This window comes from Hymenobacter montanus (assembly GCF_014699115.1).
Classification (GTDB): Bacteria; Bacteroidota; Bacteroidia; order Cytophagales; family Hymenobacteraceae; genus Hymenobacter; species Hymenobacter montanus.
In genome coordinates this window covers 57,474-115,144 of sequence record NZ_JACXAD010000016.1, presented here as the reverse complement: position 1 = coordinate 115,144, position 57,671 = coordinate 57,474, and the positions used below count along the sequence as shown (strand labels likewise).

At 61.3% G+C, this 57,671-nt stretch carries 40 protein-coding genes and 1 pseudogene (2 of these 41 cut by a window edge); 20 read left to right on the top strand and 21 right to left on the bottom strand.

Annotated elements, in window-relative coordinates; all coding sequences use genetic code 11:
• Positions 1-678: the 3' portion of a hypothetical protein gene (locus IC235_RS14685; protein WP_191005945.1), read on the top strand. It extends 18 nt beyond the left edge of the window; only the last 678 of its 696 coding nucleotides appear in the window; its start codon lies off the left edge, out of view; it ends in the stop codon at positions 676-678.
• 180 nt (positions 679-858) lie between these two features.
• Here the strand turns inward: IC235_RS14685 and asnS are convergent, their stop codons facing one another.
• Both asnS and IC235_RS14675 read right to left on the bottom strand, forming a co-directional pair.
• Complete coding sequence (gene asnS, locus IC235_RS14680) at positions 859-2,247, bottom strand: asparagine--tRNA ligase (protein WP_191005967.1); 1,389 nt, start codon at positions 2,245-2,247, stop codon at positions 859-861.
• A 465-nt stretch (positions 2,248-2,712) separates the two neighbouring features.
• The gene (locus tag IC235_RS14675; RefSeq protein ID WP_191005944.1) at positions 2,713-3,699 is read right to left on the bottom strand and encodes a hypothetical protein; all 987 of its coding nucleotides are present in this window, start codon (positions 3,697-3,699) and stop codon (positions 2,713-2,715) included.
• Positions 3,700-3,866: 167 nt separating this feature from the next.
• Here IC235_RS14675 and rpoN point away from each other — a divergent pair, with 167 nt between their 5' ends.
• From rpoN to IC235_RS22860, 12 genes and pseudogenes are all read left to right on the top strand, one after another.
• Positions 3,867-5,447, top strand: a complete 1,581-nt coding sequence (gene rpoN / locus IC235_RS14670; protein ID WP_191005943.1) for an RNA polymerase factor sigma-54 — start codon at positions 3,867-3,869, stop codon at positions 5,445-5,447.
• A 144-nt stretch (positions 5,448-5,591) separates the two neighbouring features.
• Positions 5,592-8,414, top strand: a complete 2,823-nt coding sequence (locus tag IC235_RS14665) for a response regulator (RefSeq protein WP_191005942.1) — start codon at positions 5,592-5,594, stop codon at positions 8,412-8,414.
• A 464-nt stretch (positions 8,415-8,878) separates the two neighbouring features.
• Complete coding sequence (locus tag IC235_RS14660; RefSeq protein WP_223847316.1) at positions 8,879-10,960, top strand: OmpA family protein; 2,082 nt, start codon at positions 8,879-8,881, stop codon at positions 10,958-10,960.
• A gap of 909 nt (positions 10,961-11,869) precedes the next feature.
• Complete coding sequence (locus IC235_RS14655; protein ID WP_191005940.1) at positions 11,870-12,364, top strand: response regulator; 495 nt, start codon at positions 11,870-11,872, stop codon at positions 12,362-12,364.
• 2 nt (positions 12,365-12,366) lie between these two features.
• Positions 12,367-13,128 (top strand): polysaccharide biosynthesis/export family protein, encoded by a 762-nt coding sequence (locus IC235_RS14650; protein ID WP_191005939.1) that lies wholly within the window; start codon positions 12,367-12,369, stop codon positions 13,126-13,128.
• A 2-nt stretch (positions 13,129-13,130) separates the two neighbouring features.
• Positions 13,131-15,275 carry a GumC family protein gene (locus IC235_RS14645; protein ID WP_191005938.1) on the top strand — a complete coding sequence of 715 codons (2,145 nt, stop codon included), beginning with the start codon at positions 13,131-13,133 and terminating at the stop codon, positions 15,273-15,275.
• Positions 15,272-16,549 carry an MATE family efflux transporter gene (locus IC235_RS14640; RefSeq protein ID WP_191005937.1) on the top strand — a complete coding sequence of 426 codons (1,278 nt, stop codon included), beginning with the start codon at positions 15,272-15,274 and terminating at the stop codon, positions 16,547-16,549. Before IC235_RS14645 ends, IC235_RS14640 begins: the two co-directional genes overlap by 4 nt.
• A gap of 202 nt (positions 16,550-16,751) precedes the next feature.
• Positions 16,752-17,894: a glycosyltransferase family 4 protein gene (locus IC235_RS14635; protein ID WP_191005936.1), complete on the top strand. Its 1,143-nt coding sequence runs from the start codon at positions 16,752-16,754 to the stop codon at positions 17,892-17,894.
• A 24-nt stretch (positions 17,895-17,918) separates the two neighbouring features.
• Positions 17,919-19,253, top strand: a complete 1,335-nt coding sequence (locus tag IC235_RS14630; RefSeq protein ID WP_223847315.1) for an O-antigen ligase family protein — start codon at positions 17,919-17,921, stop codon at positions 19,251-19,253.
• 357 nt (positions 19,254-19,610) lie between these two features.
• On the top strand, positions 19,611-20,156 hold the full coding sequence (locus tag IC235_RS14625) for a BLUF domain-containing protein (protein ID WP_191005935.1): 546 nt from the start codon (positions 19,611-19,613) through the stop codon (positions 20,154-20,156).
• A 29-nt stretch (positions 20,157-20,185) separates the two neighbouring features.
• Positions 20,186-20,395, top strand: coding sequence for a hypothetical protein (locus IC235_RS14620; RefSeq protein ID WP_191005934.1), 210 nt, complete (start codon positions 20,186-20,188; stop codon positions 20,393-20,395).
• Between the two features lie 355 nt (positions 20,396-20,750).
• Positions 20,751-21,104, top strand: a pseudogene (locus IC235_RS22860) (sensor histidine kinase); the annotation flags it as partial.
• A 27-nt stretch (positions 21,105-21,131) separates the two neighbouring features.
• On the opposite strand, the gene IC235_RS14615 reads toward IC235_RS22860, so the two are convergent.
• Both IC235_RS14615 and IC235_RS14610 read right to left on the bottom strand, forming a co-directional pair.
• Positions 21,132-22,232, bottom strand: a complete 1,101-nt coding sequence (locus IC235_RS14615) for an MraY family glycosyltransferase (RefSeq protein ID WP_317173586.1) — start codon at positions 22,230-22,232, stop codon at positions 21,132-21,134.
• Between the two features lie 133 nt (positions 22,233-22,365).
• Positions 22,366-27,699, bottom strand: coding sequence for a T9SS type A sorting domain-containing protein (locus IC235_RS14610; protein ID WP_191005933.1), 5,334 nt, complete (start codon positions 27,697-27,699; stop codon positions 22,366-22,368).
• Positions 27,700-27,791: 92 nt separating this feature from the next.
• On the opposite strand from IC235_RS14610, the gene IC235_RS14605 reads away from it, so the two are divergent.
• Positions 27,792-28,010: a hypothetical protein gene (locus tag IC235_RS14605; RefSeq protein ID WP_191005932.1), complete on the top strand. Its 219-nt coding sequence runs from the start codon at positions 27,792-27,794 to the stop codon at positions 28,008-28,010.
• Positions 28,011-28,085: 75 nt separating this feature from the next.
• Here the strand turns inward: IC235_RS14605 and IC235_RS14600 are convergent, their stop codons facing one another.
• The 9 genes from IC235_RS14600 to IC235_RS14560 all read right to left on the bottom strand — a co-directional run bounded on the left by IC235_RS14600 (position 28,086) and on the right by IC235_RS14560 (position 41,453).
• A complete protein-coding gene (locus tag IC235_RS14600; protein WP_191005931.1) occupies positions 28,086-28,364 on the bottom strand; it encodes a hypothetical protein in 279 nt (92 codons plus the stop codon).
• The gene (locus IC235_RS14595; RefSeq protein WP_191005930.1) at positions 28,361-28,633 is read right to left on the bottom strand and encodes a hypothetical protein; all 273 of its coding nucleotides are present in this window, start codon (positions 28,631-28,633) and stop codon (positions 28,361-28,363) included. The genes IC235_RS14600 and IC235_RS14595 overlap by 4 nt, the downstream gene beginning before the upstream one ends.
• A 250-nt stretch (positions 28,634-28,883) precedes the next feature.
• The gene (locus IC235_RS14590) at positions 28,884-32,465 is read right to left on the bottom strand and encodes a PAS domain S-box protein (RefSeq protein WP_191005929.1); all 3,582 of its coding nucleotides are present in this window, start codon (positions 32,463-32,465) and stop codon (positions 28,884-28,886) included.
• Positions 32,466-32,501: 36 nt separating this feature from the next.
• The gene (locus IC235_RS14585; protein WP_191005928.1) at positions 32,502-33,848 is read right to left on the bottom strand and encodes a sigma-54-dependent transcriptional regulator; all 1,347 of its coding nucleotides are present in this window, start codon (positions 33,846-33,848) and stop codon (positions 32,502-32,504) included.
• 593 nt (positions 33,849-34,441) lie between these two features.
• On the bottom strand, positions 34,442-35,674 hold the full coding sequence (locus IC235_RS14580; protein WP_191005927.1) for a DUF1972 domain-containing protein: 1,233 nt from the start codon (positions 35,672-35,674) through the stop codon (positions 34,442-34,444).
• 49 nt (positions 35,675-35,723) lie between these two features.
• On the bottom strand, positions 35,724-36,911 hold the full coding sequence (locus IC235_RS14575; RefSeq protein ID WP_191005926.1) for a glycosyltransferase family 4 protein: 1,188 nt from the start codon (positions 36,909-36,911) through the stop codon (positions 35,724-35,726).
• The gene (locus IC235_RS14570) at positions 36,908-38,149 is read right to left on the bottom strand and encodes a glycosyltransferase family 4 protein (protein WP_191005925.1); all 1,242 of its coding nucleotides are present in this window, start codon (positions 38,147-38,149) and stop codon (positions 36,908-36,910) included. Before IC235_RS14570 ends, IC235_RS14575 begins: the two co-directional genes overlap by 4 nt.
• Positions 38,146-38,883, bottom strand: a complete 738-nt coding sequence (locus IC235_RS14565; RefSeq protein WP_191005924.1) for an acyltransferase — start codon at positions 38,881-38,883, stop codon at positions 38,146-38,148. Before IC235_RS14565 ends, IC235_RS14570 begins: the two co-directional genes overlap by 4 nt.
• Before the next feature lie 89 nt (positions 38,884-38,972).
• On the bottom strand, positions 38,973-41,453 hold the full coding sequence (locus IC235_RS14560) for a nucleoside/nucleotide kinase family protein (protein WP_191005923.1): 2,481 nt from the start codon (positions 41,451-41,453) through the stop codon (positions 38,973-38,975).
• 518 nt (positions 41,454-41,971) lie between these two features.
• Between IC235_RS14560 and IC235_RS14555 the strand changes: the two genes are divergently transcribed.
• From IC235_RS14555 to IC235_RS14545, 3 genes are all read left to right on the top strand, one after another.
• A complete protein-coding gene (locus tag IC235_RS14555) occupies positions 41,972-42,130 on the top strand; it encodes a hypothetical protein (protein ID WP_191005922.1) in 159 nt (52 codons plus the stop codon).
• A gap of 74 nt (positions 42,131-42,204) precedes the next feature.
• Positions 42,205-42,627 (top strand): Hpt domain-containing protein, encoded by a 423-nt coding sequence (locus IC235_RS14550; protein ID WP_191005921.1) that lies wholly within the window; start codon positions 42,205-42,207, stop codon positions 42,625-42,627.
• 185 nt (positions 42,628-42,812) lie between these two features.
• Positions 42,813-43,064, top strand: coding sequence for a hypothetical protein (locus IC235_RS14545; RefSeq protein ID WP_191005920.1), 252 nt, complete (start codon positions 42,813-42,815; stop codon positions 43,062-43,064).
• A 13-nt stretch (positions 43,065-43,077) separates the two neighbouring features.
• Here IC235_RS14545 and IC235_RS14540 read toward each other — a convergent pair whose 3' ends face one another.
• From IC235_RS14540 to proS, 5 genes are all read right to left on the bottom strand, one after another.
• Positions 43,078-43,731 carry an NADPH-dependent F420 reductase gene (locus IC235_RS14540; protein ID WP_191005919.1) on the bottom strand — a complete coding sequence of 218 codons (654 nt, stop codon included), beginning with the start codon at positions 43,729-43,731 and terminating at the stop codon, positions 43,078-43,080.
• A gap of 100 nt (positions 43,732-43,831) precedes the next feature.
• Complete coding sequence (locus tag IC235_RS14535) at positions 43,832-44,782, bottom strand: helix-turn-helix domain-containing protein (RefSeq protein ID WP_191005918.1); 951 nt, start codon at positions 44,780-44,782, stop codon at positions 43,832-43,834.
• 277 nt (positions 44,783-45,059) lie between these two features.
• On the bottom strand, positions 45,060-46,061 hold the full coding sequence (gene floA, locus IC235_RS14530; protein WP_191005917.1) for a flotillin-like protein FloA: 1,002 nt from the start codon (positions 46,059-46,061) through the stop codon (positions 45,060-45,062).
• A gap of 44 nt (positions 46,062-46,105) precedes the next feature.
• Positions 46,106-46,564, bottom strand: a complete 459-nt coding sequence (locus tag IC235_RS14525) for an NfeD family protein (protein ID WP_191005916.1) — start codon at positions 46,562-46,564, stop codon at positions 46,106-46,108.
• A gap of 101 nt (positions 46,565-46,665) precedes the next feature.
• Positions 46,666-48,141 (bottom strand): proline--tRNA ligase, encoded by a 1,476-nt coding sequence (proS, locus tag IC235_RS14520; protein WP_191005915.1) that lies wholly within the window; start codon positions 48,139-48,141, stop codon positions 46,666-46,668.
• Positions 48,142-48,366: 225 nt separating this feature from the next.
• Here proS and IC235_RS22655 point away from each other — a divergent pair, with 225 nt between their 5' ends.
• Both IC235_RS22655 and IC235_RS14510 read left to right on the top strand, forming a co-directional pair.
• Positions 48,367-49,713, top strand: a complete 1,347-nt coding sequence (locus IC235_RS22655; RefSeq protein ID WP_191005914.1) for a hypothetical protein — start codon at positions 48,367-48,369, stop codon at positions 49,711-49,713.
• 85 nt (positions 49,714-49,798) lie between these two features.
• Positions 49,799-51,373: an OmpP1/FadL family transporter gene (locus IC235_RS14510; protein ID WP_191005913.1), complete on the top strand. Its 1,575-nt coding sequence runs from the start codon at positions 49,799-49,801 to the stop codon at positions 51,371-51,373.
• A gap of 100 nt (positions 51,374-51,473) precedes the next feature.
• Here IC235_RS14510 and IC235_RS14505 read toward each other — a convergent pair whose 3' ends face one another.
• A complete protein-coding gene (locus IC235_RS14505) occupies positions 51,474-52,451 on the bottom strand; it encodes a hypothetical protein (protein WP_191005912.1) in 978 nt (325 codons plus the stop codon).
• A 123-nt stretch (positions 52,452-52,574) separates the two neighbouring features.
• On the opposite strand from IC235_RS14505, the gene IC235_RS14500 reads away from it, so the two are divergent.
• Complete coding sequence (locus IC235_RS14500) at positions 52,575-54,812, top strand: S9 family peptidase (protein ID WP_191005911.1); 2,238 nt, start codon at positions 52,575-52,577, stop codon at positions 54,810-54,812.
• Positions 54,813-55,236: 424 nt separating this feature from the next.
• Here the strand turns inward: IC235_RS14500 and IC235_RS14495 are convergent, their stop codons facing one another.
• Positions 55,237-56,916, bottom strand: coding sequence for a catalase (locus IC235_RS14495; RefSeq protein WP_191005910.1), 1,680 nt, complete (start codon positions 56,914-56,916; stop codon positions 55,237-55,239).
• 159 nt (positions 56,917-57,075) lie between these two features.
• Positions 57,076-57,671 carry the 3' portion of a peptide chain release factor N(5)-glutamine methyltransferase gene (gene prmC / locus IC235_RS14490; protein ID WP_191005909.1) on the bottom strand. The gene runs 262 nt beyond the window's last position, so 596 of the gene's 858 nt are visible here — the last part of the coding sequence; its start codon lies off the right edge, out of view; the stop codon is at positions 57,076-57,078.

Below are 57,671 nucleotides of genomic sequence, written 5' to 3'. Positions count from 1 at the left end.
TTTCTGGGCGCAGGTCTACTGAGTGTCGTTACCCTGGTTGCCGCGCCGGCCGCTCAAGGTCAGGTAAGGGTTAGTATCAATGTTAGCCCACCAGCTTGGGGACCACCCGTACCCTGTGATGCTCAATACTACTACATTCCTGAAATCGACGGGTACTACGACTTGTATGCCCAGCAGTACATTGTAGCCCAGGACGGCTACTGGGTGCCCCTGCCGGAGCTTTATGGCTACGACCCCTACGAGTTTCACCCCGTGGTAATTCCTTACCACGGCCGCGAGCCGTGGCGGCAGCTCGATTACTGCCACGCACGCTACACTTACCGCCCGTACCGGGCCTACGGCCGGGATCGTGGAAACTACTACGGCGCCTATGGTCGGGCCAGCTACGCCCGCGGCTACGACAACCGAGCTAGCTATCGTAGTGAGCGCAGCTACAATGATCGTCGTTTCCAAAATCAAGGCTACGACAGCCGCGGTCAAGGCCGCTATTCCGACGGCCGCCAGGACTATTCGAACAGCCAGTACCCAACCAGCGGCCCGAGCTTTCCCGACCGCGGCAGCTACAATCACAGTTCCCCGGCCCCCAGCCCTCAACCGCTCCAAATTAGCCAGTGGCAGCAAAGTAACCAGGACTACTCCGATGGCCGGCGTGGCCCTAGCCGGGGCCGGAGCAACTAGTTGGCTGCTCTGCCGAATTCTCAAACCCACACCTATAGGACCTGCCACCGGGCAGGTCCTTTTTTATACCTTCTCCAACCGCTCCGTGGGCTTTAACCAGGATTTACCTACAGTATAGTTTTCGTTGATTGAGAACTCTCTCAAGCAGCGACGGCCTTACTCAAGGCTATTGCTGGTCAATTAAAACGCCGCGTTCTTCGGATACCGCGGGAACGGAATCACATCGCGGATGTTGGCCATCCCAGTCACGAACAGTACCAGGCGCTCGAAGCCCAGGCCGAAACCGGAGTGGGGCGCGGTGCCAAATTTGCGTAGGTCGAGGTACCACCATAGGTCTTCGGCGGGCACGTGCATTTCGGCCATGCGGGTGATGAGCTTGGTGTAGTCCTCTTCCCGCTGTGAGCCGCCGATGATTTCGCCGATGCCGGGGAACAGCACATCCATGGCCCGCACAGTGCGACCGTCCTCATTGAGCTTCATGTAGAAGGATTTCACCTCCTTGGGGTAGTCAGTGAGGATGACGGGCTTTTTGAAGTGCTTCTCGACCAGATAGCGCTCGTGCTCCGATTGCAGGTCGGTGCCCCAGCCTACCGGAAATTCAAATTTCTGCTTGGCGGTTTTCAGAATCTCGACCGCTTCGGTGTAGGTCAGGCGCTGAAACTCCGTTTCGACGACCGAGTTGAGGCGGACCAGCAGCTCCTTGTCGTATTGATCGTTGAGGAACTGCAAGTCGTCGGCGCAATGGGCTAGGGCGTAGCGCACCAGGCTCTTAAGGAAGTCCTCGGCCAGGTCCATGTTGTCCTCCAGTTCATAAAAAGCCATTTCCGGCTCGATCATCCAGAATTCGGCCAGATGGCGGGCGGTGTTGGAGTTCTCGGCCCGGAACGTGGGGCCGAAGGTGTAGATCTTGCCCAGGGCCATCGCCGCAATTTCGCCTTCGAGCTGGCCCGACACGGTGAGGTTGGTGGGTTTGCCGAAGAAGTCCTCGGAAAAGTCCACCGAGCCGTCGGCCGTGCGGGGCGGGTGCTCAGGCGCCAGCGTGGTTACGCGGAACATCTGCCCCGCGCCCTCGGCGTCGGAACCCGTGATAATGGGGGTGTGCACGTAGTAAAACCCATTTTTGTTGAAGTACTCGTGCACGGCAAAGGCCAGCGCGTGGCGCACGCGCAGCACCGCGCCAAAGGTGTTAGTCCGGGGCCGCAGGTGGGCGATTTCGCGCAGAAATTCCAGCGAGTGGCCTTTTTTCTGGAGCGGGTACTCCTCCGGGTCGGCTTTGCCGAGGACGGTAATCTCCAACGCTTGAATCTCCACCGTCTGGCCTTTGCCCTGGGAAGCCACCAGCGTGCCCCGCACCGCCACGGAAGCTCCGGTAGCCACGTCTTTCAGGTTTTCTTCGGGGAATAGCTCGGCGCTGGCCACCACCTGCAGGTTGTGAATGGTGGAGCCATCGTTGAGGGCAATGAATTGCACGTACTTGTTACCGCGGCGGGTACGAACCCATCCTTTGACGAGGACTTCGCGGTCGAGGTTGGTAGCGACAAGGAGTTCTTTTATGCCGGAGCGGCGCAGGGTTTCAGTAGCCATAATAACGCAGAATGAGCCATCAAAGGTAGGGCCAAGCACCCTGGCATGCCACACTTCTTTAGCCCAGTCGACCGGCTCAGCCATCGGCGGGCACCGCCGAGGTTGGCGCCCACTCACGCTGTTGGCCTCTGGCCAAGTAGCTCAGCGCTTGGCAGGCCTTGCCTATCTGGGCCTCAAACATGCTACATCCGCGGTTAGAGAAAACGAAGGCCAGGCCAAAGCTCAGCCGTTTAAGCAGTTCCTTTTGTCGTGGGGCGAACTCACGGTAAACACCGTGTGCTGAAAGACCAAGCGGGTAATTCCGTTCGTTCCAAACTCGTAAGATATACAGCCGGCTCTTGGTGGCCATTCCAAACCGCAAACCGGCCGGCGGGCAGCTGCACCGTAGACCAATGTTGGGTAGCTGATGTATTAACGCAATAGCGGAAGCCCTACTACCTCACCCTGTGATTAGGAGCGCTCGGACGACACGGGTGGATGAATTTCGGCCAGCAGGGCTCGCACCTCAGCGGCGGGCAACAGGCGGCGGAAACGAACATCTGGCCGGTTGGCGTCGTGCATCAGCGCCAGGAAGTTCACATCCCAGCTGCGAGCCATACGCGCCTCTTTTTCGGTGGCTATCAGCGTGACCTTGCCCCGCACCCGGGGCAGGCTAAACACGGCGGCCTCGCCCCAGGCCAACTGCCACGAATCGAGGGGGCCGCCGAGGTAAGCAGCGGTGGTCAACCACTCGAACCGGGCATGGTCTTCCTCAACCGGGCTGGTGCTAGCGTCGCCCCGCGCATAGCGCAGCAGCCCCGGGTCGATGGGCACCGGATGGCTCGTCAGCTTCAGCCCGGCGGCCTGCTCCAGCACCAGGGGCTGCAACAGCGTGAGCAGCTGGAAAGTATTGTGCACCTGCGCTACCGACACTTCCAAGCCCGTTTCGTTAGTCGGGAATAATACCCACAACACGTCTTCGTCAGCCGCCCGGGCCATATGTAGCAGGTACCCAAAGTGGTCGGACAGGTCCTCGTACTCTTCCAGCCAGGTCAGCAGCTCGGCCTGTTGCTTGAGCAGAGCACGGGCACTGGCCGAGCGGCAGAGCATGGCCATCAGCCCAATAACGGAAAAGCACCACGTGTCGGCGGCAATGGGCTCATGCAGATGGCGCAACCTATCCAGGTGAGCGAGGCCACCGGGTACTACGGCGTCGGGACTAGCCCCGTCCTCCACCAGGCGGCCGGTGAGCACAAGTAGGGCCGCCGATTTGGCAGCGTCCAGGTCGGGCAGGCGGGCACCTATCCTAGCCAGCGCGTCGTTTTGTTCCGCGCTGGGCAAGGCGTGGAGCCACTTGAGCGCCCGGGCGGCTTCCGGGTCTTGCAGGGGCGTGGCGGCCAAGTCAGTGGGCAGCACCGCCCAGTTAAAAAGGTTTGCTAACTCAATTTCCTGGAACATGCGGTTGGATGCTGGAGAAGGCGGAAAGTCCGCCGACGAATTGCGGCAAAAGTAGGCTTTGGCTCTGGTAGACACCGGGGTTAAGACCGACTGTTCGGGCTTAACTTTCCGTGCCAAACTTCAGTTAAAAAACGCCCGACGGCTTCTCTTTCCGTACTTTCGTGCTTATGCAACGCCTCGACCTTAAACAACTCTTATCTCAGAAGCTTAGCCCGCAGCAGATTCAGTTTATTAAACTGCTGCAAATACCAACGGCCGAGCTGGAGACGCGCATTAAAGAAGAGATGGAAGTGAACCCGGCTCTGGAGGAGGACGAACCCGACGAGTCGGAGGAAATGGAGCGCGACGATGATGACGGCGACGATACGGACGACCCCGACGCCGCGCTCGACAACGACGAAAACACGCTCGACGAGGACTTCGACGACCGCGCCGCCGATCAGGAGCTGGCCGACGAGATGCCGGAGCCCGAAATGCAGCTCAAGGACGACAGCTCCGCCGACGCTGCCGACAACCAGGACCTGGACCTGAGTGAATACCTCAACGACGATGAGATTGCGGGCTACAAGATGCAGGGCGACGGCCCCGGCGAGGAAGAAGAGCGCGACACACCCCTGGCCGATACCAGCGCCTCCCTCATCGACTCGCTGCTCGACCAGCTGCATTTCGCCGATTTAGACGAGCGCCAGGAAGCCATTGGCCAGCAGCTCATCGGTTCGATTGACGGCGACGGCTACATCCGGCGCGACCTCTCGGCCATTGCCAACGACCTTGCTTTCGCCCAGAACCTGGAAGTGACCGTGCCCGAAATTGAGGCCGTGCTGCGGGTGGTGCAGGGTTTCGACCCGCCCGGTATTGCCGCGCGCGACTTGCCCGAGTGCCTGCTGCTGCAACTGGAGCGCCGGCCGCAAGACGAGGCTACGAGCAATGCCGAGCGCATCCTGACCGAGACATTCGACGAGTTCAGCAAGAAACACTATGCGCGCATTCAGCAGAAGCTTGACTTGGAGGATGAGGAGCTGAAGCAAGCCATCAACGTCATTCTGAAGCTGAACCCCAAGCCCGGCGGCAGCGGCCCCAGCGGCCTGGGCAAAACGCAGTACCTGATGCCTGACTTCATTCTGACGAACGATAACGGCGTGTTCAACCTGACCCTGAATTCGCGCAACGCCCCCGAGCTGCGCGTGAGCCCCGCGTACACGGAGATGTTCCGCACCTACGACAAGGCGGCCAAGAAAGACCAGAAAATGAAGGAGGCCGTGACCTTCGTCAAGCAGAAGCTCGACTCGGCCAAGTGGTTTATCGACGCCATTCGGCAGCGCCAGAACACCCTGCTGCGCACCATGAACGCCATCGTGGAGCTGCAGCGCGACTTCTTTGCCGAAGGCGACGAGGGCAAGCTTAAGCCCATGATATTGAAAGATATTGCCCAGCGCATCGGCATGGATATTTCGACGGTGAGCCGGGTGGCCAACTCCAAGTCCATCCAGACCGAGTTTGGCATTTATCCGCTCAAATTCTTTTTCTCCGAAGGCATTGCCACCGACTCGGGCGAAGACGCTTCGAGCCGGGAGGTGAAAAGTATTTTGAAAGATCTAATCGGTAACGAAAACAAAGAGCGCCCGCTGAGCGACGATAAGCTGGAGAAAATGCTCAATGCCCGCGGCTACAACATTGCCCGCCGGACGGTGGCCAAGTACCGCGAGCAGTTGAACATTCCGGTAGCGCGGCTGCGCAAAGAATTATGATTTCACGCAGAAATCATCAAGCAATTGATAAATAGCTTATATTTAGCCAAGGGTCATTTCCTGCTTGGATAATTATGATCCCCAGTAATACACTATTAATAATTCTAACCAGGGTCTATCGATTAAACATCTACCCGCCCAGCTATGCTACCCGACCTTCCTACCGACCCCGCCGAGCTACGGGACCTTCTTCTTAGCGAACGTGCCCGCCGCGAACAGGCCGAAGCGGAGGTAGCCCAACTCCGCTTGGTGAGCCGCATTCCCCAGCTAAACCCCAACCCCATACTGCGGGTAAGTGCCGCGGGCGAGCTGCTTTTTGCCAATGCGGCCGCCAGCAAGCTGGCCCGGGAGCTGGCAGGTCCGGGGCCTTCCCAGGTTCGGGTTGAGCTGCTGCACGCCATCGCCGAAGCCCTGCTTACGGGCAAGGTGGCGCAACGCGAGGTGCTGACCGACGGCCAGTACTTTTTGCTCTTTACGGTACCCGTCGTGGAAGAAAGCTACGCCATGCTTTACCTCACCGACGTAACGGCGCAGCGGCGGGCGGAGCAGGAAACCCGCAAGCAGCGCGAATTCTACGAAACCATTCTAGGCCACTTGCCGGCGGTGGTTACCGTGCTCGACGCCGACCAGCGTTACCGCTACCTGAACCCCTATGCTCAGCCCGACCCGATTAAGCGGCAAACTCACCTGGGCAACACTTTTTTCGACCGCTGCACGCTGCTGGGGCTGCCTCAGGAGTTGGCGGTGCGCCGCCACTCCTTATTCGAGCAGGCTGTAAATACCCGCGAGGTAGTGAGCTGGGAGGAGCGCTGGCCCGGGGTGAATGGGGCCCCCACCGTGTACTGGCTGTGTTATTACCAGCCCGTGTTCGGCGACGACGGCGCTCTGCGCCTGATGATGGGCTACTGCCTCGACATTAGCACCCGCCGGCAAGCCGAAGCCCGTACCCGCGTCAGCGAAGCTGCCGTGCAGGCGCAGCAGGCCTTCACGGCCCTGGTGCTCGACCTCAACCCCAACCTGATTTGGGTGCGCGACACCAAAGGCAATACCTTGTTCGAAAACGCCGAGATGCGGCGGCTACGCAAGCAGCTCAGCGAGCTGGCGGGCACTGATACCATGGAAGCCGCCCTCGACAAGGAAGAGATCAAAGTCTCGGCCGCGGCCGACCAGCAGGTGCTGCGCACGGGCCAGGCCCTGACGATTCAGACCTCGGTAAAGCTGGCCAGCGGCGAAACGCGCTGGTTTCAAACCGTGCGCTGCCCCCTGGTGCTGCCCGATGGCACAGCCCAGGTGCTGGGGGTGAGCACCGACATCACCGCCCTGAAAGCGGCCCAGCACGCCGCCGAAGCCGCCGCCACGGCCCGCGAAAACTTCCTGGCCAATATGAGCCACGAAATCCGCACGCCCCTCAACGGCGTGCTGGGCATGACCAACCTGCTGGCCAAAACCGGCCTCAACGAACAGCAGCTGGATTACACGTCCGTCATTCAGCACTCGGGGCGCCACCTGCTGAACGTGGTCAACGACGTGCTCGACATGGCCAAAATCACCTCCGGCCGGCTCGAGCTGGAGCAGGTCGCGTTCAACCTCTGCGATTCGATGGGCAAGGCCGCCGAGCCCCTGATCATGCAAGCCCAGGAAAAGGGCATTCGAGTAGTGGGCGTCCTGCTGCGCGATTCCTGCCCGCATCCGTGGGTAATAGGCGATTCCTACCGGCTCAACCAGATTTTAATTAACCTGCTTTCGAACGCCATTAAGTTTACGCCCGCGGGCGGTACGGTGGCGTTGGGCGGCTACTTCGTAAGCGAAACCGAAGACACGCTCACCACCGAGTTTCGGGTGACCGACACCGGCATTGGCATTGCGGGCGACAAGCTAGAGAGTATTTTCCAGGAGTTCACCCAGGCTTACGCCGACACCACCCGGCAGTTTGGCGGCACGGGCCTGGGCCTGAGCATCAGCCGGGCCCTGGTAACCCAGATGGGCGGGCAGCTGACGGTTCAGAGCGTGCCCGGCAGGGGCAGCTCCTTTTCCTTCATCATCACGCTGCCCAAGGCCAGCCCCGAAGCCTGGGAAGCGGCCCAGGCCCCGCTCGCGCCGGTGCACGAAGCAGCCGTGCGCGGCTGCCGGGTACTGCTGGTGGAAGATAACCCCGTGAACCGCGAGGTAGCCCAACTGCTGCTGGAAGGCCACGGCGTGCTGGTCGACCAAGCGGCCAGCGGCACCGAAGCCCTCGAGCTGTTCGAGAAGCGCCGCTACGACGTCATTCTGATGGACATTCAAATGCCCGGCATGAACGGCTTGGAAGCTACGGCCCGCATTCGCGCGCATGCCGACGCCACGCGGGCCGCTACCCCCATCCTGGCGCTGACGGCTAACGCATTCCGGGCCGATGCGGAAAAATACGCCGCCGCCGGCATGAACGACACTCTGCCCAAGCCCTTCGACGAGACCGAGCTGCTTAGCAAGCTGGCTTCGTTGATTGCCGGCTCCGAGCTGCCCCGCGGTGAGGGTGCCCCCGCCAACGCTATGCCCTCGAGAAAGGCCCACCATAAGCCAGGCAAAACCGAGGTCGAAAGTAAAAAACCGGTGTCCGCCCCGGCCCCCGAAATAGTCTCCCTGTTTGATCTGACGCTGCTGACCCAGACGGCCCACGGCAGTACGGCCTTCATCAATCGGGTGCTGGCTTCCTTTCACGCCAACACGCCGACCAGCGTGATTGCACTGCGCACCGCTCTCGCCACGGCCGACTGGCCCGCCGTGGCGGGCCTGGCTCACAAGCTCCGACCCTCATTACACCTGCTTGGCGCCACCAACTTGGTGCCCTCGCTAAAAACGGTAGAATCCCCGGCATCGACCGATGAGGCGCGGCGGGCCGCCGCCGCCGCATTGGCGGTAGGCTTAGAAGAGCTGCTTCAGGTTTTACCGCAAAAAGTTCATAGCCCGCCCGCGCTGATACCGCAATAGGCCCAACCGAAAACCTGTGATCAATATTCTAATTATCAATACTTTATTATCAGCTTAATTCCGGGCGCGGTACCACTTCTTCTCGTACGCTTGAGCCAGGGGCGGATGACGTCTATCCGGCAGAAAAGCGGCCTATGGCCTTAGCGCTGGAGCTTGTCCTGCATTAGTGCCTGTGCTCAGCGAATTAGTTAATCTCTCTTAATCAGTTAATTTCTCTCATCCGCAACACGCCGGATTATAGCCTGGCCAGGTAGCGGAAGGTGCCGGATATCACCGAATTATCAGGTGTAAATGGCATTCAACCTGCTGCCTCGGCTAGTTGCTTCGGCAGAATGCAACATGAGCCCGCTGGGTTTGTGCAATAGTTTTTTGTTAGGTTAGCTGCAAATAAAGCCGCTCGGGCCTGCCACCGCATTTGTGCTCTGGCGCACGCGTCCGAGAGAATTTGCTTTCTGCTTTTAGTAATGATGATTCATATGAGTTTAAGCCGGTTAGTGTCGCTGGGGCTACTGGCCTTTTTCCTGATTGCCGCCCCTAGTCTCCAGGCCCAGCGGGTTCAATGGGCCGCTCGCCTGGTGGCCGTGTCGTCGCAAACATCAGAGGGCAAAGAACCTTTTTCCCCCCAACAAGTGCTGAGCACGCCCAACGCGCTGCCATTGGGCCAGCTCAGCAATGATGCCTGGTCTCCCCGCAAAGAGGGTCCGAACGAGTTTATTGAGGTTCGTTTTGCTCGCTCCATTGCCGCGCAGCAGGTGACGGTGGTTGAGAATTTCAACCCTGGTTCCATTACCAAAATAGAGTTGGTCGACACCAAGGGAGGGCACCACGAAGTGTACGCTAACAACAACCCTGGCCCCCTGCCCGAACCCTTCCGCACGCTGGAAGTGCGGTTTCCGGCCGCCGACTACCGCACCTTGGGGGTGGTCGTGCACCTGAATACGGCGAAAGTGGAGGGCGTCAATCAAATCGACGCCATTGGCATTGCCGACGTCGCGTCGACCATGGTTAAGCAGGCCTTCGATGCGCCCAAAGGACCGGACGCCGTGAAATCGACCCAGTTCGACTCGGCTCTGGTAAACCTGGGCCCGAACGTGAACACCCGGTACGTCGACACGCACCCGGTGATTTCGCCCGATGGCCGGACGCTGTATTTTGCCCGCCAAAGCTACCCTGAGAACGTGGGCGGCAGCCGCGACCCCCAGGATGTGTACTACTCGACCCTAATCAACGGCAAAAACAAAACCTGGAGCCAGGCCCGCAACCTCGGCAGCCCCGTGAACACGCCCGATGACCCCAACGGCCTGGCCTCGGTATCGGCCAACGGCCAAAGCGCCATTCTCATCAACATTTACAACCGCGACGGCACCATCGACCCGCAAGGCTGCAGCCTGAGCAAGCGCACCCGCATGGGCTGGACCGAACCGGTTAAGCAGAACATCAAGGACTTCGTGAACCTGGACAAGGAACACGTCGACTTTTTTCTGGCTACTTCGGGTAAGGCCCTGCTGATGGCCGTGGAGCGCCCCGATGGCAAGGGCGGGCAGGACTTGTTCGTGAGCTTTCCCGTGCCGGACGTCGCGAACACGTGGAGCAAGCCTAAAAATCTGGGCCCGAACGTCAACACCGTGAAGTCGGACTTTGCCCCCTTTCTGGCCGCCGACGAAAAAACGCTGTACTTCGCCAGTGAGGGCCGGGGCGGCTACGGCAAGTCCGACATTTTCTACACTAAGCGCCTAGACGACACCTGGACCAACTGGAGCCAGCCCCGCAACCTGGGGCCCGTTGTGAACTCGCCGGACTTCGACGCCTACTACACGATTTCGGCGGCGGGGCAGGATGCCTACCTGGTGTCGTCGCGTAACGGCATTGGCAACTCCAAGGACATCTTCCGCATTTCGCTGGCGCCCGCGTTTCAGCCCGAAGTGGTCACGCTGGTGACCGGCCGGGTGCTCGACCAAAATACCCGCAAGCCCGTACGGGCCATTATTCACTACGAAAACCTGCTGACGGGCGAGGAAATCGGCATCACCGAAACCGACCCCGTTGATGGTTCTTATACCATCGTCCTGCCGACCGGCGTGCAGTACGGCTACCGCGCCGAAGCCAAAGGCTACATCGCCGAAAACGCCAACCTCGACGTCTCGGCCAAGAACAAATACTCCGAGCAGAAGCAGGATCTGTTCCTCGTGCCCTTCACCGTGGGCCAGACGGTGAAGATGAATAACATCTTCTTCCAACAGAGTAAGTACTACCTCACCCCCAACTCGTACCCCGAGCTGGTTCGCCTCATCCGCATCATGCGGGATTATCCGACCGTAGAAATCAAAATCTCCGGCCACACCGATAACCAGGGCGACCCGGCGCTCAACCTCAAGCTGAGCAAGGATCGAGTGAATGAGGTGAAGAAATACCTCAGCAGCCACGGCATCAACAGCAGCCGCATCACCACGGAAGGCTTCGGTGGCACCAAGCCCATTGCCAGCAACGACCGGGAAGAGACCCGCGCCAAGAACCGGCGGGTGGAGTTTACAATTATGAAGAAGTAAGGCGAACTCAGATGGAGGCTCCGACGGTGTGGCTCTGCTCCGTCCTGGCTGGGCCCCAGCGCCGGAGCAAGACGATAAAGCACGGGGGCCGGGTAGCGGCTGACCGACGCGGCCCTTATTCTGAATCTTCCCAGAAGCAAAACCAACCAAGCCGGCGAATTGGAGCAAAAGGCGGTTTACTACGCTTCCAACCCACTTTTCTGCCTCATCCGCGCCTGCAAGGCATGGATGGAACGGCTGGGGAACGTACCATTGGCCCGCTGTTTGTCTCGCTCGGGGCAAAACCGGCGAAGGGGCCCGCCTTCGCAGCGCCGGCTTTCGGGTCGACGCGTGAACGTACTCATGAGAGCGCACTTGGGTCATAAGTACCCGGCCCATGCGCGACGGGCTTTCTTCATTGCCACGGCCAAGCTCAACGGGCAGTCCCATTAATTCGTCAAGAACCAGACGAAGCAGAAAACCGATGCCACGATAGGCCGCTACTCCCGGCTCGATGCCATCAGTGCTTTATAACGGGGCTCATTCATTGGAACCGTAGCTTGGATGGGTTAGATAACGCGCCGGATGGACGCCGTTGCAGCGGAAGCGAGTGTGGAGCATCCGACCCAAAAGTATAAATATAATTCAAATTCTGAAGTCCTCCTGACTTAGGAAATATCGCCAATTCCTTTGTTCACAAGGAATTATTACACCGACACAATACTCAGTATAAGCCATAATAATTATATTTTCATTTAAACCACCCCTCATTTCAACTACCTCACCAGTGCTCCATATTTCAGATACATCTCTGGAATATGGAGCGCTGCATTTGCAAAAAGTGATTTTATCTCATTGGTAATTAGTGATTTGATTTAATCTATCCGTTTTGGCACTCGCTTGGCCTTGCTCCCGCCAAACGAAAACGCCATGCCCGATACTTCCCTTAAAATCTTTCTGGTCGACGATGACCCTTACTGCCGCTGCCTGATGGAGCAAGCGATGCGGAACTACGGATTCCACGACGTGCACCTGTTTGATAACGGGGCGGACTGCCTGGATTCGCTCATTGAGGAGCCGGACATCATTTTCCTGGATCAGATGATGGGCAGCGTGTCGGGCACCGATGCGCTGCGGGCCATCAAGCGCTTCAACCCCGACACCTACGTGGTGCTGGTGAGCGGCCAGAGCAAGATGCAGGTGGCCGTCGATTCGCTTAAGCTGGGCGCCTTCGACTACGTGATTAAGAACGAGCATCTGGGCGAGCGTCTCGTGGCCGTGCTCGACAAGATTGGGGCCATGCGCGACCTGCTCGAAAAGCGCCAGCTGGCCCGGCCCTCCCGCTTCAAATCCTTTCTCAATTCTCTGCCCAAAGTATTGCCGGCACGGGGCTCCCGGGGGTTTACCAACCCTCCAATTTCATGATAATGAACACCATCTCCACCATTCGGCACCGCTCGCTGCAACTCTGCCTGCTGCTGGTGCTTAGCCTACTGAGCAGCTGCACCCAAAACATGTTTGTAACCAAGAAGAAGCTGCCGCCGGCCAGCGCGCTCGACGTGGGGCCCAACTACCAGTACCACCTGCGCAAAGACGACAAAATCAGCGTGAGCGTGTGGGACCATGAGGAGCTGAGCGTGGGCTCCATCTACGGGCACTACAGCGTGAACGAAACCGAGGGCAAATGGACCATGGTTGATGCCCAGGGCAATATCAATGTACCTAAGATGGGTAACGTGCACGTGGAAGGCTTAACGGTGCCTGAAGCCGAAGAACTATTCGAAAAAATGCTGAGCAAGTGGATTTTGGCCCCCCAGCTGACGCTGAAGGTGCTCAATATGGAAACCACCGTGCTGGGTGAAGTGGGCCTGCCCGGCAAGCAGCGGCTCGAAAAAGAGCGCAACACCCTGGTGGAAGTGCTGGGCAAGGCCGGCGACATGGGCGTCTATGCCGACAAGCGCCACGTGAAGCTGCTGCGGCCGGCCGCGGGCGGCACCCAGGCCGTGGAAATGGACCTGACCCAATTGAGCGCCTTCGACCTCAACAACATCGTGGTGGTGCCCGGCGACGTGGTGTACGTGCCCGCCAAGAGCGGCAAGCAGTTCGACCGCAAGGCCCCCTCGGTGCTCGGCATTGCCTCCATCGTGAGCACCGTTCTCGTCATTACCCGCTTTTTCGCAACCAAATAATTATGAGCGACTCTTCCCCCACTACCCACTTGCTCCGCCCGCTTTGGAAAGGGCTGCCCATTATTCTGGTGTGCCTGGGGCTCAGCCTGGCCGCCGCCTGGCAGTACCTGCGCTATGCCACGCCGATGTACGAAAGCACGGCCAAAATCAAGCTGGCCGACTCCAACGAAGGGGCCATGAATACAACCTTGATTAAGAACTCCGACGCGTTTTCGCTGGTGAACCGGGCCAGCGCCGAAGTGGAGCTGATGCGCTCGCCCCTGCTGCTGGCCCGGGCCCTCGACAGCCTCAACTTCGACGTGAGCACCTACCGCGTGGGCAAGCTGCGCAGCAGCGAAATGTACGCGACCAGCCCATTTCTGGCCAACATGACGCTGCACAACCCCCAGTGGGCCGACCAGAACTTTGACCTGGTGATTGACGAGGCCGGGCTGGTAACGGTGACCGCGCCCTCGGACGAGGTGGTGACCGGCAAGCTGGGCGACAGCCTGCACTTGGCCGGGGCCGATATGCGCATCTCGGCCAACCTCGCGCTGCTGAAAAAGCGCCCCGACGTGCCCCTGGCCGGCCACTACCGGCTGGTGCGCCACGACCGGGGCCGGCTGATTGAGGCCATCGGCCGGCAGCTCGACGTGAGCAGCACCGACCCTGACGTGCCCGTGCTGCGCATCAGCTACCAGAACCCCGTGGCGCAGAAGGCCGCCGAGCTGGTGAATGCCCTGACCAAGGTGTACCTCGAAGATTACATGGCCACCAAGTACAAGGTGGTGAACGCTACCTCGGCCTCGATTGCCGAGCAGTTGAAGACCGTGCGCAAAACGCTGGCGCACTCCGAAGACTCGGTGGAGGACTACCGCGACCGCAAGCGCATCGTCAACATTAAGCAGGAAACGGAAACCGACCTGCACAAAATCGCGGAGCTGAAAATTCAGCGGGCCAACATTCAGATGAGCCTGGCGGCGGTGAATGACCTGTACTCCTACATGACCTCGGGCAGGGATAAAGCCCTGACGCTGGCCCCCAACTTTCAAGCCTTCAACGACATGCTTTCGACCGACATCGTGAAGCGCATCAAGGATCTGCAGGCCGAGAAGCACGATTTGCTGCTGCGCTTTACGCCTGAGGACAGCCACGTGAAGGCCGTGGACATGAAGCTGGCCGACCTGAACAATTACCTGCTGGAAAGCGTGCGCAACACGCGCAACACGCTCACCATCCGCTACCGCGATATTGACCGTAGCATTTCGCAGTCGCAAGGCGCGTTTAAGGGCTTGCCCACGCGGGAAAAGGATTTGGCCATTCTGGAGCGGGACTTTCAGCTCAATGAGAAGCTGTACACCTTCCTGCGGGAGAAGGAAACGGAGGCCGAAATTGCCAAGGCCACGCCCATTACCTACCACCGCATCATTGCGGCCGGGCTGGTGCCCATCGAGCCCAAGTCGCCCAACCGGGGCCTGGTGCTGCTGATTTCGGGCTTTCTGGGCCTGGTGCTGGGCACGGTGCTGGCCTACCTGATAGCTGGCGTGCGCGCCACGCCCGGCAATGCTTACGGCGTGCAGAAGGAGACGGACACGACGCTGGCGGCCAGCATTCCGCACCTCGGCGACGAGCCGGGCGGGCAATTGGCCTTCTTCAAGCAGTTAGTAACCCGGCTGGCGCTCAAGGGCCTGCTGGCCCCCGGCACTAAGCTGGTCATCAACGCCTTTACTGACCGCGAAGGGCAGGCGTTCTTCTTTGAGCGGCTGCGGGACGCGCTGCTGATGCAGGGCCTGAAGCTGCGGGCCTTGGTGCTCACCGACGACCTATCGCCCAACCCCGACGCCCAGCCCGATGAGCTGCTGCTCATTCAGAACGTGCCCCTGGCCCACGATAGCTACTCCCTGGCCGTGATGACCGGCGCGCAAGCCAACCTGGTCGTCATCGACGGGCGCAGCACGCCCACCGCCCGCCTGGCCGAACTGGACCTGCTGATAGCCGAATACCAGCTGCCCAACGTGCAGCTGTGCCTGAACCGCGCCGGCTACGACCCCGGCTTCGGCCGCCTGCTGGCCCGCCGCGTGCGCCGCTGGATACGCCGCGCCCCGCGCCGCGCCGCGCCCGAAGCCGACGGCCTGACCCTGCCCGCCGGCCTCGACCTGCAGGCGTGAGCAGCACGCTAACCCTCGCGCCCCGGGCCGCTGGTCTGGGGCGCCTGGCGGTAGCGCCGCGCTACTGGGTGGTGGCCGGGCAGGCCACCGTAAGCGGCACCACGTTTATTACTAACCTTTTCATTGCCAAGCTGTGGGGAATTCAGATTTTTGGCGCGTACAGCGCCTGGCAGCTCGTGTTGCTGCTCGTGTTGGCCGGGCAGGGGGCCATTATCAGCCAACCCATGCAGGTGGTACTCGGGGGGCTGCCGGCCACCCGCCGCCCGGCTTATCGGCGGTTACTGCTGGGCTGGCAGCTGGTAGTTAGCGGACTGGCGGTGCTGGGCATCGTGGCCGGCGCACGGTGGCTGCCGCAGGCAGCGGCAGTGCTGCCGGCTTTTGTGCTGCTGCTAGCCGCCGCCACCGTGCAGGATACCCTGCGCAAACTGCTGCTGGCCGGCGGGCAGGTGCAGGCCGCCCTGCTCAGCGACGTAGTATCGGGCGGGGGGCAACTGCTGGTGCTGGGGCTGCTGGCGCTGGGGCCCGGCCCGGCCACCCTGCCCCAGGTGATGTGGGCCGTGGGCCTCACCACCATGCCGGCGCTGCTGCTGAGCGCGGGGGCGCTAGGTACCTGGCCTAGCCTGCGGGGCGGGCGCTGGTTTGGCCGGCGGCACGGGCGGCAGGTGCGCTGGCTGCTGCCCACGGCCCTGCTACAATGGGCCTCGGCCAATGTGCTGCTGGTGTTTGCGGGCTGGGCAGGCTCGCCGGTGATGCTGGGGGTGCTGCGGCTGGCCCAAACGGCCATGGGCCTCTTCAATATGGGGCTGCAGACGGTGGAAAACTACGCGCTGCCGCGCCTTAGCCAGAGCTTTAGCAGGGCCCCGCAACGCTTTGTGACCGAGCGGGCAGCGCTGGCCCGCAAGATGCTGCTGGCGGCCGCGCCAGTGCTGGCGCTGCTGGCGGCCGGGGCCGGGCCGCTGGTGGCCCGGCTGGGACCGGCCGGGGGCACCGACTACGCCGGCCTGCTGCGCTGGTGTTGCCTGCTCTACCTGGTGATTGTCCTGGTGTATCCGCTGCGGCTCACAGTGCGGCTGCAGGCCGATTCGCGGCATTATTTCGGGGGCTACGTGCTCAGCATTGGGGTGTCGCTGCTGTCGGTGCGCTGGCTGACGGGGCACTACCAGGCCAGCGGAGTGGTGCTGGGCTGGCTGCTGGCCCAGTTGGTGCTGGGCGGCTACTGGGCCTGGTCGCTGCGCCGGCCAGCGGGCGGCGGGAGAGAGAAAATGGCCTCATAGGGGCGGCGGGCCGGTGCTCCAGATTTCAGACGATGAATCTGAAATCTGAAGCGGCATTCAGCAGCCTTGAAATTAATCTATTGAATTTCAATATTCTAAAATAATATAAAGGGTTTGGCACTGCCTTGGTCTTGGGCCGGCCAAACGATATTTCACCCGGGCCGCCCCGGAACCGGGCCGGGCCAGACATTTAACTAATGCCATGAAAATTATCCACTTGATCCTGGGCAAAGCCAATCCCGAGCGCATGAACGGCGTGAACAAAGTGGTGCACGCGCTGGCCACTCAGCAGCACCGGGCCGGGGCCGACGTGGCCGTGTGGGGCATCACCGCCGACGTTACGGTGAACTACCCACCGCGCGAGTTTCCGACCCAGCTGTTTAAGGCCCGGCGCAATCCGTTTGCCCTGCCTCGGGCCCTGGGGCCCGTTCTGGCCGCGCTGGCCGCCACAACCCCCGACGTGGTGGTACACCTGCACGGGGCCTTCATTCCCGTGTACCACACGCTGGCGCGGCGGCTCACAGCGCTGGGCGTGCCTTACGTGCTGACGCCCCACGGCAGCTACAGCCCGGCCGCGCTGGGCAAAAGCCGCCTTACTAAGCTGGTGTACCAGTATCTGTTTGAGAACTATCTGCTCCAGCACTCGGCGCGGGTACACTGCCTGGGCGCGAGCGAGGTGGTGGGCGTGCGGCAACTCAGCCACAACCTGCGCACCAGCCTGCTGCCCTATGGCTTCGAGCCGCCCCGGCCGGTGGCGCCCCTGTTTCCGGCCGCGCCGGGCCGCTTCCGGGTGGGCTTCTGCGGGCGCCTCGACGATAATCATAAGGGGCTGGACTGCCTGATTGAGGGCTTTGCCGAGTTTGCCCGCCACGTGCCCGAAGCCGAGCTGTGGATAATCGGCGACGGCCCCGACCGCGCCCTGGTGGAAGACTGGGCCGCCGATGCGCCCGAAGGCTCGGTGCAGGTGCTGGGCAGCCGCTTCGGCGACGAGAAAATTGCCCTGCTGGGCCAGTTACAGGTATTCGCCCTGACCTCGCACTACGAGGGCCTGCCCACGGCCGTGCTGGAGGCCGTAGCGCTGGGCGTGCCCTGCGTGGTGACGGAGGCGACCAACCTGGGCAGCTACGTGCGCGAGTACGGCTGCGGCGAGGTGCTGCCCACCGCCAGCCCCAAGCTCCTTACCGAGGCCCTGCACCGCCTCTACGACCAGTGGGCCTTGGCTACGACCTCGGCCTCGGCCAAGGCCATGGCCCAACGCTGCCAGCGCATGGTGCGCACGGCCTTCAACTGGCCCCACCTGCTGCCGGCCTATCACCAGATGTACCAGCAAGCGTTGGCGGCTTAACCCCTTTTTTTCCATCGCCCTGTCATGACTCATTCCGTTTCCGCATCCGTGCCGATGGCCGGCGCCCCGGGGGCAGCCACCCCGCACCACCGGTTTGTGCGCCTGATGGGCACGGCCCTTACCCTCATTCTGCTGCTCAAGCTCAGCGGCTTTTTTGCCTGGCACGAGGACGTGGGCGTGACGCGCATCCTGAAGCTGGTGACGCGCCTGGCCATGACGGCGGCGGCCTTCGGGGCGTACCGGCTGGTGCTGCGGCGCGGGGCCGTCGACTCGTTTCGGTGGCACAATACGCCCGCGCCGCTGCTGTATGGCACCTACCTGGGCTTGGGGCTGGCCTCGCTGCTGTGGTCGCGCAACCCCGCCTACTCGTTTCTGCAGTGGCTGATGGACCTGGAATGCCTGGTGTTTGCCTATTATTTCGTGAAATGCTTTTTGCTGCTGAAGGAGTTTTTCCCGGGCAACCCGGTGCGGTTCTACCACGTGCTCGGCAACACGGCTTTCCTGGTGATGCTAGGCTTTCTGGGAGGCGCGCTGGTGGCACCCGACGTGTTTTACCGCCTCACCCACGGCGGCGAGGAGGCCCGCCTGGGCGGCTACCTCATGAATCCCAACGAGCTGGGCATGCTGTGCGGGGTGGGCCTGTCCTGCCTGATGTTCGACTACCAGCGCCACCACAAGCTACTGTTCACCAGCGCGAAAGTAGTAGTGGTGCTGCTGGCGCTGGTGCTCACGGGCTCGCGCTCGTCGCTGGTGGGGTTTGTGCTGGTGCTGTTTTTCCACCTGCGGCAGGCTAGCAACCCGCGCCTGAAGCTGGCCGCCAACCTGGCCGCGCTGCTGGCGCTGCCGGTGCTGGCCCCGCTGGCCCTCGTGAAGCAGGGCGGGCTGGAGGAAGTGCTCAGCCTCACGGGCCGCCTGCCCTTCTGGCACGCGCTACTGACCGAGGCGCTGCCCCAGGAGCCGCTGCTGGGCTACGGTTTCATGCGCATCAGCTACGGCGAATATTTTCAGAGCGTGCACACCTACGCCGCCCAAATGGCCCACAACACCTTCATTCAGGTGCTGCTGAACCTGGGGCTCATCGGCTTCACCATTGCGGTACTCCAGCTGCTGTTCACCATGCACGGGTTTTTCCGGCGCGAGGCCGACACGCAGCTGCGCCTGCTGGGGCTAGGGCTGCTGTTGCCGCTGCTCATCAACTCGTTCACGGAGTTCGGTATTTTCGGCATGAACAACTACGGCATCCTGTTTTATCAATTCCTCATTTTTCTGGGCAGCCTGCACTTCCACGCCCGCCTCTCGCCGGGCGAGCAACAGTGGCTGCTGCGCCGCCGCCCCGAGCTGGCCCTGGCCGCTGCGTAGCGACTGGCCCCTCTTTTCGCTCTGCTGGCCGGTTAGGCTGCTTCCGGATGGGGCTGTTCGGCCAGCAGGTTGCCGAGTGGAGTATAAGCTTTGGCTTGGTGGATGCCGGAGAACCGGCAACCGTGGTGGCCGCCATCGCACACGAATGTTCCCAGGTCGAGGATATAAGCTATAAAAACAAATGACCTGGGTGCTTGAAATATATTTTTGGATACCTGAAGAAGCCGGACAATGAAATAAGTGGAGGAAGATGACAATAATTGCGGCGCCTTCCTGTTGAAGCTACTCCGTCTTCCACAGGTCCTTGCGTTCAAACTATTTTTCATCCTGCTGCCAGCGTTTCGCAATCGCCCACCTGTGAGTATAGACAGCCTTGCTTTTGAAAATGACGACGAGCGGCGGCGGGCCGTTGCGTGGGTAGTAGCCCTGGCCTCCACCTTCCCGGTGGCCGCCCCGGGCGCCGAGCCGCCGCCTGCCAGGGCCGCCGACCGCGCGGAGCCGTCGGCCCCCCCCGTGTACCAGGTGCTGTACCGAAGCACCGCTACCAGCCACCTAACCAACCAGGAACTGCTGGCGCTGCTCGAACAGGCCCGCCGCTACAACGTGGCGCACCAGATAACGGGCCTGCTGCTTTACAGCGAGGGCCAGTTTGTGCATGCCATCGAGGGCCAGGAGGACATTATCAAATCCCTTTTCGAGCGCATTCAGCAAGACCCCCGCCACCACCGGATTGAAACCGTGACCGAGGGCTGGTGGCCCGCCCGCCGGTTTGGGGAGTGGAGCATGGACTTTGGCTATGCCCCCGCACCCGGAGCAGAGCCCGACCGCTCCCCGCTACCCCTGCCGGGCCTGAGCACCACCAGCGCCCACCTCAAGCGCCTGCTCGAAGCCTGCATCGGCTAACTCAGTTACGCCCCGCAGCCTCGCAGTTCATGCAGCAGGTGTTCAATAGTATTCCGACCATTGTGTTCGTGCGCGACCTGGAAAAGAGGCTGGTTTTTCAGAACCGGGCCATGCCGGGCCTGATGAAGCTTTCGCCCATACCGCCCGGCTCCGCCAACATCAACCCCAACAGCCAGTTGGGCCGCGAGCTGGCCACGTACGCGGCCATTGACCAGCGGGTGCTGGAAACCGGCGAATAAATATCCCGCGAAGAACTCTTCACGCTGGCTGACGGAGTGGCGCACTGATTTTACACCACCAAGCGCCGCCTCTACCGCACCGACGGCACGGGGCAGGCTCTGGACATGATCACCGACATATACACGACGCTAAAAAAGTCCAATGCCCCCTGGAGCGCAGCGAAAAGCACTACCGCGGCCTGATCTACTACGGCCAAGCCCTGATCGGCACCTGCGATATGAATAGCACGGTGCTTTCGGTGAACCCGGCCCCTGAACGGGGTGCTGGGCGTGGCCAACCTGCTGGCCAAAACGCCCCACAGCCGGGTAGCAACAGTATCTGGGCATCAGCATCTTGGGGCACCACCTGCTGGCTATGCTTAACGACGTGCTCGACAGGGCCAAAATCGCCTCTGGCAAGCTGGAGCCGAACCTGGAATCCTTCAACCTCCGCGAGTCGATGTCGCGGGCGCTGCAGGCTCTGGAAAAGGCCTCGTGTTTGAGGGCGGGCTACTGCGCGAGTCGTGCCCCCTGGCCCTGGGTGCAGACCGATGCCCACCGCCTGATTCAGATTCTGATAAACCTGGTGAGCAACGCCATCAAATTCCCCGCCGACGGCACCATGCGCTTGGAGGACGACCTACTGGCCGAAACCTACGACGCCCTCACCGTGCGCTTCCGCATCACCGGCGTCGGCATGCAACCGGAGGTCCTGGCGCGCATCTTTGAGCGCTTTACGCAGGCCAACGCCGACGCCTCACGCCGCTACGGCGGCACCGGGCTGGGCCTCCAGGACCGACTGCTGCCGGGCCGTCGGGCCCTGGTACACCGCGATGAAGACGCTGAGCGCCACTGCCAGGGTAACCAGTCCGCCAATCAGAAACAGGCTGCCCAGGTAGGCGAAATGGATGACAAACAGGATTACCAGCAGCTGAAGCAGCGCCAGCAACAGCACCGTGTTGACCTGGGAAAAACCCAGGGCCAGCACCCGGTGGTGGATGTGGTTCCTGTCGGGGGCAAAGGGCGAGCGGCCCGCCAGCATCCGCACCAGAAATACGCGCGTCGTGTCGAACAGCGGCACAAACAGGATTCCCAGGGCCACGGCCGGCGTGGCGCTACCTATGGGCAGGTCCGGGGAGCTTCCCAGCTCAATAAACTGGATAGTCAGCACTGAGATGATAAAGCCACATACCAACGAGCCCGTGTCGCCCATAAAAATGCTGGCTTTGTGGAAATTATAGCGCAGGAAGCCTAGTACGCCACCCAGCAGGCAGGCTGCCACGAAGGCATAGCTCCCGAAGGTGTTCCCGCCGTACCGATAGAAATAATAGCCCATGCTGCTGCTGATAAGCACGAGGAGCGTTCCCGCCAGCCCATCCAAGCCATCAATCAGGTTGATGGCATTGGTGATGCCGACAATGACCAGGAAGGTGAACCCGTAGCTTACCCCCACCGGCAGGGTTCCCAGGCCCAGAATGCCCTGAAAGCTGGTGATGCGCACCTCGGCCAGGAGGATGACCACGCAGGTAGCCAGCAGCTGGCCCACAAATTTTTTGGCGACGGAAATCGTCACCAAATCGTCTTTCAAGCCCACGAAAAAGAGCAGTAGGCAACCCGCCAGCAAATACTGCACTCCCTGGCCGAGCGGCGCAAAGATGGTGAGCGCCGACAGAAACCCGGCCAGCACGGCTACGCCACCCAGGCGCGGCGTGGGAGCCCGGTGTACCGAACGGGCGTTGGGCGTGTCAAACAGGTTTTTGCGTTGCGCGACCAGCACAATGGAGGGCACCGCAAACAGGGCAACCAGGAGGGACCAAAGCGCGGCCAGGCCCAGGTGAAAACCGGAATACGAGTTCACAATAAACAAAATAAATTATTGAAAATTAGGTAATTAGTCTACGAGGCAACAACTTAGGGCATTAGCATTCACTACTTGAAATTCCATGCCTTCGCTTTAGGCAGCGCGGCCTCAGATTCCCCTGCTAAAATGCTCACTCCCGCACCACCCGCTGCTGGTAAATCTGGGTGGCGGTGACCACGCGCAGCAGGTACAGGCCCGGGGCCAGCCCCTGGCCCTGGAGCACAGCGGAGTGGCTGCCGGGCAGCAGGACCTGCGTGAATACTACCCGGCCCTGCGCGTCAGTCAGCTCCAGGCGCTGCCAGTCTTCGCCGGCAGTGGCACCCACCACGTTTAACTCGGCCGAAAACACGGTGGGCCACGCCAGTAGAGCCGAGGCGACCTCCGGGCGGCGCAGGGTTACCACGGGGCTGTAGGACGTGGGCGCACCAAGCTCCAGCAGCTGAAGCCGGTAGTATAGCCGTTGATTGTTGAGTAGTTGGCTCGGCAGCACATCGGTGAATGCGTAGCTGGCGCTCGGGCTGCTGGTGGCCGCTACCTGCCCAACGCGCTCAAAGCGGCGGCCATCGAGGCTACGCTCCACGTTGTATTGGCTCAAGCCGAGCTGTTGGGCTACGGTCCAGGTGAGACGCGCCGAGTAGCCACTGAGGGCGGCCTGAAACGACACCAGCGTGACGGGCAGTGGAATAAACGCTTCGGCCAGACCCAGGCCGAACTGGCTGAAGCTGCTCAGGCCGCTGCGCAGCGCATAGCCATCGGCCACGCGGCGGCCGGGGCCGTTGGCGGGGCTCAGGGTGCCGCCGCCAGTATTCCAGTCGGCCGCGCTCAGGCTGTTGTCGGGGCGCTTCAGCAGGCCGAAGGTGTTATCGACCAAGCCACTGAACGGGGCCAGGGAGGCCTGCACGGCGTAGGTGCCGCCGGTGGGCTGGGCATCGGGCGTCAGCGTCCAGATTCCCTCTGGATATATGGCCCGGTAGCGCAGGGGGCTGGGGTTGGTTTCGGTGCAGTTCAGGCCGGTGTCGGAGTCGGTTTTGGGGCCGAAGCTGGCGTCGAGGTAGCTGGTGCCGGCGAGCTGGATGCTCAGCAGCTCAATTCGGGCCAACTGGTTGGCCGTACCCACCGGGAAGCTATAGGTGCCCGTGCCGCCGCTGGTCAGCGACCGGCGCAGGGTGCCGGCCACGTAGCCGGCGCTGCTGCTCAGGCTGGCCGGGTCCGGGTTGGTGTGCCACCACCGGAACGCGCCCGTGCTGATGCGGCCCGCCGTAAGGGTGAGGCTGGTAGTGCTGCTGGCGTTGGTTTGCAGCAGCACCCCCGCTGGGTTATTCACCACCAAGCGCCCGAAGTTGCCGTTGGTGATGCTCTGGCGGGCGCTGCCCATAAAGGTGACCTGGCTGGCTGGGTCGGGTGTGGTCGAGCCCTCATTCAGCCAGTTGCCCGAAATGGCCAGGTCAGCCGCGCTGCCCAAGTCGAGCTGGCCGCCGGCCAGCACCTGGAGATTGGCCACGGTGGCGGGGCCATCAATCCGGGGCGCGGCCCCGGCCGGAATCGTGACGTTGGTGAGGGTGGTAGGTACCCGGCCATCACCCCAGTTCTGGCAGTCGAGCCAGTCGGAAGAAGTGCTGATACCTGTCCACAGTCCCGCCGGGCCACTCGGCGGCCCGTCGATGACGATGGGAAACGGTCCGGAATTCAGCAACGGAGTGCACCCAGCGGGGTTCGTGGCCACGCTCAGCACCTGAAACCGGGTGATGGTGGCGCTGCCAGCAATGGGTAGGTCGAAGGTGGGGTCGGGCACGCTTAAGGTTTGGGAGGTACCGGTAGTAAGGTTGCGCAATACCACTGTGAGCGGATACTGCGCCGCCGCCAGCGGGGTGGCCGTCCGCGTGGTGCGGTCGAAGCCCGAGAAAGTGAAGCGCAGCGTGTGCGCGCCCATCTGCGGGCACACTACTTGGTCGCGGTAGCTGGCCTGGGGTAGCGCGGCAAAGCTCCAGCCCGAATTATTGCCCTGGTTGTTGGCTTGCTGGCCGGCCTCGAAATAGGCACCGCCCACCGCCTGGCTGTCGCGCAGGTAGATGTAGCTGGCGCATACCGTACCGGCCGGGGCCACGCCCGCCGGCTTATTCCAGCTGAAAGCCTGCCCATTACTAGTACTTTGCAGAGTGATAACGCGCGTGCCCGTGCCGCTGGCCTGCACGCTGGCCGTGGCTGCTAGTGTGGTGGTGGTGCCGGCCCCGAACCGGAACGTCGAGCCGGGGTCGAGTACCAGTTGCTGGGTGATGGTATTGCTGCCCGTGAGCAGCGTGACGCCGCCCATACGCAGCGTGCCAAACGTGCTGTTGCCGCCCACCGTGTGTGCCACGCCAGGGCCCAGCGTCACGTTGTTGTAAGTAAAACCGTTGCCATTGAAAAACGCACCGGTGCTCAGCAGAATCGTGGACGTGCCGGCATCAAACGTAAGGGAAGCCGGCTGGGTGATGGTCCAGTTGCCAACCGTGATTTCGACGGTGGACGTGCCCAGCCGCAGGATGCGGGCCGGGGGGATGGCCCCGGGCTGGGGGTTGCTCAGCAGGCTGCGCAGGCGCACGGGCTGGTTGTTGGTGAGGAAGGTGCCGGCGAAAAACGCCAGTCCGCTGCCCGCCGTGCGGGGCTGCTGCAGGGCATCAGCCAGGGTCACGGTCGCGCCCGGCGCATCGATGGTTAGCGCCCCGCCAAACGTCTGCCCGGCGCTGGTAATGGTGGCCGTGCTCAGAATGGCCGTTTCGCCGGCCAGCTGCTGGTTCATGGCCGCGCTCCAGGCGAGCGAGCCGTACAGGCTCAGCTTGTTGGTGCTGCTGCCGCTGAAGGTGGGGCGGTTGGTGACCGTAGCCCAGCTCAGGCTGCGGCAGGTGGCAAATAACACATCCTGCGTCACCACCTGGCTGGCCAGGCTGAAGGATTGGGCGTCGAAATTGGCGTTGTCGAGCTGGTTGGGGGGGCAGTTGCCGCCGGGGCCACCACTGCTCAGGGCCCAATGGCTGGGGTCGCTCCAGCGCCCGCCGTTGCCCACCCAGTACAGCACCCGCGCCGTGGGCGGGCTGCTGAAAACCACACCCGTAGTACCGCCGTTGTCGAGGCTCTGCGCGGCCGTCCAGCTGGCCCCGCCGCCAAAGGCCACGTTGCGCAGCAGCGCAAATTGCAGGCTTTGGTTGGGCTGCGGGCCGCCCGCCGGCTTGTTGAAAGCGGCCCGCGCGCCCGCGCTGGCCCCGCTGATGGTGAGAAAGCCCTCGCAGCCGCCCCGGGCCACCAGTTGCGCATCGGCGGCCAGGGTCTGAGTGGTGGAGTTGAAGGTGTAGGCCCGCCCGCCCGCCAACGTCAGCTGCTGCGTGATGGTGGTGCTGGCCGCAATGTCGGCCGAGCCGCTGAAGGCCAGCACGTCGAACGAAGCTGCCGCGCCGCCCGCCACCAAGGTAGGCAGCGAGCCAGCCGCTGGGTCGGTAAAGTTGACGTTATGATAGCGCAGGCCTAGCCCGGCCAGAAAATAGGCGGGCTGATTGGGTGTCGCATTGCTGCCGATGTTGATGGTGCTGGCGCCGGCCGCGAGGCTGGTGCCGGCAGCAATGTCCCAGGTGTAGGTGGCGCGCACGCCCGCGTCGCTCACGGCGGAGGCTGGCGTCAGAGTCAGGGTACTGGTGCTCAGGTCCACGGCCACCGGGGCCAGGCTCACCGGCCCGCCCGCGGCCGTGCCCGTGCTGAACACCGAGCCCGTAGCCGCGTACCCGCTCGTGAAGCCCTGGGCCGTAATGTCGCGCCCGGCAGTCAGCAGCGTGCCCGCTTCCACGTAAATGCGCCCGTTAGGCGAGGCCGGGCCGGGTACCAGCGAGAGGTTATCGAGTAGGGTGTAGGTGCTGCCCGCCGCCCGGAAATAGACGTTCCCGGTCAGCACGCGGCCGGCGGTAGCGAGGGTGGCCGCCGGCCGGCCAATTTCGTAGCCTTCCAGCACGAGGTCGGTGGTGCCCAGGTTCAGCGTCAGGGCTGGCGTCAGGGTCAGGGAGCCGCCGATGTGCAGTTGGCGCAGGCCGCTCGCCGTGCCGGCCGTGCTGAAAACCGACGCGGGGGCCCCGGTCCAGTCCAGGTCGCGGCAAAAGGCGTTGGGACCGTCCAGGGTCACGGTTTCGCCGGTTGTGGCAAACGAGTTAGCATCAAAATGCACGTTGGTAGTCAGCGTGGGCAGGCAAGTGTTGGCGGCCGCGCTGCCGCCGCTGCTGGTGGCCCAGTGGCGGGCATCGTGCCATTCCCCGGCCCCGCCCACCCAGTACAGGTCGCTCACCGTCGGGCTGCCGAAGCTGATGCCCAGGTTGTTGCCCCGGTCGAGGCAGGTAAGCGCCGGCAGGGCCGTTCCGCCCGCTCCGCCCCCAAAGCGCAAGTCCTGTACCGCCGCAAAGCCCAGCGACGTGCTGCCCCAGCCCCGGGCGCGGTTGAGGTAAGCCACTTTGCCGGGCACGCTCGACTGCAACACCGCCAAGCCGGCGCAGCTGCCGCCCGTGGCCAGAGTAGCCGAGCTGCTGAAGTAGAGCACCTGTCCGGCCGCCGCTCGCAGCACCACCTCCGCCCCCACCGTCAGGCTGCCGTTGATGGTGGCACTGCTGGTCAGCGTGGTATTGCCGTTGATGATTAACTGGTCGAACGAGGAGCCGGCCACGCTGAACGTAGCGCTGGCCCCCGCGCCCACTTCCACCTGGTTGTAATTGAGGGCCCCACTAATGAAAGAATATTCCGTGGCCGTATTGCGGGGTGTGGGCCCCACCCGCAAAATACTGGCGCTGGCATCAAACAGCAGGTTCGTGCCGCTCACTTCCCAGGTATTCGACGGGCTTAACAAGTTAAACTGGCTGTGGTTGAGCTGAATATCGCGGTAGCCGCTGCCAGTGCTGCGTACGCCGAAACACGACACCACCACGCTGCCGAAATCGATGCTGCCCGCGTTCAGCAGCAGGCTGGGCGTGCCGCCGTACTGCACCAGGTTCGCGTCGCTGGTCAGCAGCCATCCCCCCGAACCGCTGTCGAATTTCAGCCAGCCGTTGAGGGGCACGGCCTGCAAATCAACCTCGTGGCCGGGGTTGGTGGCCAGCAGGGTGAAATTGGCATCCTGCCGGCCCATGCCGCTTTGCAGATGCAGGTCGCCGTTCACTTCCACAGAGCCGGCGCCCACCAGGGCGGCTCCGGCAGTGGTGCCGCCCGCTGCCAGGGCGTGCACGGCTCCGGTCCAGTTCATATCGAGGCAGGTCACGGTGCCATCAATCGTTACCCGCTCATTGCTCGCGGCGAAAGAATTCGCATCAAAAAACACGTTGTCAGTGCTTTGCGGTGTCTGAATGGGGCTTATGCTACCCCCACTGCTGGTGGCCCAGTGGGCAAGGTCGTTCCACTGGCCGGTGCCGCCCACCCAGTAGTAATCGGTGGCGTGAGCAACCGGGCTCAAACTGGTCATCAGTAAGAGTAACAACCCACGAAACAGCCCGGTGGCTGGCTGACAAAGAAAGCAACGATGGGGTAGCATAGAGAAGATAAACAAGAGATTAAGTGCTGCTGACGCTGCTCAGCACTGGCGGCATCGTTCAGTACCATGGCGGCCGTGCCCAGGGCGGCGGCCGTCATCAGGGCGTGGTTGTTTTTGATGACGTCGAAGAAATACAGCCAGCTCAGCGGCGTGGTGGCTGGCCGGTAGAAGTTGCCGGCAAACGTCTGAAGCCGAGTTTGAGCCGGGACCAGCGCGGCCAGCGTTTCGCCGGCCGCGCGTAGTAGATCATAAGCTATCAGATAGTCAATTAGCTATTTCGAGCATCATTGCCACTCGGTGTATGGGTTGATGCCAACTCAGATGGCAAACACCTCCACGTCAGGGTTGAGGCTTTCGAGCTGCACACGGGCCCGATCTACCAACTGGGCACCTGCTGCACCGGCCAGCGGAACCAAGCCGCTGCCCGGCGGCTGGTGTTGTCGGCAGGCAGGAGGGCCTGCCTGGGCGTGGGGTCCCGCTTTCAGCAGCGTGCGCAGGTCGGAAAGGCCGGCCCCGGGCGGGTTCGAACTCCTGCTTTGAGCCGCTATGGGCTCAAAACCGCACGGCAGGGCCAGCAAGGTCAGGAGCCATTTCATTGGCCCGGCCCCGAAAATGCGACTGCTTTCAGATCCAGCCGGCTCTCCGTCTGGGTCGGCGGTTTGACTCGAACGGCAGCAGAGGCCTGGTCCCGCAAGTGCGGCACCGAGATGCGGGCGGGCGGCGGCCAGGCCGGGACCGGACGGGTCCAGCGGGTAAGGCCCAGCAGGCCAAATAGCAGCGCCCCCTGGAGCAGCCACTTCTTAGATGAAGCAAGGTTGCCCGACGCTTGAACAGGAATTTCTTCGGAGGATATAGATGGTAGCATAGCGAAGTTTTTTTTCAGCAATGCCACCACCGTACCAACTATTGAATCAGAATATAAACTTCTGATTGTAAGAAGTTTATTTATTGTAAGATTATTGTTGCCCTCCGATTTTCAGAGTTCTATTCTGAAAATCGGAGGACTGGTCTTCAACCTTAGAAGCTGTTTGAGGTGGTAAAAAATCACTTCTCAACGTCCTACTCTAGCTGGCGTCCGCTGATCGAAGCATAACCGTTTGCACTCAAACAGGTTCTTAGTGGCCGGTGGCGCGGCGCTTTTCCTGTTCGGCGGTCATCTCCACCAGCACCTGGCGCAGAATGCGGTCGGCTGCTTCCACCCGCGGCTGCAGGTCGTCGTAGGAAAACGGCCCGGCCCAGTCCTCCAGTTCTTCCATCAGCTTCAGGGCCGTATGAATCTGAAGGTGGCGTAGGCTGGGGCGCAGCTTGTGGGCCGCTGCCTGCAGGCCGGCCAGGTTGCCCACGGCCAAAGCTGCGTGCAGGTCCTGCAGGGTGCGCTGGGCGCTGTCGATGAAGGTCCGAATCATGGACGATACGAATTTCTGGTCGCCCCGCGCCATGCTTTGCAGCACCTCCAGGTTGTAGAGCATGGGGGAAGCAACTGGTAAGATGGCAGGCCAGGCCGCGACGGCAGCGCCCGGGCTGGGGGCGGCCGGCAGCAGCCAGTTGCCGAGCAGCTGCAGCAGCTCGTCTTCGTAGAAGGGCTTGGTCAGGTAATCGTCCATGCCGGCGGCCAGGCAGCGCTCCTTCTCGCCGTTGATGGCCGAGGCCGTGAGCGCGATGATGGGAATGGTCAGGCCTAGCTCCTGGCGCAGCCGTTGCGTGGCCTCGAAGCCGTCCAGCACGGGCATCTGCACATCCATCAGGATGAGGTCGAACGTTTGCTGGGCCGCGCAGTCGAGGGCGAGCTGCCCGTTCTCGGCCTCGCTCACCTTAAGGTGCGCATTCTGTAAAAAGGTTTTGGCCATCAGGCGGTTGTACTCGTTGTCTTCCACCAGTAGGATGCGCTTGCCGCGCAGCTCCCGCAAATTGGTACCGGCCACGGGCCGGCGTTGGGGCAGGTCGTCGATAGTGCCAATGAGCAGCGGCAGCGTGAAATGAATAGTGGTGCCCACGCTTTTTTCGCTATCAATGATGATTTCGCTGTCCATCAGGCGGGCCAGGCTGCGGCTGATGCTCAGGCCCAGGCCCGTGCCGCCAAACTCCCGGGTGATGGAGGCGTCCTCCTGGCTGAACTCCTGAAAAATCTGCTGCAGATAGTCCGCGTTGATGCCAATGCCGGTGTCGCGCACCACAAAGGCGAGCAGGACCATGTTATCATAGTAGCCCCCTACTTCACACGCAATCGTCACTTCTCCTTTGCTCGTAAACTTAACGGCATTGCCCCCCAGATTGAGCAAAATCTGGGTGATACGGTGGGGGTCGCCCACCACCACGTCGGGCACCAGCGGGCTCATGGCGACCGTCAGGTGCAGGCCTTTTTCTTCGGCTTTGTAGAGCAGCGTCTTCTCTACTTCCGCGAAGAGGCGGCTCACGTTGAAGCCCACTTTTTCGATGGTCATCTTGCCGGCATCGAGCTTGGAGAGGTCCAGGATGTCGTTAATGATGACGAGCAGGTTCTGGGCCGAGACGCTGATGGCGTGCAGGTAGTTGCTTTGTTTGGGGGCGAGCGGGGTTTTGGCCAGCAGCTGGCTCATGCCCAGAATGGCGTTCATGGGCGTGCGAATCTCGTGGCTCATGTTGGCCAGAAACTGCTCTTTGGCCCGGGTCGAGTCCTCAGCCAGCTCTTTGGCTTCGCGCAGGCTCTGCTCCATCTGCTTCTGGGCGGTGATGTCGAAGCCGATGGCAATGGTGCCGGCCATGCGGCGGTCCTGGTCGTAAAGCGGGGCCGCCCCGGCAAAAAGCCACTTGGTCTCGCCAGATTTGGTGACCAGGGGTATCTGATAGGCATTGCTGATGCCCTGGCTGCGCCTCTTCCGCTGCTCGGCCAGATAGGGTACACTTTCGAGCGGCACGAGGCGCGGGGGCAGGGGCCGGCCAATCAGCTCCTCACTGGTGTAGCCAATGATGGCGCAGTAAGTGGGGTTGGCGTAGAGCACCCGCTGGTTCAAATCCAGCTCGACCAGGCCCAGCTGCATGTTGTCGATGATGGTGCGGTATTTCTCTTCGCGCAAGCGCAGGTTGGTTTCGGCCAGGTAGCTGTCGGTGATGTCCTCAAATTTCCATAGAAAGCCGATGTCGTGGCCATGCTCGTCCACGGGCACGAAATCGCGCTCCACCAGCCGGCCGTTATGCAGGCGCAGCAGGTTGTGGCGTACTTCCCGGCGATTGGCCACCAGGGTGGACATGGCCGCCAGGACCACTTCCTCGAGCGGGCCCTGCACGGCAGCCTGCACCTGCGCTTCAATCAGGCCGTAATCCGCGCCGATGAGCTCCTCCGGCGTCTGCCCCAGCCCGAACAGCTGGCAAAAGGACGCATTGGTTAGCACCACTTTGCGGTTTTCGTCCACCAGCAGCACGCCGCGCTTTAACTTCTTAATGGTGGTAGTCAGGCGTAGAGCGGTAGTGGCCTGCGCCAGCGCGCTGACTTTGCGAATGTGAATATCGCCAATAAAGGCGGTGAAAATTCGTGGATTGCCCTGCTCGTCACGGAGGGTAATCTGGCCCCGGTTCAGCATCCAGCGGTAGGTGCCATTGGCGGTACGCAAGCGATGCTCGCAGGCAAATAAGTCCGTTTCGCCGCGCTCATACCGCTCCCAGGCCGTGGTCAGTACCAGCTGGTCGTCGGGATGAACGTATTCCAGCAGCGAGCGGCAGTGGTTGGGCAGCCAATCATCGGCGTACCCCATAATGGTTTTGCATTCGGGCGAAATCACCGTTTCGGTGGTGTCGTAATGGTACTCCCACCCCCCCACGCCCAGGCCTTCTTGCACCCGGACCGCCCGCAGGTTGCTTTGGCGCTTCGATTCCTGGGCCTGGTGCGCCAGCGTAATGTCTTCCAGGCTGCCACTGCGCAAGATGCCTTGCTCGTCGCAACCCGACATCAGCGAGTTAGCTCGACACCAGCGCGTTGGCTGGCCCGGCAACAGCAGGCGGAATTCCACGGTCACCGGGCTATGGCTGGCTACCCCGGCATCAAGGGCCGCCCAAAAGCGCAGCTTGTCATCGGGATGGATGTAGCTGGGCAGGTCTTCCAGGTTCTCCAGGCCGAACAGGTCGTGGAGCTGCGGGCTGCAATACAAGACCTCGCACGGGCCGGCCGACGCATACGAGTGGCGCACCCTGAAGAGCACCCCCGGCGCGCATTTGGCCAAGATTTGAAACCGCTCTTCGCTTTCGGCCAGGGCCAGCTGGGTGCGGCGCTTCAGCGAAATATCCTGCAGCAGGCCCACAAACATTTCCACCGCTCGTACCTCATTCACAATGGGCTGCATTTTCAAGTGCAGCCAGTTGCGTTCGCTCTGGGGGTCGGGTATCTCACACTGAAAAGGCTCGCCGTGGGCAATGCCGGCGCTCACGGTTGCTTCGATGGCCTCGTCGGGCCACAGGTGCGCCACGGAGCGACCCAGCAGCTCGGGCAGCGGGCAGCGGCAGCGCGCCAGAAAGGCCTCGTTGGCCCAGGTAATGCGGCCCTGCGAGTCGGTGTGCAGCATTCCCTCAAAAACCTGCAGGGCCTGCGGCAGAAAGGTAGCCGGGTCGCGCACGTCGGGTGGCAGAGCCGCCTGCACGGCGGCCAGTTGGGCCCGCAGCAATTCGATCTCCGCATCGCGCTGGTGCAGGGCTTGCTCCAGGGCAGCGTAGGTGGCAAGGGAAGGCATAGGCAATAAGCAGAAAAAAGGCCTGGACGTAGCTAATCAGACTTCACCGTCCTGAATCATCTTATAGATCGTGGATTTGCCCACGTCCAGGGTCTGGGCCACCTGGGGCACGTTGTCGTCGTATTTGTCGAGGTAGTGGCGCACAATGGCGCGGGTGTACTCGCGCAGCGTTTTTTCGGTGCTCAGGAAGTGGGAATCCTGCCCGGCCGAGGCAAACAGGATGTCGCCGGGCCCTATCTCGGCGCCGTTGCTGAGCACGGCGGCCAGCTCGACCACGGTTTTCAGCTCACGCACGTTGCCGGGGTAGTTGTAGTCGCGCAGCTTGTCGAGGGCGCCAGGGGTCAGCGTCATCGGGGCCTTGCTGTATTTCTGGCAAAACTCGTCCACGAAGTACTTGGCCAGGTGCAGCACATCCTGGCCCCGCTCGCGCAGGGGCGGCAGCACCAGCGGCAGGCCCATGATGCGGTAGTACAGGTCTTCGCGGAACGTTTTGTTTTTCACCTCTTCCACCAGGTTCTTATGGGTGGCCGTAATCAGGCGCACATCCAGCTTGATGCGTTCGTTGCCACCCACGCGCTGCAGCTCACGCTCCTGCAGTACCCGCAGCAGCTTACTCTGAATGGCCGGGTGCAGGTCGCCGATTTCGTCCAGAAACAGCGTGCCGCCGTTGGCCTCCTCAAACTTGCCGATTTTGCGGGCCACGGCACTGGTGAAGGCCCCCTTCTCGTGCCCGAACAGCTCGCTCTCCAGCAGCTCGGTGGGGATAGCGGCCATATTCACGGCCACGTAGGGCTTGCGGTGCCGGCCCGAGTTCATGTGAATGGCCTTGGCCACCAGCTCCTTGCCGGTACCGGTTTCGCCGGTAATAGACACGTTCACGGGCGTCTGGGCCGCCTTTTCCATCAGCCCGAAAATGCGCTGGATGGCCGGGCTGTTGCCCTTTATAATTTTGCCGAAATCGTATTTGGCCTGCAGCTGGCTTTCCAGGCTTTTCACCCGCTCGCGCAGGCAGTTGGTTTCGCGCAGCTTCTGAATGGCGTTCCAGAGCAGGTCCTTGGTGTTGTCGTCCTTCACCAGGTAGTCGGCCGCGCCCATCTTGAGCAGTTCCACGGCGGTCGTAATCTTGCTTTGGGCGCTGATGATGATGATCGGCAGGTCGGGCCAGCGCTGGCGCATGGTTTGCAGCAGCTTGTCGCCGCCCATGCCGGGCAGCGAGAAGTCAATGGTCACTGCATCGGGCCGCAGGTGCATGTTGTCCAAGCACTCCTGGCCAGAGGTCCATAAGTACACCTCATCATCCGGATTCTGGGAAAGGTGATAGTGCAGCAACTGACCATACCAAGGGTCATCTTCAACAATGAAGATGGTAAATGGAACGTCCATGTTATAATTGTTAATCAGCGATCAATGCAACTTTATACCTGCTGGCAAATAGGTGCCGGCGACGTCGTAGCTGACGGCTGATTATAGCATCTCCAGGGCCTGGATGTTGGCTGTGCCAAAGCACCGCAAACGAACTGATTGTGCAAGACTAGCGATTGAAAGGTCCTGCCAGTAGTTGCCGGGGCTAGTAATAGGGATGCAGGAAGAGGGTAGAATTAGTAGCATAGTAGGGGAAAAAGCAGAGCGAGGCAAACAATGTTTACAGAGAATTGCGGGGTTAAAGCTAAGGTCTGAAAACCCAACTTCAACTGCGTGAATCAACAAATCTTGACTAGCAATTAGCTGCAGGTTAGATAATTAGTTTTATTCCAATAATTAGAATGCAATTATTTTATAGAACCCTTTACCATAGCCGTTTGGCAGTAATTCAAGCGGTTTATTCCAGTTTTGGGAATGACCAGCGCATTTACTACAGGCTGGCAGCTGACTTAAACCAGCTAATGTGCCGCACCGTGCGCCAAGACGCCCGGCCACGCAGATAGACCGATAACTCGTATAATTTAGTAATAGACAACAGGTTGTTTGTTGCTGCGCTAAACTTCTTCGTCATAAAACATGTGCAGGGCGGCGTACTGGCCCAGGTTGTTCTGCACCAGATCGGCGGATGAGAGCTGGCTAAGCTGCGGGCGCACGCTGCCCTTAGCCGTGTGCGGCGTGGCGGCCGATACTTTCTGAATGAGGAAATTGTACTTCCGCGCAATCACGGCCCAGTTGTAGCGGCGGTCGGCCACGCTTTTCATCTGCTCCCCCAGGGTGATCCAGCTGCCAATGCTGGTGGCTTTAATCAGCTGCTGCAGCTCCTCCTTGGTGGCAAAATAGATGGCTTTGTGCTCGGTAGTAGCCTTGTTGAAGGAAGCGTGGAAAGCCAGCACCGGCAGGCCCAGGCTCATGGCCTCCACCAGCGAAGGGTTAGTGCCGCCGGCGCTGTGGCCGTGCACGTACACCGCGCAGTTGCTGCGCAGCAAGTCGAGCCGGGTTTGCTCGTAGATGGGGTCGAGCAGGTGCAGGTTGGGGTAGGCGCCGGTGCCGTAGGTAGCCTTCAGCTGACGGCCATATTCGCTATTTTTCCAGTTGCCGATGATGACAAACGGGTAGCTGGGCAGCTCGGCAAAGGCTTCCAGCACCAGGTGCACGTTGTTTTCGGGCTCGATGCGGCACACCTTGAAGGCGTAGGGCCGGGCCAGAAACGGGTATTCGGTGCGGGCCGCCTCGGTGATGGGCTGGTGGTGGGCGTGGTCGCCGCCGTACTCAATCACGCGGCTTCGGGTGCTGTAGGCGCGGGCCGTGTAGTTCTGAATGGCGTCGTTGTCGGAGATATCGGCGTGGGAGTAGCGCACGGCAATGTTCTCGGACCAGCGCAAAAACCAGCGGGCCACGCGGTTCCACTTGGCCCGCCGCCACTCGATGCCGTCGATAGATACAATGATTTTCTTCTTGGTAAACCACTGCACGAAGGGCAGCATAATGGCCCCCGGCACGCCCAGCACCAGCAGCACATCGGCAAAAAACATGGCGTGCAGAATGGATAGGCAATCGTAGAAAATGCTCTGCAGGCCGTTGGCACTCAGCGGTAGGTACACCAGCTTGGCGCCCTCGTAGTGGGTACGGCGCTCGGCCTTGGGGTAAGTTTTCCCGCTGCAATACACCGTGAGCTCGTGCTGCTCGTGCAGGTGCTTCACCAGGAAAGCAGTGAGGGTTTCGAAGCCACCGTAGCAGGCCGGCAGCCCCACGGTGCCAATAATGGCCACTTTTTTGGAATCAGACATAACTAAAATCGAGTGGAAGGATGAAGGAATTCGAAGTCAAATCAGTTACTTATCGAGTAGTAATCGGCAGAATGTAAGCCTCAGGCCCCGCCAGGGCGGCTGGGGCCAACTCGGCCGCTCGCGCTGGCGTCGGCGCGGCTACCGAGACCGGCGCAAACGCCTGGCGCAGCTGCTCGGCGAAGCGGCCCCGCCCGAAGGTGGCGGCCTGCTGCCGGGCGGCGGCGGCCATGCAGGCATAGCGGTGGCTGTTGCCGGCCAGCAGCCGCAGGGCCTGCTGCAGTGCTTCGAGGTCGCGGCCGTCGATGGCGAAGCCGGTTTTGGCGTGCACGTTCACCTCGGCCACCCCGCCGACGGGCGGCACCAGCACGGGGCGGCCGTAGCTCATGGCCTCCAGCACGGTCATGCCGAAGGTTTCGACCCATTCATCGGGCCGCGAAAGGTTGGCAACTACCGCCGCGCGGCGGTAGTGCGGGTGCATGTCAGCGGTGGCCGGAAACAGCCGCAGGTTGTTCGGAATGTCCTGCTGGCGCTGGTAGGCTGTTACGGCATCGGGGGCAGCATTCAGCACCAGCTCGAAAGCCAGCTCGGGCATAGAGCGGGCCAAAGCCACAAATTCGGGTACGCCCTTGTAGTCGCGCAGAGAGCAGGCCATCAAGACCAGGAAGGGGTCGGGGCTGGCCGTGGGTAGGGAGAGTTGCAGGGCTTGGGCGAGGAAGCCGGGCGCCAGGGTGTTATGCACCACCATTTGGCGGCGCACGGGCAGGTTCAGCGTTTGGCGCAAGTATTCCGACACGTACACAACCTGATGGGCCGTGCGGCCGGCCACCGCGCACAGCACGCGCCGCAGCGCGGCCGGCCGCAGTGAAACTTCGTGGAGGTGGTACACCACCCGCGCGCCGCGGCAGCGGGCTGCCAGCGCGGCGGCGGCGGGCAGCAGCGTATTCACATACACCGTGCTGCCGCGCCGGGCCAGGCCCAGCACCTTCCAGAACACCAACCACTGCACCAGCACGAAGTTGAGCAGCGTTTGCCAGGGCCGGGCCGACCAGCGGTAGGGCAGCGCGTGAAGACGCACCCCGGGCAGGTCGCTCAGAAAGCCGGGGCCGCCGGGCGTAGCCGTGAGCAGGTCGACGGCGTGGCCGGCTTCGAGCAGCACTTCCAGGGCCTGGCGCAGCACCAGGGGGCTACCGCTACGGTCGTTAAGCAGGTGAACGGCGATGATGCGGGGCTTTTTCATGCGGCCAGAATGTGTTGGTACACGCGGTTGAGCTGGTGGCCGCGCTGGCCCCAGGTGTGGTGCTCGGCTACGTGGCGGCGGCACAGGGCGGCCTCGGCAGCCTGCAGGGCCGGGGAGCCGTGGAGGCGCCTGAGCAGAGTGGCGAAGTCGCCCACATTGTCCTCAAATGAGCGGTAGGGCACTTTCAGCACCGATCCGGGCGGGGTGAGCTCGCCGGGGCCTTCGTTGGCGTAGCAGAGCACGGGTACGCCGTAGCTCATGGCCTCGGCCACCACCATGCCCGCGCCCTCGTGCGAGGGGAAAAAGAACACTGCCGCCTGCTGGTAGGTGCTGAGCAGCTCGGCGCGGTCGAGCCAGGGGCGGTGCTCGGCGCAGGCCCCGAGATTGTAGCTCCGCACTAGTCTGTTGAGGTGGTTTTCTTCCGGGCCGCTGCCGATGAGCAGCAGCCGGGCCCTGCTCTGCTCCGCGGGTGGCAGTTGTGCGTAGAACCGCGCAAACGCGGCAATCACCATATCAAAACCCTTCAGCGGCACCATGCGGGCAGCAATCATCACGGTGAAATCGCGCCCGGCGGCGGGGGCGGCCGGTATTTCGGTGGGCAGGTCGACGGCTACCGAGGGCATGATTTCGTAGTCGGCAGCGGCTAGGCGCAGGCGCGGGGCCACGGCCGAATTCATGCACAGTACCCGGCCAGCGGCCCGGCGCGTCACCCATAGAAAGGGGTCGAGCTTCCAGAAAAAAAACTTCAGGCTGCCAATGAGGCGATCTTTGATGAAGGCCGTGGGGCCGTAGCGGGCCAGGTGGCTGGCCGGAATGAGCGGATGGTGCCCGATGGGCCCCCACACCAGCGGCCGGCCCAGCAGCCACAGAAACGAGGGCGTCCAGTCGTTGTGAAAGTTAAGGTTGTGCACCACGTCCACGGCCAGCCGGCGGGGGCGCAGCCACAGGGCCAGGCCCAGTTGCCACATGTAGAAGTAGATGAGCGAGAGCAGGGGGCCTTTCTTCCACCAGCGCGTCCAGGCGGGCAGGTCGAAATAGAGAAACTCGACGTTGGCGGCCAGGGCCGCGGCGGCCGGGTTTTCGGCCAGGTAACGCTCGATGTGGGGGCCGTTGTTGCGGCGCGTCACGGCCACCACTTTCTGAAAGCGGGCGGCTTGCAGGATGAAGTTCCAGCCCATGCCGTCCTCCGAGCCTTTGTAGGGGTTCACGGCATAGGCCGTCATCAAAATGGTTTTCATGCAAACGCCGGTTGTAGGTCGGGGGTCGAGTCAATTGATTCAGCGGACTCGCGGTAGCCAATGACGCGGGCCGGCACGCCGGCTACCACGCAGCCCGCTGGCACCGAGCGGGTGACCACCGCGCCGGCCGCCACCACGCAGCCCGCGCCAATGCGGACGCCATCGAGCACGGTGACTTTGCTGCCAATCCAGCAGTTGGCCCCAATGCTGATGCCGCGCCGCGTCACGCCCTGCAGGCGAATAAGCTGCTCGGGGTCGGCGTGCTGGTGGTTTTCAGGGTGGCAGCTAAAATATTGACCCACAATGCAGTCATCGCCGATGCTCAGGCCGCCGCCACCGCCCAGGTAGGCAAACTCGCCGATGCCCACGCGGTTGCCCAGCCGGATAAATTGGCCCGGGTCGGCCAGTGAGGTCGAGACAATCACCTGGCTGAAGGCCCCGATGCTCACCCGGTCGCCCAGCGTGAGGCCGCCCAGCCCCAGCCCGCTGAAGCGCACGTGGTCGCCCACCTTCAGCCAGCGCCCGAACCGAATCAGGCTCAGGTACTGAAACCGCACGTCCTGGCCCAGCATGGCCCCGCCGCTGGCCCGACCGCGCAGCCACAGCCGGGCCCCGCGCAGCAGGCTCGCGGCCGTGCTCAGGCCGAAGCTCAGCAGCATGCCCGAGCTCACGGCGGCGTGCAGGGCAAAGTCGGGGTTGCGCCGACGGACCCAGATTTCGAGTATATTTTTCATGGTAGGACTTGGTATTGTCGGTTGATGGCGCGACCTCGGCCGCTGGCACCGGCCCGTGGTCCGCGCCCTCGGCGACTAGGCCGAATGATTTAAGGGTGGATTTCCTGGCCGATGTATTCACCGATCAGGTCAAGGGTCTGGCCCAGGTCGTGGTTTTCGATGGGCACGTAGCGCGAGCGGCGGTAGCGGGCATCAAGCTGGCCAAACAGCTCCTGGTACTCCTGCGTGAGCTGGCGGATGGTGCTGGCCGAGAGCTCCTGCTTGCGGCGCAGAATCTCTTCCGGGTCGGCGTAGAGGAAGAAGTTGAGCTGCGGCTTGTTCACGAGCGCATAGAGGACCTTGGTGAGACGGGTGGGCAGGCTGATGTTGCTGCGCCGGCCATCGTTGATGAAGTCGAAGTAATACCGGTCGTAGAGCACCACGTGGCCGCGCCGAGTGTACTTCAGCCAGATAACTACCTGGCCCACCACGTAATCGAAGTAGTAGTAGGCGAAGCGGGCCAGCGACGAACTCAGCCCGAAATTCTGCCCCTGCCGGGGCAGGCTCCGGATGCTGCGGGCCTCGGCCCCCTGCTTGCCATACTTCCAGGCGCTGATGATGGGCAGCACCGACGGCCGGTGACGGATGACCACCACGCGCTTGCGCCACTTCTTTTCAAGGCGCTCTTTCACGTGCTCGATGACGGTGGACTTGCCCGCGCCGTCCACCCCGCTGAAGGTGATGACCAGCCCGCCCGGCCGCAGAAACTCGGTGGCCGTACTCAACAGGTAGCGCAGGCCGCGCGGCCAGCGCCGGGCGCGGTGGTTGGCCGGGGCGCGGCGCAGCACGAACTCGAGGTGGGCGGCGCTAGCCTCGTGGTACACGCTGGCTTCGGCAATACTGTGGAAGCTAAGGCCGTAGCTGATTTGCAGGTGGGCCAGCAGCCCGGCCTGCCGCGCCAGCGGAAAGCGCTGAAAATACCGCAGATGCCCCAGTGGCATATCACTGTGGTTGAGCCAGTAAAACAGCCAGGTGTAGGTGAAGTCGTGCCCCAGCGAGGGCACGTACACGCCGGCCTCGTCGCGGTGGGCCTGGCCGCGCACGGCTTGGGCATCGAGCAGGTGCAGGGCCTGGCGGTGCAGCTGGTGCAGCAGGTCCACGGTCAGCAGCGAGCCATCCAGAAACAGGCAGTCTACCGACTGCATATGGGCCGCCGACCGCACCACCGCCGACTGCAGCAGCCCAAACTCCTGCATAAACTGCACGCCGGCCAGCACGTTTTCTTTGGTCAGCAGCAGGTCAAGGTCAGAGGTCGGGGCGGGGTAGTAGGCATTGTCGGCACGGGGCTTGAGCACCACGCCGGGCTCGGCCAGTAGCTGCACGTAGTCGTGCAGGTCGTAGAGGGCCAGCTGGCGGTGCTCCAGCACGGAGGTCAGCTCCAGGGTGAGCAGGGCGTTCCAGCCGTTCAGCAGCCAGGTTACCTGCGGGTGCCAAGGGGTTTGCGCGTGGTAGAGCAGGGCCCCGGTAGCCACCTGGTGCAGCAGGTAGAGCTGCCAGGCCAGGCCCAGCTCCTCGGCCGGCACGGCCGGGAAGTGCTCGGTGGCGACGGCTAGGGCCTGCGTGCGGATGGCTCGCGCCGGCCGACGCGAGCCGAGCAGGGCCTGCTGCACTTCAAAATGAAACAGGTCATAGAGCAGCGACGCGCCGGGCAGGGCCAGCTCCAGGTCGTAGATGGCCAGCTTCTCGGGCCCGAGCCAGCAGTTCCAGGGCGTGAAGTCGCCGTGCGCGAAGGCGAAGGACAACTCCCGGCTGGCATCGATGCTGAGGCGCAGGTGGCGCAGCTTAGCGCGCAGCCCAAACGGCACACGCGACCCATCGAGGTCTTGCAGGGCAGCCACCTGTGCCTCAATGCTGTGCCAGCAGATGCTGGCCTCAATGGGCTGGCGCACGCTGGTGGCAGCCAGCAGCTCTGTGAGGAAATAGGCGTGGGCAGAGTCGAAGCTGGCGGCGCGGTGGGCGCCGGGCCGCTTCACGCTGGTTTGGAGGAGGAAGTCGGGGCCGGCGCCCAACACCTGCGGCACCTCGAAGGCAGCATGCTCCTGTTGGCCCAGGGCGCGCAGGTGGGCAGTTTCGGCCTGTACTTTCTGGACGGCTATGGGGCCCAGCGGCAGCTTGGCAAACACCCGCTGGTCGCTGGTATCGTCGTAGCAGCACACGGCCTTGCGGTTGGGGCCCGGCGTGCCGGTGAACAGGGCGAAGTCGGCCGTGGGCCAGGCCTGCTCGCCGCTGGCCACGTAGCGGCCCGGCAGTTGCCGGAAAAACAGCCCCTGCAACCGGCACCAGAACACCAGCCGTACCAGCGCACTAAACAGCCGCGCCTTGGGCGACGTGGCGCTGTAGAACTCCAGAAACAGCGGCTGGCGCAGCGTAGCAGGCCATACCCAGCGCAGGCTGCCATCGGGGTTGCGCACGCCGCGCAGCGGCACGCCGGCCGCGCCAGCAGCGGCGGGCTCATAGCCGAGCAGGCGCAGCAGTGCCGGCAAATTGGCTGGATCAATAGTGGGGGCAGGTGCAGAGGCCGAATTTTCCATGCCAGGGCCGTTTGCTAAGCGGATGCCAAGCCTAAAACATTCTATTAACCCATTGTTTTTCAGCAATAAAAGATATAGGGGTTTTACTCCGTAATCCAGCCGCTGGAAACCTCCTCCAGCATCTGGATTACGGGCCGGGCAGTGGCTCTGCTAAGGTTAATTGCAGTCTGGTGCAGTTGGCCAATGCAGTATTTCCGCTCAGCCTTCCGGGCACTTGGAGCCGGGCTAAGGCCCGAACGCATACCCACCGGGGCTCGGTTAGCGTCCGGTTTGGGCGGCCGCAACCCGGCCCACATCACCCGCTGTCCGCAGAGCCAGCACTATTATATAAGGCAACCGCGCAAGACGGTGGCGGCCAGGAGCAGCATTCCGGGTCGTAGTGGCGGCTGGCCTGCTCCAGATGCTGGATGCAAAATCCAGCGGCTGGATTTATAGCGACCTTATATCCAAATAAATATCTTATAATCAGCTACTTGAAGTCAGTTTATTTTTGGCCCTGGTTTGGCCTAAGGTCCCGCATGAACACTGCTTCTGCCTCCGCCTTCATGACGTCGCCGATGGCCCTTTGTATGGCCCAGCCGCTGGGCCGGATCGTCTCTGCCCATTCGCTCATTCGGCGGCCCCGCTCGGGCCTTCCGCGCCGCATCCGGCCAGCCCGGCAGAGCACTGGCTATTAGCCTCACCCGCAGCAGCCCCGCCTATACCCCACTTTAAGCTTGGTTTACTTCATCCCAATTAACATTATATTATTATGAATCCCCAATTCTTTATCCGACCCAGTTCAATGCACATTGGCCAGCTGATTACGGCCACGATGGGCCCGCCGGCGCCGGTACACTATGATTTTTCGGGCCTCGGGAAGCTGGCCCACGATGCCGGTTTCGTGCGTGAGATTCAGCATATGTTTATCGACCGGGTACCCGGGCAGCTGGTGCAGCTGGAAACGGCCATCGAAGCCGGGGACTGGACCAGCATTGCCCACCAGGCACACAGCCTGAAGGCCACCTTCGGCAACCTGTGCATTGAGCCGGGCCTGGGCCTCCTGAAGGAGATGGAAGTTATTGCCTATCAGCACCGCGACAAGCTGGAGCTACGGGCCATTTTGCTGGGGGTAGCTGAGGCAGCTGAGGCCGTGCTGGGCATTTTCCGGCAGGAACTGGGCCGCGCTGCCTAAGAAGCTATTTGCGCACCTAAAAATGGTCCTGCTCTATCTGGCGTCCGCTGGTCGAAGCCTCTCTGCCGCTTCGTTTGGGCTATCTCAACGAAGCGGCAGAGAGGCTTCGGCTGCGCTCAGCAGGACGTTCAAAAGTGATTTTTCACTAACTCAAACAGCTTCTAAAATGAAAACGGCCTGGCTTCATGCTTCTCTGCCCGCAGCGCTGGGACCTAGACTTGAGCACCAGCGCCCGCAACCTGGCCCGCGAGTTGGCTAAGCAGCACCGTGTGCTCTACGTGAACCTGCCGCTGGATGTAGGCACGCTGCTAAGCGGTCTGGGCCGCGGCGGTGCGCCAGCGCCTGCGGGCTGTGTAGAGCCACAGGAGCTGGCCAAAGACAAATCCTCCGAACAAAAGCAGGACCTGTTCCTTGTGCCCTTTACCGTGGGCCGGTGAAGATGATCAACGTTTACCGTGCGATTTTGAAGTTGAAGGCACCCACGCCGGTGGATTGCCACACGCGCAGCCACAAAGGCAGCAGCATCTCGGTACCACGGGCCGTACTGATATCCCCCAAATCAAGGATGTGAGCGTCTTGCCAACCGAACTGACGCAACAAGGTCTTGGTCTGCTCTTTGGCTTCGGCATCGTTGCCACTCACAAATACTTCGTGGTCACCACCAGCCACTAGGTTAGGGTTGACCATCAGGCCGCACCACATCGTGTTTAGCGACTTTACAATGCGCGCTTCCGGATAACGCCGTTGCAACTGCTCCCCCAGGGAATCGGTATTGCTGATGGCCAAGGTAGGAAGGCCGTTGCTGCTGAACTCAAGTGGGTTGGAAACGTCAATCACGGTTTTGCCAGCCACGGCCTCGGCGCCAGCCGCTCCTAGCACGTCCAGGCTGGATTCGCCTTTGGTGGCCAGGAAAATAACCTCGCCGAATACTATGGCGTCGGCGAACGTACCGGTTGAGGCTCCCGAGCCAGCTTTGGCTATCCACGCTTGAGCTTTCTCATTATCGGCTGAGCGAGAGCCCATTCGTACCTGATGGCCGAGCTCAACCAAACGGGAGGCAATGGCTTCACCTACCATACCGGTGCCTAATACTGCAATGTTCATAAGGTTTTGTTTGAAGTTTTGTTGGGAATTGATGACAAGGCAAAGGTCCCCCCGCCCAGCCGGCGCGGGGTAGCCCATTTAGCGGCATTGTTTGTCTATTTCAACGATCCTCAGCTGGCAGGGCCCCACTACGCCGAAATTCGCCTGGGGTGAGGCCCGTTTGCTTCTTGAAAAACTTGGCGAAATGAGCTGGGCCTGAGAAATTGAGCTGGTAGGCAATTTCGGTAAGGTCGGCTGGGGTATGGCGAATGAGGGTGCGGGCCTCCAGCAGCAGCTTGTCCGTGATGTGACGGTAGGCGGTGCGGCCGGTCATACGCTTCACCATTTCGTTGAGGTGGTTCGGCGTCACGGCCAACAGATCGGCATATTCCTCTACAGTCCGCTTTTCCAGAAAATGGTTGGCCAAAGCCTGCACAAAACGCTGCGTGAGCCGGGCCGCCGCCGACTGCTGATGGTTGCCCTCCTCGAACTCATCGTACACTCCCCGGCAGCGGTAGAGCAGAGCCAGCAGCTTGGCGTAACAAATAGAGGCCGCGTAGTAGCGTCCGGCATCGGGTAGCTCGGCGGCTTGCTGCTCGGCCAGCATATCCTCAAAATCAGCTTGCAGGCGGGCAAACTGCGCCTTCTTCAGCCGAAATAAGTTGGTATGTAGTAAGTCGAAGAACGGAAACTCGGTGGTCAGCGCCGCCCGAAAAAACGAAAAGCACTCCGCTCGAAAATACAGCAGGTAGCCCCGTAGGCCCGGCTCGCGCTGCCACGAAAGCACGTGCCCCGGCGACTGAAACACGAGGTAGCGCGTCAGGTCGGTAAACGGCTGCCCGTCGAGGGTAAAAACGGACTGGTTACCAGGGTTTTCAGCCAGGGCCACCAAAAAAAAGTCTTTGCGGAAGGGCGGCATTACGGCCCGCACGTGCGGGTAGGTATCTTCTAGCCGCACGGCATAAAAGTTAGGGTCCTGAGTGCGCCCAGCAAATCCCGCCGCCGCCAGAAAATCGTTGATAGCGCGATAATGAGGCAGGGCAAACTGCTGGAGCAGACGAGGGTCGAACATGGGGCAGAAACAGAGAATGAGAACGAATTCGCCTGAAAAATAACCGCCCTGTTTACCTAGCCGTTACGGTTGAGAAAACAGGGCTGGGGAGATTCGGCGCGGATAACAAGCTAGTGGTATGCAGCAGCCAGCCCGTTGGTTTGCGCTCAATGGCAAAGAAATTCTGCACAACCAGTCCTAACCACTGCCGGCCGAGACCATACAGATAGTTAAACTGGCTGCTTTATGGTCCTGGAAGCCTGTAATCACCTTAAACGATTACCTCCCTTTCACCTAATCAGCTCAATCTCGTCTCCTCCCGTCCCGGCTTAATGCTGCCGCCGCTCCCGCCAGGATTGGCAATGGAGTCGCGCATTTCGGTGTCGGCTTGGATGTTACGCATTTTGTAGTAGTCCATCACCCCCAGGTTGCCGCTGCGGAAGGCCTCGGCAATGGCTTTGGGAATCTCGGCTTCGGCATCCACTACGCGGGCCTTGGCTTCCTGGGTTTTAGCGCGGTTCTCTTGCTCCATGGCCACTGCCATGGCGCGGCGCTCTTCGGCTCGGGCCTCGGCTACGCGCAAGTCGGCGCTGGCTTGGTCGGTTTGAAGCTTGGCCCCGATGTTTTCGCCGATGTCCACGTCAGCAATGTCAATGGATAGAATTTCGAAGGCAGTGCCCGCATCTAAGCCTTTGGATAGCACCAGCTTGGAAATCGTGTCGGGATTCTCCAGCACTTCCTTGTGCGACTTCGACGAGCCAATGCTCGTCACGATGCCCTCCCCTACCCGCGCCAGAATGGTTTCTTCGCCCGCGCCCCCCACCAGCTGGGCGATGTTGGCCCGCACCGTTACGCGGGCGATAACGATGAGCTGAATGCCATCCTGCGACACCGCAGCCACGTTGGGCGTGTTGATTACCTTAGGATTTACGCTGGTAGTTACGGCCTCAAACACGTTCCGCCCGGCCAGATCGATGGCCGTCGCCTGTTTGAACGAAAGCAGGATGTTGGCTTTGTCGGCCGAAATAAGAGCCTTGATGACGCTGGGCACATTCCCGCCGGCCAGGAAGTGCGTTTCCAGGTCGTTCGCCGTCAACTGCAGGCCAGCCTTGGTGGAGGTAATCAAGGAGTTAACGATGAGCGAGGGCGGTACTTTCCGTACCCGCATAAAGGCCAGTTGAAACAAGCTGACCCGAACCCCCGAGAAAATAGCAGTCACCCACAGGCTAATGGGGAAGAAATACAGAAAGACGAGCAGCACTAGGGCCGCCACTATCAAGGGCGAGAAGGGGAAATTCATGGCGTAAGGTAGTACCGAGTTCTAGTTTCAACTTACTAAGAGTGCTACACCACGGCTACCAGAATTCGGTTGTGCTCGATGCCGAGCACCCGCACCGCGCTGCCCGCGGGCACGAATTCGCCCCGCGTCACCACTTCCCGACGCTCAGTGCCAAACAACGCCGTGCCGGCCGGCCGCAGGGCCGATAGCGTCTGGCCTACGGTGCCGGGCACTACGTCGGGCCGCCGCACGTCTTGCACGGAGGCGTCGTTGGTGGTGGTAAGAGCCACCCGGGCCAGATTTTTAGGCCGTAGCCCAACGTACACGATCAGCCCGGCCAGCAGCGTCACCCCCACCAGCGCGTAATGACCCAGGGGAGTACCCAGGTCGCGGTAGCCCAGCCAGACGCCCACCACCAGCAGCGCAAAACCTACTACGCCCACTACGGTGGTGCCGGGAATGAAAACAACTTCCACCGCGACGAACAGCAGGCCGAACAGCAACAGCAAAGCAATAGTGAGCATGAGCCAAGGTAATGAGGTGAGATGATGACGAATACACAGCACGTCCGGCGCTCGGCAGAACGTGCTGTGTCAACAGCACATTCTTTTACGACCGCAGAAAATTAATAGGCCCGGGCAAAATAGGCCCGGCAGGTGCTGGGGCGGCCCGTTACCATGCAAATACCTTCTTCGTCGGGCTCATTCAGGGCCAGGCACCGCACGGTGGCTTTGGTTTCGGCCTTGATGCGTTCCTCCGTTTCGGAAGTGCCGTCGTAGTGGGCCAGCACGAAGCCCGCTTCGTTGTCCAGCACTCGCTTAAAGTCGTCGTAGCTGTCGACCCGGGTAGTGTGGGTGTCGCGGAATTTCTTGGCTTTCGCGTAGATATTCGCTTGAATATCGGTCAGCAGCTGGTCGATACTGGCTACGATATCGGCCAAGGGCAAGCTCATTTTTTCCTTGGTGTCACGGCGGGCAACTTCTACGGTCCCGCCGTCGAGGTCACGGGCGCCGATAGCCAGGCGCACGGGCACGCCCTTCATCTCCCACTCGGCGAACTTGAAGCCGGGGCGCTCCGTGTCGCGGCTGTCCACCTTCACGGCAATGCCCCGGGCAATGAGGCCCTGCTGAATGGGCCGGATGCGCTCGAGCAGCGCGTCCAGCTCTCCGGTTTTGTAAATTGGCACAATAACCACCTGAATCGGGGCCAGCTTGGGCGGCAACACCAGCCCGTCGTCGTCGGAGTGGGCCATTACGAGGGCGCCCATCAGGCGGGTGCTTACGCCCCAGCTGGTGCCCCACACGTGTTCCAGGCCACCTTCCTTGTTGGCAAAGGTGACGTCGAAGGCTTTGGCGAAGTTCTGGCCCAGGAAGTGGCTGGTGCCGGCTTGCAGCGCCTTACCATCCTGCATCAGGGCCTCGATGCAATAGGTGTCTTCGGCCCCGGCAAACCGCTCGTTGGGGGTTTTTACCCCCTTCACCACGGGCAGGGCCATGTGGTCCTCGGCAAACTCGGCGTACACGTCAAGCATCTGGCGCGTTTCGGCCAGGGCTTCTTCGGCGGTGGCGTGGGCGGTATGGCCCTCCTGCCACAGAAACTCGGCCGTGCGCAGAAACAAGCGGGTGCGCATTTCCCAGCGCACCACGTTGGCCCACTGGTTGATGAGCAAGGGCAAGTCGCGGTAGCTCTGCACCCAGTTTTTGTAGGTGCTCCAAATAATGGCCTCGGAAGTGGGGCGCACTACCAGCTCTTCTTCCAGCTTAGCGTCGGGGTCAACGCGCAATTTGCCGGCGTGGTCGGGGTCGGTTTGCAGGCGGTAGTGCGTTACCACGGCGCATTCCTTGGCGAAGCCTTCGGCGTTTTTCTCCTCGGCTTCAAACAGGCTCTTCGGAATGAAGATAGGGAAATAGGCGTTTTCATGGCCGGTGCGCTTGAACATGTCGTCCAGCTGACGCTGCATTTTTTCCCAAATGGCGTAGCCGTAGGGCTTGATAACCATGCAGCCGCGTACGGCCGAGTTCTCGGCGAGGCCGGCGCGCTTTACTAATTCATTGTACCAAAGCGAATAATCTTCTTGGCGAGTTGGCAACTTTTTGCTCATAGGAGGCATCTTAGAAGTATGTTGAAAAAGGCTCCAATCTCTGGTACAAGATTTGACTAGGGTAAGGGGCACCGTTTCGGGGTCAAATTACGTTACTAAAGCGCGGACCTTAGTATGGTGTATATTTAGTCTACTGGCAACCTTCCAGGGGCAGTTGCTTCATTATAGCTTCACTATTTGCGCCCTCTTTTTACGATCAGCCCTCCCATCCTCAATCTTTCAGCCATGAGATATTTCCTCCCTGCTCTTCTGCCTGCCTTGGCCTTGCTCGCGCTGGGTGGCTGTGCGGGCACCTCCACCCTTACTTCGTCGGAAGACGATGGGGTTTACTATTCTTCTAAAGACCGCACCACCGCGGTGGTGAGCCCAGCGCCCGACCCGGCCAGCACCGACGAAGCAGCTAACCCCGACTACAACGGCAATACGGCCAACTCCCCGGCTCGTCAGGGGCGCGGCTCGACCCAGTATTACGATAACACCTACACTTACATGCGGGGCGTGCCGGGCTACGGGCTGAGCTACTACACCCCGTATAGCCCCTACACTTCCCTCAGCTATGGCTGGGGGTCAGGGTTCTACGGCGTATCGCCGTTCTATGGGGGGTTTTACGACCCCTTCTACAGCTCTTTTTATAGCCCCTGGGGCTATGGCTACGGCTCGGGCCTTAGCATCAGCTTTGGTTTTGGCATTGGACGTCCCTGGGGGTACGGCTACGGTTTCGGCCGGCCTTATGGCTTTGGGTACGGGTACGGCGGGGGTTTTTATGACCCCTATTATTTCAACAGCCCTTTCTACGGCGGATATTACGGCCGGGGCGGTTTCTACGGCAACTCGTATTACGGTAGCACCTACCGCTCCAACTGGAACTACGGCGACAACGGTAACGGACGCTACCGCACTTCCGGCCACCGCTCCGACCGGGCCTCGGATGGCCGGTATTTGTCGGGGGGCACGAGCACCCCAACGGGCTCAGGTACGGGTTCAGGCGGCATTTCCGGCGGCCGGGGGCGGACCAACGGCCTTATGGCTCCTTCCACGCCCATGACCGAAATGACTTCGGTTACCAAGGAATCGCAGTTGCGGCAGCGGTCCGAAACGGCTATTTCCGCCTCGCCAGCAGAGACGCTGCCAGCTACTGTCGAAGGCTACAACCAACCCCACCGCCGGTTACGCTCCGAGCAACCCACCTATCGGGATATGCCTCAGCTTCAGGAAGACCAGCAGCCTGCCTCTACGTGGAAGCCCCAGGGAGGACGTCGTCGGGATGAAATCATACAACAGGCTGATGTTGATCGGGCACCAAGCAACCCTGGTGGCCAAACTGCTGATCAGCCATCTCGCCAGCGCTCCTACGACCAGCCTCGGCGCCAGCGCTCGTTTGATCAGTCCTATGATCAACTTCCGCAGCAGCAGTCGTACGAGCAACCGCGGCAGCGGTCTTATGAGCAACCGCGGCAACCGTCGTACGAGCAGCCGCAGCGCTCCTACAGCCAGCCGTCTTACTCTGCTCCTGCTCCCTCCTATAACGGCGGTGGTGGCGGCGGGGGCCACAGCCGGGGCCGATCTAATTAGGCTAAGTATCACCGGTTAATATTCCCTGCAAACCTGTTTCCCTAGTGAGCCGGCCCGACGGCTGGCTCCTTTTCTTCTAAGCTCTATGAAAAAACGGATAATTTGGCTTAGCCTGGCCCTCGCTGCAGGACCGGCCGGCCACGCCTTTGCCCAAGGCGCCAGCGATGCGCTGCAATATTCGCGCCTCCAGTTTGGGGGCCCTGCCCGCACGATGGGCATTGGCGGAGCCAATGTGGCGCTGGGGGCCGACTTCGGCAACCTGACCAGCAACCCGGCCGGCTTGGGCTTATTTCAGAAGTCGGAAGCCCATCTCACCCCGGGTATTGGCCTGGGGCAGAGCGATGCCCGCATTGAGGGCAACCCCGCGGGCTTACAAAACGAGTCCAAGAACAGCTTCCACATTGGTAGCGCGGGCCTGGTGCTGACCAATCGCCTCGCTGATAACGACCAGAGCAGCAATTGGCGCGGCGGATCTTTCGCACTGGGCTTCACGCGGCTGACGGATTTCAATACTGCCTCTCGCTACCAGGGCACGGTGAACAATAACCAGTCGTTTCTGGCGCGCTTGCAGCCCGCGGCGGATGCCGCCCGCGGCACCGCGGCCTTTGCCGATCTGGACGATCAGGCGGATAATAGCAAATACCGAACTGATCTGGGTTTGGCCTATGGTGCTTATTTAGCCAACATCATCAGAGCCCGTACGGGCGCCCAGGGCGACTCGGCCGTGATTCTGCGTAAGCAGGGCAACACACTCACTCAAAGCGAGTTGATTGTCAACTCGGGTTCGGTTTCGCAATTCGACCTGGGGTACGGCGCCAACTATCGCGACCGGCTGTACATCGGTGGGGCCGTTGGCATTGTCAGCTCTACCTATCGGCAGGTGCGCACCCTGACCGAAGCCGACAACGACCCGAATACTCACTTCAACAGCCTGACTAGCCGCTCGGAGTTGAAGACCTCCGGAACTGGCATTAATGCCCGGCTGGGCCTGATTTATCGGGCCAACGACGCTGTCCGCCTGGGTGCTTCGGTACAGACGCCTACTTTCATGCGAATGACTGATACGTCAACCGAAAGCCTGAAAGCCAACTTTAGTGCACAAGGCACCGATAACGTTCCTTCGGGCCTGCCCGTGGGTGATACGCCTCCGGTAATGTTTCCGACCAATGACTATGCCTACACCCTTATCACGCCCTTCCGGGCCAATGGCGGCGTGGCCATCACCCTGGGCAAGTACGGCTTCGTGACCAGTGACGTAGAGTACGTAGGCTACGGCCAGGCCCGGCTGCGCAACAATTCCGAAGATGCCAACGGCGATGACTACTCGTTCAGCGCTGAGAACGAGGACATTCGGAACCGGTATAAAAGCACGGTCAACGTACGCGTCGGGGCGGAGGGCCGCTTCGATATCTTCCGGGTACGACTCGGCTACGCGCACTACGGTGACCCGTACAAGGCGGCCACCAGCACGGGGCGGGCTCAGAGTTTTTACACCGGGGGCTTAGGTTTGCGGCAGGGCAACTTCTTCATCGACGCCGCCGCGGTTTATACTGATTATAACCAGTTGTACACCCCCTACTCGGTGGGTGGCCTGGAGCCTTTAGTCAAGGTTAATAATACCCGCTATACCACTACCATCACCGCGGGGGTGACATTCTAAATTCTTGCGCGCCAGATCGCGAATCCGTCCGTAAAAAAGGCTGCCCCGTGCTAAGGGCAGCCTTTTTTAGGTTTTAACCCGGCGTAAAGAAGCAAGAAGCTTATTTCTGAACCTTGACTCGGCACGTCAGCACCGGTGAGGTACCCAGCACCGCATCGGACACCAGCAGCAAGCCGGCTTTTCCTTCAGTGGTCTTAAAGGCGACCACTTGATTTTTATTCAGAGCCCCGGTGGTGAGGCTATCAAGAGAGTTGGCGAAAAGCTGCCCCCCATTGAATGCACTGCTAAAATCGTTAACTGTTAACGCCTTGTCGAAGTCATCAGCGCTAACACTCGTACGACGGAGGCGGGTAACGCGTGGATTGGGCCACTGCTCGGTCCGCGGCCTAATATGAGCTGGTGCTTCCAAGGTTAGGCCGTTACTACCTACCATGCACACCAAGTCGACAAGCCGCTGGTTGGGCCACAAGTCAGCTTGGAATTGCTTACTCAACACGGAATACTTGGGCAACAACAAGCCAGTGCCTAAGCTCAAAAACACCCGGGATGCCGTGCCCGAATTTGCGGTGGCGCGGGGCCGCAGCGACAAGCTGTAGCTGTGAAATACGGCCGCAGAGTCAGCCTTACGCACCGTGAGCCGGTAGGCCCGGGTGGCGCTTCCCCCGGCATTATCAGATACGGTGTACTGCCAAAGCTCGGTGCCGGAAGTAGCCCGCGCGGAAAACCGGTTGATAAACAGGTGCTCACCGCCCCGGGGAGGATTGCTGCTCGCGTCCAGCAGGGGGGTTATAAGGGAATCGAGGTAGACGATGGTTTGCGGGCCGGGCGCCGCGTTGGGGTCAAAGCTCGAAATTGGCACGGGGTAGAGAATGGGGTTGAGGCCCGGCTCGTACGTAACCGTGATGCGCAGGCGAGTAAGCTGGTTATCGTTGCCCCTCGCGTAGGCCCTGGTCGTGAGCGTATCGTTAGACCCCACCGTCGCGTTGCCGGAAGTGAGCCCGGCGGCACCAACGAAATCGAGTTGAACGGGAGCCGCAGTTTTGGAGCAAGCGCCCAGCAGGCCGGACAGCAGAAGCAAGAATAGAGGGTAAAAACGCATAATGCAAAGGTAGCGGAGCCAGCGGCCTGCCAGGGTGCTGCTAGTGGCTATTACCTTTAACGCTCGGTTCTCCCCCTTATTTCGCTCCCGACGTTTTCGTTTATGCGTTTTCGCTTTTTCGCGCTGGCCGCGCTACTGGCCGCTCACGGTCCGGCCCTGGTACCGGGCTTTACCACCACTCCGCTACGGGCCCAGCAGAAGCTGCCCTTGACCTTGGAAGATATCTGGGCCAAGCCCACGTTCCGTTCGGCCAGTGTGCCGGGTTTTAACTGGATGAACGACGGCCGCTACTATTCAGCCCTGGAGGCTGGCAACCTCGTGCAGCACGAGGTAACCACGGGCAAAGCCGTGCAAACGCTGGTGGCCGCTTCGGCCTTGCAGGTGCCCGGCGGCAGGTCATTGGATGTGGACGGCTATTCCTTCAACGCCAACGAGCAGAAGGTGCTGTTCACTACCGCTACCGAGCCCATTTACCGGCGCAGTGCCCGCGCCAGCTACTACGTGTTCGACCGTAGCAGCCAAAAACTGACGCAACTGAGTGCGGGGGGTAAGCAGGGGTACGCCACGTTCTCGCCCGACGGACAGCGAGTGGCGTTCACCCGCGACAACAACGTGTTTGTGACCGACCTGGCTACGATGAAGGAAACGGCCGTAACCACCGACGGTGTGCCCAACAAGCTCATTAACGGCTCGGCCGACTGGGTGTACGAGGAGGAGTTCGGCTTTGCCCAGGGCTTTTTCTGGTCGCCCGATAGCAAGCGGCTCGCTTATTACACTTTCGACGAGAGCCAGGTGCCGGAGTACGACATGCAGCAGTGGGGCGAGCTTTACCCCAAGGAGTACCGCTTTAAATACCCCAAAGCGGGCGAAAAAAATTCGGTCGTCAGCGTATCAACCTACGAGGTGGCCACGGCCCGCACCGTGAAAATGGAGGTGGGCCCCGAGCCCGACCAGTACATCCCCCGGGTGATGTGGACGCAGCAGCCGAACATCCTCAGCATTCAGCGCCTGAACCGCTTGCAGAACAAGCTCGAAATTCTGCACGCCGATGCCGCTACCGGCAAAACCCAGGTGGTAGTGACCGACACCAACCCGGCTTACGTCGAAATAAACGACGACTTGCAGTACTTGGCTGGGGGCAAGCAATTTATTTTCACGAGCGAAAAGGACGGCTACCAGCATCTTTATCTGCACGAGATGAATGGGAAGCTGGTGCGTCAGGTTACGAAAGGCAACTGGGAAATCAGCGCTATCAACGGCTTCGACCCCAAGAGCGGCTACGTGTACTACACCAGTACCGAGGGCTCGCCCCTGCAGCGCCACTTGTACCGCATCAACCTGCAGGGAACCGACAAAAAGTGCATCAGCGAGGCCGGCAACGGTACCGACGTGGTGAACATGAGCCCGGACACCAAATACTTCCTCAATGTTCATTCTTCGGCGGGGGTACCGGCCGTAACCAGCCTGCGCGAAGGCTCCACGGGCAAGCTGGTGAAAACGCTGGAAGACAACGCCAAGCTGCGCCAAACGCTGGCGCAGTACAACCTGGGTAAGCTGGAGTTCTTCACCTTCAAAACCTCGGAAGGCGTGGAGCTGAACGCCTGGATGATTAAACCCAGCAACTTCGACCCGGCCAAAAAGTACCCGGTGCTAATGCACGTGTACGGAGGACCGAGCTTCGGCACTACCAGCACCCAAACTGTACTTGACAATGCGGGCGGGGGTACGGCTCTGACCAACTACCTCTGGCACCAGCTGCTGGCCGAAAAAGGGTACCTCGTAGTGTCGGTGGAAAACCGGGGCACTTCGGGCCGGGGCTCGGCTTTCCGCAAGGCCACGTACGCCAACCTGGGCAAGCTCGAAACCATCGACCAGGGCGAGGGCGCCAAGTACCTGGCGACGCTGCCTTACGTCGACAAATCCCGCATCGGCATCTGGGGCTGGAGCTACGGCGGCTACATGACTTCGCTGGCCATGACCAAAAATGCCGACCTTTTTAAAATGGGCATTGCCGTGGCTCCCGTCACCAATTGGCGCTACTACGACACCGTGTACACCGAGCGCTACCTCAAAACGCCCCAGCAAAACCCGGCCGGCTACGACGAGAACTCGCCCGTGCAGTTCGCCCGGAATCTGAAAGGCAAGCTGTTGCTGGTGCACGGCACGGGCGACGACAACGTGCACTTCCAGAACTCCATCGCTTTCGTCAACGCGCTCATCAATGCCAACAAGGACTTCCAGACACTGTACTACCCCAACCGCAATCATGCCATTGCGGGTGGCAATACCCGCCTGCACTTGTACCGGCAAATGACGAATTTCGTGCTGGAGAACTTGTAGGTTGAAACCTCACGTGCCCCCTACGGGGTGGCCCCCCTCTCCACGGGAGAGGGGGTACCGGTTCGGCTCAACTGGCATCCGATATCTTGAGAAAACAAAAAAGCCCGCCAAACAGCGGGCTTTTTTGTTTTCTGATGGATACATACTATAGCGTTATTGAACTCCGTGTACCGGGCGCAGGCGGGAAAACCTCACGGGACCCCTACGGGGCAAATCCCTCTCCACAGGAGAGGGGAGCCTGACATCGTGTACACTGACTAGAAAACGACTCTAAGTAGTCAACCAGAAGTAATCGTAGTGTTTTAGGGCGTCATGCTGAACTGGTCGAAGCAGGGCGTTCTTTTTCGTACGCTTACTTATGCTCATGGGCTTAAGGGCATAACCGGTGCCCCCTCTCCCACGGAGAGGGGGTCAGGGGGTGAGGTTAGTATGGCTTGGCGGCGTGCGCCATTTCCTCGGCTTGCTGCACGGCCTCGGGCTCTTTCCCGGCGGCGGAAGTGCGACGGCGGCCCATGTAGCGGCTGGTGGCCGCGCTGGGGTTCTTGGCGGCGTTTTCGAGGCTTTCGCGTACGCGGCGGCCGTATTCGGCGTCACACTTCGTGAATAGCTCCACCATGCGGTTCTGAATTTCCGGGGTGGCGGCGCTCAAGGCGTCGGTCAGGTTGTTGATCAGGTCATCCTTCTCCCGGTCTTCATGCAGATTCCAGCGCTCGCCGGCCTGCTTGAAGTCGATGTCGCCCCGGCGGTCGATTTTCTGACGGACCAGCGGCGCGTTGTACATCGGCTCGTGGTCTTTGCCCGCGCGGGGGCTCTCGGCGAGGCCGTTGAGCGAGCTGGGCTCGTAGTTCACGTGCGGGTTTTGGTTGGGGGCCGTGTCGACGTGGTAGGTCATCTGCCCATCGCGCTGGTTGGTGGCCACGTGCTTTTTGGGCGCGTTGATGGGCAACTGCAAGTAGTTGGTGCCCACGCGGTAGCGCTGGGTATCGGAATACGAGAAGGTGCGGCCTTGCAGCATCTTGTCGTCCGAGAAATCGAGGCCGTCGACCAGCACCCCGGTGCCGAAGGCTACCTGCTCTACTTCGGCGAAGTAGTTGTCGGGGTTGCGGTCCAGGGTCATCATGCCCACGGGCAGGTGGGGGAACTGGTCTTCGGGCCAGAGCTTGGTGTCGTCGAGCGGGTCGAAGTCTAGCTCGGGGTGTTCGCCATCTTCCATGATCTGTACGCACAACTCCCATTTGGGGAAGTTGCCGGCTTCAATGGCTTCGAAGAGGTCCTCGGTGGCGTGGTTGAAGTTCTTGGCTTGAATCTGCTCGGCTTCGGGTTGGGTCAGGTTTTTGACGCCTTGCAGAGGTTCCCAATGGTATTTCACCAGTACGCCCACTCCCTCTTTGTTCACCCATTTATAGGTGTTTACGCCGGCACCCTGCATCTGGCGGTAATTGGCCGGAATGCCCCAGGGCGAGAACAGGAAGGTGAGCATGTGCAACGACTCGGGCGTGTTGCTCATGAAGTCGAAGATGCGGCCACCGTCCTGACGGTTGGTTACCGGGTCGGGCTTGAGCGCGTGCACCATGTCCGGAAACTTGAGGGCGTCGCGAATGAAGAACACCTTCAGGTTGTTGCCCACCAGGTCCCAGTTGCCATCTTCGGTGTAGAACTTCACCGCGAAGCCCCGGGGGTCGCGCAGGGTTTCGGGCGAGTGGCCGCCGTGAATCACGCTTGAGAAGCGGACGAACACCGGCGTTTGCTTACCCGCTTGGTTGAACAGCTTGGCGCGGGTGTACTTCTCAATGGGCTCGTCGCCCACCTTGCCATAGGCTTCGAACACGCCGTGGGCCCCTGCCCCGCGGGCGTGCACCACGCGCTCCGGAATCCGCTCCCGGTCGAAGTGGCTGATTTTTTCGAGCAGTTGATAATTCTCGAGCGTCACGGGGCCGCGGTTGCCCACGGTGCGCGAGTTCTGGTTGTCGTAAACGGGGTGGCCCTGGCGAGTGGTCAGCGTTTGGGCTTGCTCGCCGGCGGCCAGGCGACCGTCCTGGGCGCTGCCGCTGCCGGTCACGGCCGTGCCGTTTTCACCGGGCGTGGAATTTGGCTCTTGACTCATGAGATAGATTGAAGCTGAAAAGATGGAAAAAGGTAGAAGGTATGGGTGCTGGGCGAATAACCCCGAATCGGGGGGCTTGTTTGAATTTCTTACTACTCGAAACGGGGCCCAGCCGGTGCAAAGATGGGCTCCGACTTCGCTGCTGGTACACCAGCGTCGCTATTGGCGGCGGCCACAGACCACGCGCGCTTTGCCAAACAGGTCGGGCAACACGCGCACGGCGTCGAACCCGTGCCCTTCGAATAACGCCGCCGTCTCGGCCCCAAGCGCCTCATTGATTTCCAAATATACCACTCCTCCAGGGCAAAGCAACTCCTGGCCAACCTCGCGCAGCCGGCGATAAAACAGCAAGGGGTCCTCATCCGGCACGAACAAGGCGGTAGCGGGCTCCCAGGCCAGCACGTTGTCGCGCATCAGGGGCCGCTCGCTTTCGCGGACGTAAGGCGGGTTGCTCACCAGCACGTCGAGGGTACCCGCCGCAAGGCCGGCGGGCAACTCTTGCAAAATATCGACTTGCTGGAAGCTCACGGCCGGGGCGTAGCGGGCCGCGTTGCGACGAGCCACGACCAGGGCCTCTGCCGAGATGTCGATGCCTACCACCGTGGCGGTGGGCAGGGCGCGGGCTAGCGCCAGGGCCAAGCAGCCCGACCCCGTGCCGACATCGAGCACCCGCAGGCCGGCCCGGCCGCGCTGTTCCTGCGTAATGACTTGCACCAGTTCTTCGGTTTCGGGCCGGGGAATGAGGGTAGCCGGGG

Bases quoted from the DNA above. Each gene is read 5' to 3' on its own strand.
- IC235_RS14675 (WP_191005944.1), bottom strand. From the start codon at position 3,699: ATGTTCCAGGAAATTGAGTTAGCAAACCTTTTTAACTGGGCGGTGCTG.
- rpoN (WP_191005943.1), top strand. From the start codon at position 3,867: ATGCAACGCCTCGACCTTAAACAACTCTTATCTCAGAAGCTTAGCCCG.
- IC235_RS14665 (WP_191005942.1), top strand. From the start codon at position 5,592: ATGCTACCCGACCTTCCTACCGACCCCGCCGAGCTACGGGACCTTCTT.
- IC235_RS14660 (WP_223847316.1), top strand. From the start codon at position 8,879: ATGATGATTCATATGAGTTTAAGCCGGTTAGTGTCGCTGGGGCTACTG.
- IC235_RS14655 (WP_191005940.1), top strand. From the start codon at position 11,870: ATGCCCGATACTTCCCTTAAAATCTTTCTGGTCGACGATGACCCTTAC.
- IC235_RS14650 (WP_191005939.1), top strand. From the start codon at position 12,367: ATGAACACCATCTCCACCATTCGGCACCGCTCGCTGCAACTCTGCCTG.
- IC235_RS14645 (WP_191005938.1), top strand. From the start codon at position 13,131: ATGAGCGACTCTTCCCCCACTACCCACTTGCTCCGCCCGCTTTGGAAA.
- IC235_RS14635 (WP_191005936.1), top strand. From the start codon at position 16,752: ATGAAAATTATCCACTTGATCCTGGGCAAAGCCAATCCCGAGCGCATG.
- IC235_RS14630 (WP_223847315.1), top strand. From the start codon at position 17,919: ATGACTCATTCCGTTTCCGCATCCGTGCCGATGGCCGGCGCCCCGGGG.
- IC235_RS14620 (WP_191005934.1), top strand. From the start codon at position 20,186: ATGCAGCAGGTGTTCAATAGTATTCCGACCATTGTGTTCGTGCGCGAC.
- IC235_RS14610 (WP_191005933.1), bottom strand. From the start codon at position 27,699: ATGACCAGTTTGAGCCCGGTTGCTCACGCCACCGATTACTACTGGGTG.
- IC235_RS14600 (WP_191005931.1), bottom strand. From the start codon at position 28,364: ATGAAATGGCTCCTGACCTTGCTGGCCCTGCCGTGCGGTTTTGAGCCC.
- IC235_RS14595 (WP_191005930.1), bottom strand. From the start codon at position 28,633: ATGCTACCATCTATATCCTCCGAAGAAATTCCTGTTCAAGCGTCGGGC.
- IC235_RS14590 (WP_191005929.1), bottom strand. From the start codon at position 32,465: ATGCCTTCCCTTGCCACCTACGCTGCCCTGGAGCAAGCCCTGCACCAG.
- IC235_RS14585 (WP_191005928.1), bottom strand. From the start codon at position 33,848: ATGGACGTTCCATTTACCATCTTCATTGTTGAAGATGACCCTTGGTAT.
- IC235_RS14580 (WP_191005927.1), bottom strand. From the start codon at position 35,674: ATGTCTGATTCCAAAAAAGTGGCCATTATTGGCACCGTGGGGCTGCCG.
- IC235_RS14575 (WP_191005926.1), bottom strand. From the start codon at position 36,911: ATGAAAAAGCCCCGCATCATCGCCGTTCACCTGCTTAACGACCGTAGC.
- IC235_RS14570 (WP_191005925.1), bottom strand. From the start codon at position 38,149: ATGAAAACCATTTTGATGACGGCCTATGCCGTGAACCCCTACAAAGGC.
- IC235_RS14565 (WP_191005924.1), bottom strand. From the start codon at position 38,883: ATGAAAAATATACTCGAAATCTGGGTCCGTCGGCGCAACCCCGACTTT.
- IC235_RS14560 (WP_191005923.1), bottom strand. From the start codon at position 41,453: ATGGAAAATTCGGCCTCTGCACCTGCCCCCACTATTGATCCAGCCAAT.
- IC235_RS14555 (WP_191005922.1), top strand. From the start codon at position 41,972: ATGAACACTGCTTCTGCCTCCGCCTTCATGACGTCGCCGATGGCCCTT.
- IC235_RS14550 (WP_191005921.1), top strand. From the start codon at position 42,205: ATGAATCCCCAATTCTTTATCCGACCCAGTTCAATGCACATTGGCCAG.
- IC235_RS14545 (WP_191005920.1), top strand. From the start codon at position 42,813: ATGCTTCTCTGCCCGCAGCGCTGGGACCTAGACTTGAGCACCAGCGCC.
- IC235_RS14540 (WP_191005919.1), bottom strand. From the start codon at position 43,731: ATGAACATTGCAGTATTAGGCACCGGTATGGTAGGTGAAGCCATTGCC.
- IC235_RS14535 (WP_191005918.1), bottom strand. From the start codon at position 44,782: ATGTTCGACCCTCGTCTGCTCCAGCAGTTTGCCCTGCCTCATTATCGC.
- floA (WP_191005917.1), bottom strand. From the start codon at position 46,061: ATGAATTTCCCCTTCTCGCCCTTGATAGTGGCGGCCCTAGTGCTGCTC.
- IC235_RS14525 (WP_191005916.1), bottom strand. From the start codon at position 46,564: ATGCTCACTATTGCTTTGCTGTTGCTGTTCGGCCTGCTGTTCGTCGCG.
- proS (WP_191005915.1), bottom strand. From the start codon at position 48,141: ATGAGCAAAAAGTTGCCAACTCGCCAAGAAGATTATTCGCTTTGGTAC.
- IC235_RS22655 (WP_191005914.1), top strand. From the start codon at position 48,367: ATGAGATATTTCCTCCCTGCTCTTCTGCCTGCCTTGGCCTTGCTCGCG.
- IC235_RS14510 (WP_191005913.1), top strand. From the start codon at position 49,799: ATGAAAAAACGGATAATTTGGCTTAGCCTGGCCCTCGCTGCAGGACCG.
- IC235_RS14500 (WP_191005911.1), top strand. From the start codon at position 52,575: ATGCGTTTTCGCTTTTTCGCGCTGGCCGCGCTACTGGCCGCTCACGGT.
- IC235_RS14495 (WP_191005910.1), bottom strand. From the start codon at position 56,916: ATGAGTCAAGAGCCAAATTCCACGCCCGGTGAAAACGGCACGGCCGTG.